Origin of the sequence: Vibrio sp. B1FIG11, from assembly GCF_905175335.1 — a bacterium.
Taxonomy (GTDB): Bacteria; Pseudomonadota; Gammaproteobacteria; order Enterobacterales; family Vibrionaceae; genus Vibrio; species Vibrio campbellii.
Genome location: NZ_HG992752.1, coordinates 1326027 through 1383697, shown reverse-complemented (window position 1 = coordinate 1383697; position 57671 = coordinate 1326027). Strand labels below are relative to the sequence as shown.

General features: G+C 45.0%; 37 protein-coding genes (2 of these 37 cut by a window edge). 21 read left to right on the top strand and 16 right to left on the bottom strand.

The features are described from left to right. The 4 genes from KHO06_RS22900 to yegS form a co-directional block, all read left to right on the top strand. Positions 1-109: the 3' portion of a F0F1 ATP synthase subunit epsilon gene (locus KHO06_RS22900; RefSeq protein ID WP_005431788.1), read on the top strand. The gene continues 329 nt to the left of window position 1, outside the view; the window shows 109 of its 438 coding nt (coding positions 330-438); the start codon falls outside the window, past its left edge; its stop codon occupies positions 107-109. A gap of 207 nt (positions 110-316) precedes the next feature. Further along, on the top strand, positions 317-742 hold the full coding sequence (locus KHO06_RS22895; RefSeq protein WP_009704172.1) for a bifunctional diaminohydroxyphosphoribosylaminopyrimidine deaminase/5-amino-6-(5-phosphoribosylamino)uracil reductase RibD: 426 nt from the start codon (positions 317-319) through the stop codon (positions 740-742). 139 nt (positions 743-881) lie between these two features. After that, on the top strand, positions 882-1787 hold the full coding sequence (locus KHO06_RS22890) for a LysR family transcriptional regulator (protein ID WP_005431828.1): 906 nt from the start codon (positions 882-884) through the stop codon (positions 1785-1787). A 13-nt stretch (positions 1788-1800) separates the two neighbouring features. Continuing rightward, positions 1801-2703: a lipid kinase YegS gene (gene yegS / locus KHO06_RS22885; RefSeq protein WP_212582596.1), complete on the top strand. Its 903-nt coding sequence runs from the start codon at positions 1801-1803 to the stop codon at positions 2701-2703. 65 nt (positions 2704-2768) lie between these two features. Here the strand turns inward: yegS and KHO06_RS22880 are convergent, their stop codons facing one another. The 4 genes from KHO06_RS22880 to KHO06_RS22865 all read right to left on the bottom strand — a co-directional run bounded on the left by KHO06_RS22880 (position 2769) and on the right by KHO06_RS22865 (position 5847). After that, positions 2769-3104, bottom strand: coding sequence for a NirD/YgiW/YdeI family stress tolerance protein (locus KHO06_RS22880; RefSeq protein WP_038892365.1), 336 nt, complete (start codon positions 3102-3104; stop codon positions 2769-2771). A 17-nt stretch (positions 3105-3121) separates the two neighbouring features. After that, positions 3122-3769 carry an AcfA family outer membrane beta-barrel protein gene (locus KHO06_RS22875; protein ID WP_212582595.1) on the bottom strand — a complete coding sequence of 216 codons (648 nt, stop codon included), beginning with the start codon at positions 3767-3769 and terminating at the stop codon, positions 3122-3124. Between the two features lie 137 nt (positions 3770-3906). Then, a complete protein-coding gene (locus KHO06_RS22870) occupies positions 3907-4887 on the bottom strand; it encodes an HAD family hydrolase (RefSeq protein WP_045369078.1) in 981 nt (326 codons plus the stop codon). A gap of 171 nt (positions 4888-5058) precedes the next feature. Continuing rightward, positions 5059-5847 (bottom strand): SUMF1/EgtB/PvdO family nonheme iron enzyme, encoded by a 789-nt coding sequence (locus KHO06_RS22865; RefSeq protein WP_212582594.1) that lies wholly within the window; start codon positions 5845-5847, stop codon positions 5059-5061. Positions 5848-6023: 176 nt separating this feature from the next. Here KHO06_RS22865 and KHO06_RS22860 point away from each other — a divergent pair, with 176 nt between their 5' ends. After that, the gene (locus tag KHO06_RS22860; RefSeq protein ID WP_005437723.1) at positions 6024-7346 is read left to right on the top strand and encodes an anaerobic sulfatase maturase; all 1323 of its coding nucleotides are present in this window, start codon (positions 6024-6026) and stop codon (positions 7344-7346) included. Positions 7347-7356: 10 nt separating this feature from the next. Beyond that, on the top strand, positions 7357-8430 hold the full coding sequence (locus KHO06_RS22855) for a tetratricopeptide repeat protein (protein WP_212582593.1): 1074 nt from the start codon (positions 7357-7359) through the stop codon (positions 8428-8430). Positions 8431-8448: 18 nt separating this feature from the next. On the opposite strand, the gene KHO06_RS22850 is transcribed toward KHO06_RS22855, so the two are convergent. Together KHO06_RS22850 and KHO06_RS22845 are read right to left on the bottom strand one after the other, a co-directional pair. Beyond that, positions 8449-10065: a VRR-NUC domain-containing protein gene (locus tag KHO06_RS22850; RefSeq protein WP_212582592.1), complete on the bottom strand. Its 1617-nt coding sequence runs from the start codon at positions 10063-10065 to the stop codon at positions 8449-8451. Positions 10066-10160: 95 nt separating this feature from the next. Beyond that, positions 10161-11393 (bottom strand): OFA family MFS transporter, encoded by a 1233-nt coding sequence (locus tag KHO06_RS22845; protein WP_009704178.1) that lies wholly within the window; start codon positions 11391-11393, stop codon positions 10161-10163. A 577-nt stretch (positions 11394-11970) separates the two neighbouring features. Here KHO06_RS22845 and KHO06_RS22840 point away from each other — a divergent pair. Next, on the top strand, positions 11971-12327 hold the full coding sequence (locus KHO06_RS22840) for a hypothetical protein (RefSeq protein WP_005447150.1): 357 nt from the start codon (positions 11971-11973) through the stop codon (positions 12325-12327). Between the two features lie 65 nt (positions 12328-12392). Here the strand turns inward: KHO06_RS22840 and KHO06_RS22835 are convergent, their stop codons facing one another. The 4 genes from KHO06_RS22835 to KHO06_RS22820 form a co-directional block, all read right to left on the bottom strand. Further along, positions 12393-14261 carry a M48 family metallopeptidase gene (locus KHO06_RS22835; protein ID WP_212582591.1) on the bottom strand — a complete coding sequence of 623 codons (1869 nt, stop codon included), beginning with the start codon at positions 14259-14261 and terminating at the stop codon, positions 12393-12395. Continuing rightward, positions 14261-14851, bottom strand: a complete 591-nt coding sequence (locus tag KHO06_RS22830; protein WP_038891689.1) for a LemA family protein — start codon at positions 14849-14851, stop codon at positions 14261-14263. Before KHO06_RS22830 ends, KHO06_RS22835 begins: the two co-directional genes overlap by 1 nt. A 225-nt stretch (positions 14852-15076) precedes the next feature. Continuing rightward, on the bottom strand, positions 15077-16444 hold the full coding sequence (dcuC, locus tag KHO06_RS22825) for an anaerobic C4-dicarboxylate transporter DcuC (RefSeq protein WP_212582590.1): 1368 nt from the start codon (positions 16442-16444) through the stop codon (positions 15077-15079). A gap of 368 nt (positions 16445-16812) precedes the next feature. Continuing rightward, entirely contained in the window at positions 16813-17937 is a 1125-nt protein-coding gene (locus KHO06_RS22820) for a fatty acid desaturase (protein ID WP_212582589.1), read from the bottom strand. Between the two features lie 293 nt (positions 17938-18230). Here KHO06_RS22820 and KHO06_RS22815 point away from each other — a divergent pair, with 293 nt between their 5' ends. Continuing rightward, positions 18231-18779, top strand: a complete 549-nt coding sequence (locus tag KHO06_RS22815) for a GNAT family N-acetyltransferase (protein ID WP_005426812.1) — start codon at positions 18231-18233, stop codon at positions 18777-18779. 74 nt (positions 18780-18853) lie between these two features. On the opposite strand, the gene KHO06_RS22810 is transcribed toward KHO06_RS22815, so the two are convergent. Continuing rightward, positions 18854-19471: an HAD family phosphatase gene (locus KHO06_RS22810; protein WP_038891692.1), complete on the bottom strand. Its 618-nt coding sequence runs from the start codon at positions 19469-19471 to the stop codon at positions 18854-18856. 303 nt (positions 19472-19774) lie between these two features. Between KHO06_RS22810 and KHO06_RS22805 the strand changes: the two genes are divergently transcribed. Continuing rightward, positions 19775-21820: a hybrid sensor histidine kinase/response regulator gene (locus tag KHO06_RS22805; RefSeq protein WP_212583425.1), complete on the top strand. Its 2046-nt coding sequence runs from the start codon at positions 19775-19777 to the stop codon at positions 21818-21820. 106 nt (positions 21821-21926) lie between these two features. Here KHO06_RS22805 and cqsA read toward each other — a convergent pair whose 3' ends face one another. The 3 genes from cqsA to KHO06_RS22790 form a co-directional block, all read right to left on the bottom strand. Then, positions 21927-23228: an alpha-hydroxyketone-type quorum-sensing autoinducer synthase gene (gene cqsA, locus KHO06_RS22800; RefSeq protein ID WP_256859669.1), complete on the bottom strand. Its 1302-nt coding sequence runs from the start codon at positions 23226-23228 to the stop codon at positions 21927-21929. Positions 23229-23516: 288 nt separating this feature from the next. After that, positions 23517-24461 carry a ribosome biogenesis GTPase YlqF gene (gene ylqF, locus KHO06_RS22795; protein WP_038891693.1) on the bottom strand — a complete coding sequence of 315 codons (945 nt, stop codon included), beginning with the start codon at positions 24459-24461 and terminating at the stop codon, positions 23517-23519. A 320-nt stretch (positions 24462-24781) separates the two neighbouring features. After that, positions 24782-25768 carry a peptidoglycan DD-metalloendopeptidase family protein gene (locus KHO06_RS22790; RefSeq protein ID WP_212582588.1) on the bottom strand — a complete coding sequence of 329 codons (987 nt, stop codon included), beginning with the start codon at positions 25766-25768 and terminating at the stop codon, positions 24782-24784. 291 nt (positions 25769-26059) lie between these two features. Here KHO06_RS22790 and KHO06_RS22785 point away from each other — a divergent pair, with 291 nt between their 5' ends. The 5 genes from KHO06_RS22785 to KHO06_RS22770 all read left to right on the top strand — a co-directional run bounded on the left by KHO06_RS22785 (position 26060) and on the right by KHO06_RS22770 (position 46072). Further along, positions 26060-37777: a tandem large repeat gene (locus KHO06_RS22785; protein WP_244858418.1), complete on the top strand. Its 11718-nt coding sequence runs from the start codon at positions 26060-26062 to the stop codon at positions 37775-37777. A 761-nt stretch (positions 37778-38538) separates the two neighbouring features. Continuing rightward, positions 38539-40251 carry a hypothetical protein gene (locus tag KHO06_RS22780; protein ID WP_212582586.1) on the top strand — a complete coding sequence of 571 codons (1713 nt, stop codon included), beginning with the start codon at positions 38539-38541 and terminating at the stop codon, positions 40249-40251. Between the two features lie 3 nt (positions 40252-40254). Then, complete coding sequence (locus tag KHO06_RS22775; protein ID WP_244858417.1) at positions 40255-41184, top strand: hypothetical protein; 930 nt, start codon at positions 40255-40257, stop codon at positions 41182-41184. 147 nt (positions 41185-41331) lie between these two features. After that, positions 41332-41814 (top strand): hypothetical protein, encoded by a 483-nt coding sequence (locus KHO06_RS26645; RefSeq protein WP_244858416.1) that lies wholly within the window; start codon positions 41332-41334, stop codon positions 41812-41814. Next, positions 41765-46072 (top strand): OmpA family protein, encoded by a 4308-nt coding sequence (locus KHO06_RS22770; protein ID WP_244858415.1) that lies wholly within the window; start codon positions 41765-41767, stop codon positions 46070-46072. Before KHO06_RS26645 ends, KHO06_RS22770 begins: the two co-directional genes overlap by 50 nt. A gap of 111 nt (positions 46073-46183) precedes the next feature. Here the strand turns inward: KHO06_RS22770 and KHO06_RS22765 are convergent, their stop codons facing one another. Then, the gene (locus tag KHO06_RS22765; protein ID WP_212582585.1) at positions 46184-47812 is read right to left on the bottom strand and encodes a sigma-54-dependent Fis family transcriptional regulator; all 1629 of its coding nucleotides are present in this window, start codon (positions 47810-47812) and stop codon (positions 46184-46186) included. Beyond that, positions 47799-50477: a type VI secretion system ATPase TssH gene (tssH, locus tag KHO06_RS22760; protein ID WP_212582584.1), complete on the bottom strand. Its 2679-nt coding sequence runs from the start codon at positions 50475-50477 to the stop codon at positions 47799-47801. Before tssH ends, KHO06_RS22765 begins: the two co-directional genes overlap by 14 nt. 454 nt (positions 50478-50931) lie before the next feature. Between tssH and KHO06_RS22755 the strand changes: the two genes are divergently transcribed. From KHO06_RS22755 to KHO06_RS22725, 7 genes are all read left to right on the top strand, one after another. Beyond that, positions 50932-51450, top strand: coding sequence for an Hcp family type VI secretion system effector (locus KHO06_RS22755; protein WP_005426983.1), 519 nt, complete (start codon positions 50932-50934; stop codon positions 51448-51450). 72 nt (positions 51451-51522) lie between these two features. Then, positions 51523-53601, top strand: a complete 2079-nt coding sequence (gene tssI / locus KHO06_RS22750; protein WP_005426734.1) for a type VI secretion system tip protein VgrG — start codon at positions 51523-51525, stop codon at positions 53599-53601. Next, entirely contained in the window at positions 53601-54086 is a 486-nt protein-coding gene (locus KHO06_RS22745) for a hypothetical protein (protein WP_005426834.1), read from the top strand. The genes tssI and KHO06_RS22745 overlap by 1 nt, the downstream gene beginning before the upstream one ends. A 57-nt stretch (positions 54087-54143) precedes the next feature. Beyond that, on the top strand, positions 54144-55463 hold the full coding sequence (locus KHO06_RS22740; protein WP_212582583.1) for a hypothetical protein: 1320 nt from the start codon (positions 54144-54146) through the stop codon (positions 55461-55463). Beyond that, a complete protein-coding gene (locus KHO06_RS22735; protein ID WP_212582582.1) occupies positions 55444-56436 on the top strand; it encodes a DUF2169 domain-containing protein in 993 nt (330 codons plus the stop codon). The genes KHO06_RS22740 and KHO06_RS22735 overlap by 20 nt, the downstream gene beginning before the upstream one ends. Continuing rightward, positions 56429-57373 carry a hypothetical protein gene (locus KHO06_RS22730; RefSeq protein ID WP_081234269.1) on the top strand — a complete coding sequence of 315 codons (945 nt, stop codon included), beginning with the start codon at positions 56429-56431 and terminating at the stop codon, positions 57371-57373. Before KHO06_RS22735 ends, KHO06_RS22730 begins: the two co-directional genes overlap by 8 nt. Before the next feature lie 235 nt (positions 57374-57608). Beyond that, positions 57609-57671: the 5' portion of a protein kinase gene (locus KHO06_RS22725; RefSeq protein ID WP_212582581.1), read on the top strand. The gene runs 1941 nt beyond the window's last position; only the first 63 of its 2004 coding nucleotides appear in the window; the start codon lies at positions 57609-57611; its stop codon lies off the right edge, out of view.

Sequence of the window (57671 nt, the reverse complement as noted above, 5' to 3'; positions counted from 1 at the left end):
AAACATTCGCGCGCATGTAGACGATATCAGCTTTGCACAGGCACACATGGAGTTGAACAAAGCATTGGCGCAACTTCGTGCAGTAGAACTAACGATGAGAATTCGTTAGTCACTTTTTCGGAATGCGGTCTGAAGAGTGGTAATCAACGGGGCAACTTCGGTTCGCCCCGTTTTATTTTTTATGAATATCAGACAGGGATTGATTTGTTTGGGGAGGCCAAACGTAAGAGCTTTGCAAACACTTTTATATAGCGAGGAAAGCATGCTGGCGTTAGAATCCATCACCCAAATTTTGAATAACGAGTATCAGATCCAAATGAGCCAACAATTTATGCTTCGTGCGTTGGAAGTGTCACGCAACGCGCTGCCTGCTTGTCAACCAAATCCACCTGTTGGTTGCGTGCTGGTCAAAGACGGTGAAATCGTATCAGAGGGGCATACACAGGCGATTGGTGGCAATCATGCAGAAGTTGAAGCTCTCAAGGCTTACAACGGCGATTTAAGTGACGTGACCGCGTATGTAACACTAGAGCCGTGTTCGTTTGTTGGACGTACACCTGCTTGCGCAAAAACCTTAGTGACTTGCGGCATCAAAAAAGTGGTGGTTGCCATGTTAGATCCTGACCCACGTAACGCTGGTCGTGGTATCGACATCCTAAAAGAAGGCGGCGTAGAAGTAGAAATTGGTTTGTGTGGAGAAGAGGTGAGTGCCTTTTTAACCCCTTACCTAGGAAAATCCTGAGCGATTTTCAGAATATTCTTCGTCAATGCAAGGTTAAAACTCGCGAAAACATGCATAGACGCTCAAATCCGGTGTTCTGAGTCGTTAACTATCATACTGTTAGCTAAAATAAGACCATGTCCTGTTTTATGTTTGCAAAATGAAGAGCACCGATTTAAACCTTATCCCAATTTTTGTGGCGATTTACGAAGAGCAAAATCTTTCTAAGGCCGCTGCTCGTCTTGATATTAGTCAGCCAGCCGTCAGTAAAGCGCTTGCACGCCTTCGCGATATCTACGACGAACCGCTATTTCATCGAAGTACTTCCGGCGTAGAGCCAACCAGCTTCGCGATGGATATCTATCCCGCAATGGTAGCGGCGTTAAAAAACTTCACCTCAACACTTTCCGCTTCGAGCAGCTTCGATCCTAAAGTTTCTAACCGCATTTTTTCGATCGCCTGTGTATCCGTCGCCAGTTATGAGTTAATGCCGCAACTTATGCGTCAGATTCGTAAAAACGCGCCTAATGTAGGCTTAGAAGTACACCCTTTGTTTACTGAAGACTACGAGAGCGATCTGCGTTTACAGCGATATGATTTGATCATCGATATGCCACCACGTGGGCGGACGGTTCTTAAGATGGAGCCAGTATTTTCCGAACGTTTGATGGTAGTGTGCAGTGCAGATCATCCGCGAATCCATGACTCATGTTCTGTCGAGCAATTCTTAGCAGAAGAGCACGTTGTGGTTTCCCGTTGGCATGCACGAAAAAGCTTGATGAGCGAAGAGGATATCGAAGATCTGGCGAAACGTAATATCGTTTATCGTGCATCTGGTGCGATGGAGATGTTGCCAGTCATTGATGGAACGGAATACATTGGGATGTTACCGCTATCAACGATAAACCACTTTTCTAAAACCTATAACATCAAAGCGATACCGCTTCCTTTTACCGACAAAATACATGATTTATGTGCGATTTGGCACTCTAGTCGCAACAATGAAAGTGCGCATCAGTGGTTGAGGGCACAGCTTAAACAAGCAGGTAAGACGATCGAATATTAAGTAGGGGACGACCATGACAGCAATACGTGCCGTTCTAAACGGTAAGAAAGCGGGAACACCGGAGCTTCGCAGTGAGATCATGCGAATGCGAGAGCAAGGTGTGGATCTGCAAGTTCGGGTCACTTGGGAATCTGCGGATATGGAACGCTTAGTTATAGAAGCGGTCAATGAAGGCATTAAACGTATCGTTGTCGCGGGTGGTGATGGCACCGTCAATGAAGCCGTCACAGCACTCAACCAGGTAGACTCAAATGCTAGACCTGAGTTGGCCATCATCCCTATGGGGACGGCGAATGATTTCGCTACTGCGACGAAAATCCCCACCACGATTCGGGAGTCCATAGAACTTGCCGTTAAAGGTGAGGCCGTTGCGGTAGATAGCGTTCAAGCCAACGACCGTTATTTTATGAACATTGCAGCAGCAGGTTTTGGCGCAGAAATTACTGCTGAGACGCCCGTGGAGCTGAAGAACTTTTTAGGTGGTGGCGCTTACACATTAACAGGACTAGTAAAAGCGCTAGGCTTTAAACCTTATGATGGCTCGTTGACGATAGAGCAGGGCAGCTATCAGGGAGAAATTCTCGTTGGCGCGTTTTGTAATAGTCGTTTAGCAGGTGGTGGACAAGAGCTTGCGCCAAACGCACTTATTGATGATGGCTTAATGGACATTACTTTGGTGCATCCATTCTTGCCCCATGAGCTACCTCAGGTGATTGATGAAATTCAAAACCCAACCGAAACAGGGCACTTCGTTAAGCATACTCAGGCAAGTTGGTTAGAGATTGATTTTCCTAAAACGCTACCACTGAATTTGGACGGTGAGCCTTACCGTTCTAATAAGATTCGATTTGATGTCAAACCACAAAGCATCCGCTTGGTGCTTCCGCCACATTGTCCTTGCTTGAGTGTTCACTAGAAAAACGAAAAGCCACCGCTGACGATGGCTTTTGCTTAATTGGAACAAGGGATAATCGCTAGTGCTTAAAGTTTCTGAATCGTATCGACTTCAATTTGAGTTTTAGTCCATTCCGAATCCACTTCACCACGGATAGCAACTTGATCTTTTGGTGACACGTCTTGCCCCATCCAATCTTCGTTGTCGATCTCCACTTGGATTTCACCCGTGTTGTCTTTAAATAGGTAAGTCTCATTGCCCAACGCTTGCACAATGTTACCCGTTAACAACACATAGCTGTCATCAGCCGCTTTTTGTGCTTCTTTGACGGTATTGATTGCAGAGGTTTCAGGACCGGTAAAGGCAGCCAATGCTGAGCCTGAAAGTAGGGCGAGCATTGACGCAAGAATCAGTTTTTTCATGCTAATAGCTTCCTAATTTAGAAATAGTAAGTAGAACCTACGTTGATTGATGCTGTGTTTGCGTAGCTATCAAGTTGGTACTTCGCGTTTGCACCGATGGTCAATTGAGGGAAGATTTTGTATTCTGCACCAACAGAGAACACGGCACCCAATTCGTTATTCTTTTCTGTGTTGTGGAAAAGTGTTTTGCTCATTTCCACATCGTCATTTGAAACCAGTTCATGCTCTTCATACTTACCTGCTTTAGATTCGTATTGTGTGTAGCTCAGGCCTGCTTTCACTTTAGTGGTCCATTTGTCGTTTAATGCGTAGCTAAACACAGGAGCAAGAGTGATTTGTTTTGCCTTGATGGATGAATCCCATTCCATTTCACGGTGGTAGTCTTTACCATCAACGTTCTCGATGCCTAAGTTTTTTGAACGACTATCGTCCAGTTCAAATTGGCTGTAACCCAGTTCTACTGCCCAAGAGTCGTTGATCGAGTAGCCAACAAATCCACCAAAAATACCGTCTTCCAGTTCAGGGTTGAGATTCACACCGTCAGCTTCAAAAGATGTTTCAAAATCGTGGTCGGTGGTGCCGAATCCATACTCCAAACCCACATATGGTGCGGCTGCTACCGAAAATGAGCTTGCTGCTAGAATCGTCAGGGCTGTTCTTTTCATTATGTTTTTACCTCTTCGTTTTGATGGGAGGTATTGTGTGTGAAGAGTCGTGAAGTGATCGTGAAGAAAAGGCTAACGATTGAAAATGAATAAAAAAACTCCCCAAGAAGGGGAGCTTTAAAGAAGTCGTCATGGTGTTAGTAGACGGTACACCATTCGTTTTTCATGTCGATAAGATGCCAGTTGTCGCGTTGGTTGGCTTCATCCATCGCTTTATCTAAGTGACCGACGCTGGATTTACGGTCGTATTTCCACTCACGCTCTTCATCGGTATGGTGAACGATCATCGCCATCGAGTTTGGCTGACTGGTTGCCCACTGCATCATCGCGTGGTCACCGTCTGAGTTACCAATTGCGAGAACGGGTTTCTTACCAATGATGTGTTGAATGTTCTCCACTTTCCCGGCTTTGTCATCAATCGTTAGGATTTCACCTAACTTAGTCACAGTTGGCTTACCGTCGTTGTAGTCGTACTTGTATTTTAGTGCGCTACCAATGATTTGTTCTTCAGGAATGCCATACACTTCTGGTGCCCAAACACGCATAAAGTCCACACCGCCACCAGAGACAATGTAGGTCTTAAAGCCATGCTCTTGCAGGTAGGTCACCATTTCACGCATTGGCTTGTAAGTCAGTTCGGTATAAGCCTTACCAAAACGTGGATCTTTTGCAGCTTTCAGCCACTGTGCGACTTTCTCTTGGTATTCTTCAACCGTCATGCCGCTGTGCGTGACTTTAACGATCTCAAGCAGTGCTTTTTCACCGCCCTTAAAAACGCCTTCGATATCATCGTTCAGTACTGATTTGAACGGCTCTTGCGTCTTCCACTCTGGGTGGTCTTTTGCCATGATTTTCACTTCGTCTAGCGCATAGGCCAGCTGGAAGTAGAAAGGCTTCTCTGACCATAACGTACCGTCGTTATCGAACACGGCAATACGGTCTTGCTCAGGGATGAATGTCGATTTTGTTGTATCCAAAGATTGGTCAACGTAGTTTACAATGGCGGTCTTACTCGCTCCATCTTTCCAAGACGGCAGCAAGCTTGGGTCGCAATCTAAAGCCATCGCTGAGAACGATAAACCAGATAAGACTGCAAGGGCACAGATGTGTTTCTTCATATTATTATTTACCTAAGTTTGAATGTATTGCTTGTATACATTTGAGGTGAAACGTAAATGAGAACAACGTGGTTTTAGCCTCTTTCCCTAACCATTTCCCTAACCAAGAGACGTGTTAATTGGTAAGAATGCCAAAGGGGCAGTAACGTCGCTTCTCATGCGTAATCGTGCTTAATCAGCATCTTTAGCAAGGCGAAGTCCCATGTCCGACATAATTATAGACTGGCTTGCGAAATCTCGACGGAAATTCTCTGATTCATCAGAATCATAGGCAAAGCTGCCACCTCGTACGGACTTGTGTGCTAGGCCTGCTTTTTCGTCTTTCGCGTTGTTCGGATTCTCGGTTGGGCCAAAGCGGTAGAAGGTGTCGTCATAAGCATCAATAACGAACTCACCAACGTTGCCTGTCATGTCATACAGACCAAGTTCATTAGGTTGTTTTTGACCAACGGGGTGAGCTTGGTTTTTAGAGTTATCGACGTACCACGCCACATCAGCAATGTTGTTTGAGCCTGCGTAAGTGAAACCTTGGCTCTTGTTACCACCTTTTGCAGCAAACTCCCATTCCGCTTCTGTCGGTAAGCGGTAGTTTTCACCGGTCAGCTCGTTCAATTTCTCGATGAAGTAATTAGCCTGCTGCCAGCTCAAGTTGTTAACTGGGATGTCTGCACCTTGGAAGTAGCTCATTGAAGAACCCATGACAGATTCGAATAATTCTTGAGTGACCTCGAATTTGGAAATGTAGAAGCCGTCTACCTTTACTTCGCGTGCTGGGGTTTCTGCCTTATTGGCGGAGTCGCTGTCCGATCCCATGACAAATGAACCGCCTTCAACTAACACCATGTCTTGATCAATGTTGAGCGCGATAGGGTGCGGTGATTGAGTTGCACAACCACTCATTAATACGCTGAATGATAGAATGGAAAGTGCGGTTAACGATTTGCTTTTAAATGATTTCATCAATAGTTTCTCGCCAAAAAAGTCACGATAAATATTAGCAATAAACGCTATGAAAAAAGGTTATAAACGGTATAACAAGCCTCTTGTATTAATGGGATTTATGATTAGGTCATTAAGGTGAGAATGGCACGCTTATGAGCGTTCTCAGCTGCATTTCATAACGAAAAAGGTGACGTATGCACATTACTCAAGGTCCTCAGTTCAACGGTAAAGCCTCTAAGCGTTTACATGTCATGGCGAAGCCTATTGGGGCGGCTTGTAACATTGATTGCACTTACTGCTATTACCTCAGCAAACAGGACTTACTTGAGTACAAAAAAGGCTGTACGCCTGTGATGGATGAAGAGACGTTAGAAACCTACATTCGTCAGTACATTGAAGGGCAGAACACGCCGGAAATCATCTTCTCTTGGCAGGGTGGTGAACCAACGATGTTGGGCTTGGATTACTTTAAAAAGATTGTTGAGTTTCAATCTAAGTACAAGCCTGAAGGCGTGGTCATTTCAAACGATTTGCAAACCAACGGTACGTTGCTCAACGATGATTGGTGTGCATTTTTAAAAGCAAATAACTTCTTGGTCGGTTTGAGTATCGACGGCCCAGAAATGATGCACAACGCTTACCGAACCAACCGTGCAGGTCGTGGTACCTTTAACCAAGTGATGAAGGCTGTTGAACTGCTGCACAAACACGAAGTGAAGTTCGCAACGCTGACTTGTGTAAACAATCTAACCAGCCGCAATCCTCTTGAGGTGTACCGATTCCTGCGTGATGAAGTACGTTCTCCGCAAATGCAGTTCATTCCCATCGTGGAACAAAAAACGTTCCGTACTACAGCTCCTCAAACATGGGAGCCGCAAGAGCAGCTGAAACAAGGCGACAAGCGTCTGATTCCTGGTCACAAAGACTCTGTGGTTGAGCCATGGTGTGTGGCAGATGAGGCGTGGGGTAACTTCCTTATCGCAATTTTTGATGAGTGGATTCAACACGACATTGGCAAGGTGTTTGTTCAGTACTTTGAAGCGAGTGTAGAGACTTGGATGGGGCGCAAAAACCCACTTTGTACACTGGGCGAGATTTGTGGCAAAGGTTTGGCAATGGAACCAAACGGCGATGTTTTCGCTTGTGACCACTACGTTTACCCAGAATACAAGATTGGCAACATCCACCACGAAAAATTAGACACGTTGGCGTATGGTCCTGAGCAGCAAAAGTTTGGCTTTGCCAAGACTCGCTCGCTAACTAAGCAGTGCCAACAGTGTGATTACCAATTCGCTTGCTATGGCGAGTGTCCGAAAAACCGTTTCATTCGCACCAAAGACGGTGAACCAGGGTTGAACTACCTGTGTGCAGGCTGGAAAAAGTTCTTCTCTCATGCTGATAAGGCAATGGCATACATTCTTCGCGCTACGGGTAACCCTGTGGCACATGGCAAATACAGTGATGCAGTGTTACGTCAACAAGCGGCGAAGCGTCCTGTATTCGAAACCAAATTTTAAGGGGATTGATATGACATTCTCAAAAACGTTATTAGCTGTCGCTTTAGGTGTCACCGCAAGCCAATCTGTTGTAGCGCAGGATGAAACCTTGCTCGCACCAGACCAAGTCTCTTCTGCCAGCGTGACAAGCTCTCAAAAAGCAAACTCGGCACAGATGTCGCCACAGCAAGTGGTTGCGAAGTGGTCTTATCAAGCTCAAGACGTGAAACAGCCAGCAGAAAAGCGTATTGAAGCGTTGCATGAGCTGGCTAAATACCCAAGTCAAAACGCGCTGGTGGCGGTTGCACGCAGTCTTCAAGATCAAGCCCCTGCGGTTCGTGAAGCTGCGATTGTCGGAGCAGAACCTTACACGATTGAACATCGCTGGCGCATGATTGAGCCACTGTTGAGTGATCCAGAGGCGATGGTTCGTATTACAGCTGCGACCAACTTAGTGCGTGATTTTTCTAACGTGAGCAGCGAGCAACAACAAACGCTTGAAGCCCCGGTTGCTGAACTGATCAGCTACTTAGAGCACAAGAAAGACGACGGCTCTAAACTGCTGTTAGCGGATGTCTATCGTTGGCACCATGAATGGGATAAAGCGGATAAAATCTATCAAGCTTTGGTGACCAATCAGTCGGAGAATCCACAAATCTGGTTAAGCTTGGCGGATAACTACCGAGCGCAGCAACGCGATGCTGATGCAGTGAAGACGTTGGATTCTGCGATCAAACTTCATCCTGATAATGCGTCTTTGCATTACTCGAAAGCGCTGACATTAGTGCGTCTGGATGAGAAGAAGAATGCAGCGACAGAAATCGAAAAAGCGGCCAAGATGGCGAAAGATAACAGCTACTACTGGTATCTCAATGGCGTACTGCAAGAAGACTACAACCTAGACAAATCGGTAAAGTCTTTTGAGCAAGCGTATTTGATCTCTGGTGCGCCAGAGCAACTTTATGCGGTTTGCGACATTTATGTTCGTTACGACAACCCGAAAACAGATGAGTGCTTGGGCGAACTAGAGAAAGTCGCACCAAGCTACGTGATTGATCAGTTGAAAGAGAAGAAAGGTCAGAAGAACGCCAAAGTAAGCAGCTAAGGCTATTTGGTTCTTTTCCTAACCTTGTGCCGTTACATAACAGACTGAGAACGGCACATTGAGGCGATTGAACTCCTTGATCCAACGCCATTGGTTATCTTGGAGTTTATCGCCCGGACCTTTCACTTCAATCCACTCAAACTTCCCATCTTTAAATGCAATCAAATCCGGCATGCCGTTTCGATAGAGTTTTAGGTCACTTAACTGCACGTTAAACAGTTCGACCAACAGGTCATTAGGGATATGTTCAAGTGCGAGGGATATCAGCTCTTCGTTCACATACGCCCAACTGACGAAGGGATTACTGATCCCAACTTTATCTCTGTATTTCCCAAACAACGCTTGTGTATTCCCTTGTTGAACTTGCTCAAGCGCATTGTCGATAAGCTGCTTTCTTTTATCGGCAAAATCGGCGTGATACAAATCCAATGGTCGATGTTGATAAGCGTTAATGAATGCGCCTTCTATCGGTGCAAAAACCGCATCCCACAAAGTTAATCCTAATAAGCTGTTGAGTAGGGTATTCTCGGAATAGAAGACGGTCCAACCTAAACTTTCGAAATGCGCTTTGGTTGCCAACTCCACACGTTGCTGGGATAGATCCAATTCGATGTGGTATTCGCTGCATTTTGGCTTGGTGGCTCTCGGGACTTTCAAGCCTTGTTTACGTTTAACGCGTTGTTCGAGCTTCTGTGCTACCTCAAACTCAGAGACATCGATAGGCTGGGTGAGTATCTCCGTGACAATGTCACTAAATAAATCGTTTTGTTCTAGCTTGTCGTAAATGCGAGCACGACGCTCTCGACTTGGGGCGAGTGTGGTAGTCTCAAACAGCGCAATTGCAATCTCAAGTTCGCTTATGCGTTCGTAATCACGGGCAATGTCGTTAATCATGTGCTCACGTTTACGGTCGACGTAGCGATGTTCAACCTGTTCTGGCATTGCTTCGATAAGAATATCGAGATTCGCTTTTTGTTTTCTGTCGCATTGCCAATAAAGGTTGGAGAGCTGGCTGAGTTCAATAAGACGATCGATTTGCTCTCTGCTCTCAAAGAATCGACGCGTTTTACTTAACTGGTATTGTTCGAATTGGTGCAAGCCTAAATCGTCGAGCACGAACTGGCTAAGGTCTTGATGGGTATTCGCAAAAAACAGCGTCAACAAAACATCAATCATGTGTGCGGAGTTAAGCTTAATCACTGTGAAATCCAGAGCCTCAAATAGCTCGAAACGCTCTTCACTCAGGCATGCCACTAATGCCTCTTTTTTGAGGGATTTGGGATGCTCAGGATAGAGCATGACAATCTCTGGCTTAGTCAGTAGATTTGCTGCTAACTCTTGCGTTGTTAGGTCAGGGGAGAGCGAGACAAAGTCATGAGCTGCCAGTTCATCCAAAGCAGACTGGATATTCTCGATTTCTTGATAGTTGAGTTTGTCGCTGCGAAACCAACACCCTTTACGGCTGTAAAGACGTACGAGAAGGCATTGTGCGGGTTTGTTTAAGCTACCAAACGCGGACAGCCATTGGTGTTCATCTTGGGTAAGTAAGTCGCTGTACCACTCGGTAGCGTGCTGTGTGAGCTTAAAGAAGTTGTCGAGATAGTAATCTGGCGCGAGTTCGACGGTGTTTTCCATAACCAACTAATAATAAAAAAGGCTTAACCCATAGGTTAAGCCTTTTTCGAATCAATTTCTGCAGATCTATTAGATAAATAGAACTGGACTGGCGATTAAGCGTTTTTCAGTTGCGCTACTTTCGCTTCAGTCAGTGGCTTAGTGATGAACGCTAGTACGATACACACAGCCATCATTACTGCTGAGATAGTGTACGCAAGACCGTAGCCGTCACCGTTAGTCATTGAGAAACCAACAACAGCAGCACCGATTGCACCACCGATACCCCATGCTGTGTATAGCACGCCGTAGTTAGTACCGTAGTTCTTCAGACCGTAGAATTCAGCCGTTAGAGTAGGGAATACTGCTAGAAGCGTACCGTAACCTACTGCTGCGATTGCTGTACCGATGATCAGCGTGAACTCAGTTTTGAACGTTGCGAACAGAACCATGTTGATGCCCTGTAGAACGAACGCTAGAAGAAGAGTACGTACGCCACCGATCTTGTCTGCAAGCATACCAGCTGCTACACGACCGCCTGAGTTAAATACCGCAAGGATAGACGCTAGGTAAACCGCGTTTGGTAGGTTCGCTTGAACGCTTGCGATAGTTGTGATGTTACCGATGATCATAAGACCAACAGAAGCTGCGAACGCGTACATGATCCATAAAGAGTAGAACTGTGGCGTTTTAAGCATTGCTTTCCAAGTTAGGTCGTCAGACTTCTTAACAACCTTAGGTGCTTGACCTTCTTTTACTTTAGGTTCAGCTGGCGTGTAATCCGCTGGTGGGTTGTTGATTGTTGCTGCTAGAGGAACAGCGATAGCAAGGATACCAACACCAAGAACTAGGAAGCTTGTTTGGATGCCCATGCTGTCGATCAGCGCAGAAGTCACAGGAGCTAGGTAGATAGCTGCTAGACCGAAACCTGCTGCGATGATCCCGTTAACCATACCTTTCTTAGATGCGTGGAACCACTTCATTGCTGAAGGAGAAAGACACGCGTAACCAAAACCGATACCTGCACCAGTGATCACACCGAAAGTGATGTTCAACATTAGTGGTGAGTTAACAAAACCAGACGCGATCATGCCTAGACCTGTTAGAACAGTACCTAGGATAAGGATCAAACGTGGACCCATACGGTCTTGAAGAATACCTGCAACAAGAAGACAGATAGAGAAAGTAATAGTTGCAGTCGCGTAAGGTGCAGATGCTTCTGCTGCGCTCCAGCCTGACTCAGTCACTAGTGCTTTGTTGAATACACTCCAAGCATACAGGATGCCAAGACAAAGGTTGATACAGAATCCTGCTAGCAGGATGCGCATAGCTTTATCAATCTTGCTCATTTTTGTTCTCAGTAATACCTCTTGGCGGATAGCAAAGAGGGGTCGGTTTAAAGATAGGTTTTACTCAAAATAAGTTTGCGTTTTTCAACGCATAACGTAATGAGCGCGGATTATAACCAATAAATGTGTGATTGGAATCTCTTTTTACCCCTATGACTAAAAATAATTTGAAACATTAAAAATGTTTGTAATGGGATGGTTTTATATATGAAGGAAATGTTGATCTAACGTAAAGAATCGTTGATTTGGTAGTGAGATCCTAAGTGAAACGAGATGGATAGCGTGAAGTTAAGTGTTTGGCTCACAGTTTAAGCAAAAAGTTTCAAAATATTTTAGTGTTAATGTTCTGTAACAAAAGTGGCCAAAATAGCGACTGTTTTCTGTAAGTGCAGGATCTAAAGGGTTTATAAATTAGAGAATGTTAACCACTTGTAATAACTTGATTTCAAGGAGGAGGGTGGACATAAAGTGAGCAAAAAAATGTGCTTGTAATTGCTAAATAGATAAGCAAAATAGGGCGCAAAATGAGTTTTCATTAATGAAAGGATGCTTTTCTCTACTCGTAGTGAGGTGACTTATGAAATTGTTCCTATTACTTATGGCTTCTGTTTCTGCAGGTGTCGCATCAGCAGATCACATCCATTCATTCATGCTAGGTCTTTCTATTGCATCGCTTGCAGTAGGTAGCTGCTACTTCTTCGCATTCCGTAGTTCGCGTTTCCCACAGCTTGCTTTGTTCCTACTGATCTGTGGCATGTTATCTAAATTGACGATTACAGTGATCGGCGTAATGTGGGGTATGTCAGCAGAGCTGATTACTTCTCCTATCGTGTTTGCTTTGTCTTACTTGTTCTTCTCACTAGCAGTAACCTACCTATGGTTCAGCTATCGTCAAAGCATTACCAAGATTCCAGAGCGCTTTAAAGCTGCTTAATCAGCGTCACATATAGCCGAATACAAAAACGCCAGCAATCATCGCTGGCGTTTTACTTTGTGCCGTTAAAGCGTCACGGTAAGCGGCGGTTCTGGAACTTCCAAGAAACACGCTACCACTCGGTACAGTTCGCCTTCTGCAACGGTGATCTTACCGTCAGACTCAATTGCTAAACGACACGCCTTAACGAACTGGCGTCGTTGAGCTGGCTTCAGTTGTAGCAACAGTTCTAATGCCGCGCGACTTAAACGCCAGTTGTTGTTTGGCGCTTCCAATGTCGTTTCTGCAAATCCTAGCGAGGTGAGCGAAGCGTTGAATGCGCGTTGTGCGCCTTCTCGTTCTGAATGCGTGACCCACGCCAATTCACGTAGCAACCAGTGTACGCTTTCTTGGAGTTGCTTGAAGGTCTTGTTTTGGCGAGTAGAGCCAAAAGGCGCAAGAAGCTGCTTTTCCAACAAGTTAACGACGCACCATTCACCCAGTGAGTAGTGATTATCCGTTTGAGACAATTCTCGCAGAACTTGGCAAAGTCTATTTTTCTGACCTTCACTCATTGATTTAAGTGCTGGGATAGCGAGCTCTAGCAGAGGAAGCCTTAAGTGCAGGGGCAAATCGTAATCCAGCCATGGTAACAGCTTTGCGTGCGAGACCATTGGAATATGACCTTTGATCATCTCACGTTGCACATCGCTGCCATCAAAGATCAGGAGCAATGCAATAAAGCGGGAGCTGTAGGGCTCACGTGCAATGTCTACCAAGTCTTGGGGCAATTGGCTGATCAGTTGTTTACCTGTATCACTTAGTTCTGAGGAAGTTGGCGTGGCACTTTGTGGTTCATGGTCTTGAGAATTGAAATCGGCATCCGACGCAAATCCACTGACTTGTTCACTTCCAAACGCTGAAGTGTTGCTCTGACTTCTGTGCGAAAAGCTGCCGTCCCAGTTGGGCTCGATACGACGGATTCGCTCTTCCAGAGGCGGGTGAGTAGCGAAGAAGCCGGTAAAGCCAGACAAGTTGCTTTGTCCAAACATCATGTGGCTCATTTGGCTGCTCGCTTGCGCATCCAAGCTAGAGCCAGATGCGTGACCGCCAATCTTTTTCAAAGCACCTGAAATACCTTGGTCATTACGAGTAAACTGAACCGCACTCGCGTCCGCCAAGAACTCACGTTGTCGTGAGATAGCTGCTTTGATCATTGATCCAAATAAAGTACCAACCCAGCCAAGCACCAAACATACAATCGCGATCAACATAATGACAGCGAAGCCTTTATCGGAATCCGAAGAGCTTCTTGATGCGCGGCTCGTGTAGTGTGTATTGTCGAGAACCAAGTGACCCAAGTGCGCAATACAAGTAATGCCGAACAATACGCCAATCAAGCGCGTGTTCATACGCATATCGCCATTTAATACGTGGCTGAACTCGTGAGCAATAACACCTTGCAGTTCATCACGGGAAAAGCTGTCTAGCGCGCCTTGTGTGACACCGATTACGGCATCATCAATACTCATGCCTGCAGCAAACGCGTTAATACCTCGTTCTTCCTGCATGACATAAACAGGAGGAACGGGAATGCCAGATGCGATTGCCATCTCTTCAACCACATTAAGCAATTGACGGTGTTTCGTGTCAGTTGTATTCGAGGAGATAAGCTTACCCCCAATACTTTCAGCAACGCCGCGACCGCCATTGGAAGAGAGCTCAGATAAGCGAAACATAGAGCTGATGGCGACAACCAGTGCCACGCCTCCAAAGCACAATAAGGTGTAGGTGATGGCGGTTCGTTGATCAAACGGCTCCCCAGTGACCCCGTAATAAATGGCAATCGACAGTACGCTGACCAAGGCAGTGATGATTAATACTGCTAAGGAAAACAGAAACACCAAAAGCCCGGTACGCTGACGTGCGGTATCTTGATGGTCAAAGAAATCCATTAGAATTCAACCTTTGGCGCTTCTTGGATTGCTTCACTGTCTGCAAACTCAAGCAGCTTACCGTCTTGGAAGCCAAACATATTGGCAAACAGAACTGGTGGGAAAGTCTGCTTGTAAGTATTGTAGCTGGTGACAGCATCGTTAAAGGCTTGGCGAGCAAAAGCAACTTTATTCTCTGTGCTAGTCAGCTCTTCTTGCAGTTGAGTCATTGTTTCGTTGGCTTTCAGTTCTGGGTAAGCTTCAACAACAACATTTAACTTACTTAGCGCATTTTGTAGCATGCCTTCTGCTTGTGCCAGTTGGTTAATGGCTGCATCGCTATCTGGCGCATCACTTGCTGCTTTCAAGCCAGAAATCGCTTGGTTACGTGCTTGGATGACACGCTCAAACGTTTCTTTCTCATGCTCCATGTAACCTTTCGCAGTGCTAACAAGGTTTGGGATCAGGTCGTAACGACGTTTTAGCTGAACCTCAATCTGAGCAAAGCTGTTTTTAAAGCGATTACGTAGCGTCACTAGTTTGTTGTAAATGCTGACCGCAAACACCGCGATAAGCAAAACGATGACGATAAAAACAATAAGTGAAGTCATAGTAAGTTCCATTTTGTGAATGTATTGGAACGTTATATAAGTACCTGAGATATTAAGCAAATTGGTCTTGCTTATAATGTGCAGTGTTTTGTAAATAAGAGACACATTGCGTATTCAATGCGGAGTATTAAGAGAGGGGATAGGTGGCGATAAGGTGTATTGAATGGATAAAAAAGCTCGACATAGAAGTCGAGCCTTTGTTGATTTGCGCGATGTAGCTGCAGTTTATGCCGTCATTGGTACAAGCACCATAGTACCGATGATCACAGTAATCAGACCTGCGAGAACAGGCACTGATGTACGTTTCACCACTTCGAATGGGCTGATGTTTGCCATACCAGAAGTCGCAACGATTACACCAGATACTGGCGAGATAGTACGGCCTAGGTTAGAAGCTTGTAGCATTGGGATGATTAGGAACGCAGGGTTTAAACCCATCTTCGCAGCCAGTGAAGGTGCAAGCTCTACGAACGCATAGAATGGAGCGTTACCAGAACCTGTCGCAATCGCAGCGGCAACAGTTAGGCCAGTTAGGATAAGCATTAGTGCAACACCGCCTGCACCTGCATTGTCTGCAAGATGAAGTAGGTTATCGATAGCACCAATTGACATTAGACCTTGTGCGAATACACCGGCCGCAACCAACAGCATTACTACGCCTTTAAACGCATCTGCCATGCCCGCGTAACAAGAATCAAGATCCTCAAGCGACTTCTTACCGTCAAATTTGTTCACCACATAGTGAATCACAGCGCCCAAGAAGATAGAACCTACCACAATAGTGTAAATGTCTAGAGTCAGACCAGGAATCGTGCGACCGTTGAATAGGAATACGCCGATGATTGGTAGGAAAGGAAGAACCGCATAGAACGCTGGTGCATCTGCTTTGATCTCAGATACGTCAATCTTTTCCATTGGCGTGTTGTCTTTCTTATCTAGGTATTTGTTCCAGAAGAAAGCCGCTGCAGCCATTACGATGATTGCACAGATAGAAACAGGCAGTACGGTTTGAACCGCGAACACGTCAAGTGCTAGGCCTGATTTTTCTGCTGCGATAACCACGTCACCAGAAGTTGGCGAAAGGATGATTGCCGCAGGTGAAGCACACACTGCTACCGCAGACGGGCGAGAGATACCCATTGCCGTCATCATTGGGAATAGGGTAGCCATCAATAGCACGCCTAGACCTGTTGCTGAACTCACTGCAAGAGACATCAAACATGCCACGATGTAAGCCGCTACCAAAAGGACGTATGGAGACTTGATGACAGAAAGCGGTTTAGAGAACTGTTTTACTACTACATTGTTTGCGCCGATGTGTGTCATGTAAGACGCGAAGCCACAAAGTAGCATGATTTGCATACCAAGGCCGCCGCCACGGTATTGAAGCATGTATTTTACGTACTCTAGTGCGTCCGTCACCATATTACCCGTTGAGGTTACTTTTGATGGCAGAACGTCATGGCCAAGGATGCCAGTCATTAGAAGCAAACTAATACCCGCGGTTAATAACACGCCAGCGGCTTTGTAGCCTTTGACAATGAAATAACCCACAGCAATGGTCACTACCAAGCCAATTAAGAGCTCTAACATAGGGTTGTCTCCAGATATTATGAAAAAAAGAAAGAAACTGTTTCAGTTTATGTCTGGGAATTTACAGAATTCTTTCCTGTGGCACGAGACTAAATTAGAGCTAGCATGATCTAAAACAAATAATAGATTAATAAATAATTGCCTTGGATTATATTGTTTAAATTACGTTTTTTAGGTGTTATGTACTGGTTTTATGAATTTTAATGAAACGAAAATATGAACAATTTATCGAATAAAAATCGTACGAAATGATTAAAAAGTGGGAAAAGTGATACTTCGAGCTAGATCACGTTAAAGGGGCTTGATTGTACAAAAAAGCTCCGAATGATCGGAGCTTTTGTTTTGAGGTCGTTATATTGAAGCGCAGATTAGGCGTAGCGACGTACTAAAAGGTTCCAACTGCGTTGTTGATGCTCAAATTCTTCTTTAATTTGTTGGTACTTCAACTTTGATACCGAGCGCTCGTATTTTTTCACTACTGTCGCTGTTTTCTCTCCGAGCACTTCTTTACGCACTTCGTAGTATTCCTGCATATGATGGACTAGAGCATCAAACTCTTGCTGGAGCTGGTCTCTGATCGATTGGCTGTTCGGCTTACTCTCAAGTTTCTCTTTCGCTTTTTTCAATAACTGAGTTGCACGCGCTTTCTCGATACGAAACGTCGATGTCGTGCGAAGCTTCGTTGTTAAGCCCAACCAAGAACAAGATTTGATCAGCCATTTGGTTGGATCGTAGTGCCACCAGTAAACGCCATTACGGTAATCGTTCTCAAAGATGTGATGGAAGTTGTGGTAGCCCTCACCAAAGGTAAAGAATGCCAAAATGCCATTGTCACGAGCAGTGTTTTTATCGGTGAAGGTTTGTTTACCCCAAACGTGCGCCAATGAGTTGATAAAGAAAGTCGTGTGATGGCTCAAAAACAGGCGAGCAGCACCAACGATCAGGAACATTCCCCAGATATCACCATAGATAAGACCCAGTAAAAGAGGGAAGCCGATATTAGTCACAATAGCTAAAGGAACGTAATACTTGTGCTGCCATGCAACGATTTTGTCTCGCTTCAAATCGCGACAGTTCGTGTACTCGTTCTCTCTTGATTTGTTGTAATCACGAAGCATCCAACCAATGTGCGAGTACCAAAAACCGCGTTTCACTGAATACGGGTCTTTGTCGTTATCGTCGACATGTTTGTGATGAACTCGATGATCAGAGGACCAATGCATCGCACTGTTTTGAAGAGAGAAGGCACCACCGATGGCAAAGATGAATCGTAAAACTGGGTGAGCTTCGTAGGTTTTGTGGCTCCATAGGCGGTGATAACCCGCGGTAATGGAGAGATTGGTAAAGCTAAAGGCGAGAATGCCCCAGATCAGATGTTCCCAACCTAATCCGTAATGGTATGCATACCAAGGCAATACAACGAAGGTCAGTATAAAGCTGGCAGAAAATATCAATATATTCAGCCAGATAAGAGGCGGTTTATTATGCGTCACGGTGTGTCCCTAACTTTGAGCTAACAACTGTACGCCAGAATATCAGCGTACACGTGTAAGTCAAACTAAAGTTAGATGACTTTGTTTCGAGTTGTGACAGTTCTATCGTTAAGGGCAAGCTCGCAATAAACAGCGGTTGTCGGTGGGATATTTTGCTTTTAAACGAATAATGAGTAGTATTAATCAATGAGCTGTGGCTATAGATTTGTAAAATCTGCCAATAATATGTAGTTAATGAGGTGGAAAATGCCAAAGCTCGTTAGAGAAGCAATAAAAGAACATAGGAATACGTAATGGAATTACGATTAGCGGAATATAAGGATTATGAACGCATCGCGCAGTTACATGCGGACAGCTGGAAGCGTCATTACCGCGGAGTGTTAAGTGATGCGTACTTGGATAGTGAAGCCATCGACGACAAGCTGTTGATATGGCAAACGCGCTTAACCAACCCACCATTCAACCAACACATTGTTTTAGCAGAAGAGGGGGGACTTCTTCTTGGTTTCATTTGCGTGTTTGGTAATCATGACTTTGAGCGTGGTAGCTTTATTGAGGCATTACACGTTGATGATAGCTACCGCGGAAGAGGCATTGGTAAACAGTTACTTCTTGCTGTAGCAGAATGGCACCAGCAATACTTTAAGGACAGTGGTTTATACCTTGAGGTGGTCTCCCAAAACGAACCTGCGGTTGAGTTTTATCAACACATTGGTGGACAAGAATGCCAAGAGCGAAACTGGAAAACGCCAGGTGGTAATGAAGTGCTAGAGAAAGTGTTTCGTTGGTCAAGTGCGCAATCACTCGTTAATGGCATCGAAGAAAACGTGGTTTACTCATAGCTCTTGTCGTTGATTTACACCCTGCAGAGCCTAAAAGAGCAGCCAAGTGCTGCTCTTTGTCGTTAGAACCAATCCTAAAAGCTCAACCCCATGGCTTTTAGTTCACACTCACATTGTTCTGCGTGCTTAAATTGAATCGCCTCAATGCCTACCTCGCGTGCGCCTTCAACGTTATAGGGCATATCGTCGAGGAACACGGTTTCTTTCGCTAAAAGTTGATGGGTTTCTAATAGGCTCTGATAAATCTCTGGTTGAGGCTTCAACAAGCCAAGTTCTGCAGATACTGTTGTGCCCTCAAATAACGGCCAAAAGTCATACGTAGCTTTTAGATATTCAACGATCTCTACTACATTGTCAGTCAGAGCGAACACACGATATCCTGCTGATTTTATGCGCTTTAGAAGGTCCACACTGCCATAAATCAGAAGTTGGGTATGCTTCACGTAGTAAAAGAAACGCTCTGCTTCGCTCTCAGACAACTGTTTTTCGAGTTGATACCGCTGTTTGGCTTGTGTTTCTGTAATCAGCCCTTTGTTCAAATCCAACCAAATCGCACTCGTGAAAAGATCTTTCGCTAACGCCTCGGCATCGACATCATTTCCGAAAGTCAGTCTCACGATTTCGATTGGTGACCACCTTACGAGTACATTACCTACATCGAATACGACATTTTTAATTTCTACTGGTTGCATAGGTGTCCTTGTTTGATAAGTTGAATAGGGAAGTGAGCACTGTGCTGGTGTTTGTATGTTGCATGGCATTCATGTACATGACGTTGCGCCACTTCTCAGTTTCTGATTAATTAACAATCAAAGTTACCTAGTGATTCTTTTTGTGAATATAAAGCTCTGAATTTAAAGAGGAGCGTCGCGAAATATTTGATTAATGTCTCACTGCTTATGTGCGATAACTAATATATAATTGAAAGGCAAATACAAAGAAAACAATGCTAAACATAAAATCAGTAAATGCTAGGCTCAGTAGATAAAGTAAATATGGACGCGATTCGCAAAGTATATCAGTACGCAGAACCCAACCTTACCCTCGTAGGATGGATGGGCTTCGTCGGCTTTCCTATTTACTACATCGTTTGGGAGTTCATGTTCCCGCAGCCTTACGAAAACCTACCGCTTCGTATTCTCTGCTCAGTCTTATTCTTCGGCATCATTTATCGTAATCGTACGCCATTTGAGTGGCGTAGGTTCTTACCCGCCTATTATCAAGTGGTCACAACGCTCTGCTTGCCTTGCTTCTTCTTTTACATGTTGCTGATGAACAACTGGTCGAATGTATGGGTGATGTCGTTTATGTCGGCGATTTTTCTGCACATTCTGCTCGTGCATATCACATCGGTGATGTTTGCCCAGACATTTGCGGGAATTGGTCTGGCGACGTTTTTTGCTTGGGTAGCACAGGGGTTTCACCTCGAACTCACCATGGATTGGACGCACGTACCGATCTTCTTGTTTATTTATCTCTTTGGTAACTTGTTCTATTTCCGAAACCAGGTAGAGCATGAAGCAAAAGTTTCAATCGCAAAGTCTTTTGGGGCAGGTATCGCCCACGAAATGCGAAACCCACTTAGTGGTTTATTAACTTCTATCGATGTCATTCAATCCGTGTTGCCAAATCCGAAAGAGGGCAAGAAAGAGCAGTACACGTTAAGTGATGAAGACGTGACACTGTTACGAGAAGTCAGCAGTGACGCAATGAAGATCATCCATTCAGGAAACGAAACCATTGATTTGCTTCTTACCTCAATTGACGAGAACCGTGTTTCTCGCTCGACATTTAAAAAGCACTCTGCACAATCTGTCGTTGAAAGTGCGATTGAAAGTTTCAGTTACAAACGATCGACAGACCGTTTTGCTATCTCCTTGGATGTAAGAAGTGAGTTCGATTTCTTGGGCAGCGATACGTTGCTTAAGTATGTGATGTACAACTTGTTTAAGAACGCCTTCCACCACCGTAGTTCAGAGGATTTCCATATTCATGTCACCATGTACAGTGATGAATTTGCCAACCAAATTGTGGTGACTGATAACGGTTCGGGCATTGCACCAGAAGTTCTTCAAAGTATTTTCCAAGATTTCTACACTACGGGTAAGTCAGGAAACTATGGCCTTGGATTGCCTTTCTGTAAGAAAGTGATGCGTTCATTTGGTGGTGATATTCGTTGCCAATCAGAAGTCGGCGAGTGGTCTCAGTTCACGATGACTTTCCCTACGATTGGCTCAAGCGCAGTCAAAGAGATTAAGAGTGAGCTAACCAAGCTAAAAACGATTTTGTTTGTGAGTGAGCAAAACATCTTAGTTTCGAAAGTGACGGACATTGCTCGTTTTATGGGATTCGAACTCACGGTTCTCGATGTTCCTGCGGTTCTTAAAAAGAAAGAATACGAGTTCGAGTTTGATTTGATCCTGATCGACATGGAGAGTTTAGACGCCCGTGGCAGCCATATAGATAAGGTTGAGTCGTTACTGTCGTTCACTGAAGCTCGCATTGTTTACATGTTTGAGCACCATCCAATCCAAAGAGCGAGAAGCGTTTCTTTTGAACCTATTTGGGTAGAGACACAAGCCTGGCTTCTGAATACTCGAGCGACCATCGACCGTTTACTGTATGACGCTAATTATGTTGTTCCATCGATGCCAGCGAAGCCGCTCGATTCAATAAACAAGCGAACCATTATGGTGGTTGACGATAATGAGTCTTTACGCAAGTTTACGGCCATGCTGCTTGAGAAGCAGGGTTTTGAAGTGATCCAAACCGAAGATGGGCTGCAGGCAATCAACGCATTGAATGAGAACAATGTTGACTTAATCCTAATGGACATCGAAATGCCGGTGATGGATGGTGTAGAAGCATCTCGTCAAATTAGAGGTTCAAATAAGGCCTACGCTTCGGTACCTATTATTGCGCATACTGGTGATAGCTCACCGATAACACTGGACAAGATTGGTTCATCTGGCATGTCGGATTTCATCGTTAAACCTGCGGATAAGAACAGGTTGTTCGACAAGATTGCGAACTGGATTTAGTTCTTGCTCAATAGGGTGACGAAAACGAATAGAGCTCAGCACTATGCTGAGCTCTTTGTATTCCGGCATTCACAAGCTTCCATTCAAATGTGCCGCTTTCGATTCGTTAGGCGAATTCTAGTTCTGGGTGGTTATACGCTTCCTGACAAGCCGTCAAGACATGGTCAATGTCACGAGATGTCATATCAGCATTGATCGAAAATCGAATAATGTTCTTATTCTTGCCCGTTGCAGGACGACAGAATACAGCGCCAAACACGTTTCGTTCTTCTAAGAAGTCACGTACTCGTTCCGTATTTCGCTCACTACCGCATTCTAACGCCACAATTTGCGATTCGCTGCGGATATGAAAGCCAATCTGCTTTAGGCCTGTTCTGAGCTCCTTAGCGCGATTGAACAGCATGGTTCGCTTATCATCTGCGCTTCTAATGACTTCGAGAGTCTTTTCAAGTCGAACGATCTCTTGTGGCAGGACCGTCGAACTAAAGATGGCTGGGAATGCGACAAAGGGTAGCGTTCTAGCCAACTTTTCTGGACCAAGAATCGCGCCAGCCCGATAAGCAAATGTTTTTGCCAAACTCACCGTAATGAAATCCACTTGATCAGTGAGTTCTAATGCTTTCACCAAGCCAGAACCATTTGGCCCATGCGTGCCTAATGAGTGGGACTCATCGACCACCAAAGCACAATCAAACTCACGCGCCATTTCGTAGATGTCGTGGAGTGGGGCGATCGTACCTATCGTGCTATAGACCGAATCCACAACGATAACGCCAGAGCCGTGACGCTGTATCTGCTTGCGCAAATGGTTCATGTTGTTATGCATGAATGGATGCGCTTGCGCTCCTGCCGCTCGAATCCCTTCCCACAAAGACATGTGTGCAAAGAAATCGATATAGACCGGTGTTTCTGGCGGACAAATCGTTTGTAACAAGCCAATATTGGCTGCCCATCCGGACTGGGATAATAGGCAACTGCCCATACCGACATAATCCGCGAGCTGCGTTTCAAATGCAGGTTTTGAGTCGTCATCTTGTAAGAAAATCGCAGACATGACAACGTTATCATCGTGCTCGTAGATAGCATCACGATGTGCCTGTTGAATTTGTAGATTGTGGGACAACGACAAGTAGTCGTTACTTTGCATGACCACCGCTCCTTGTTGTGGTCGCTTCCCTAATACCAAGTGCTTTTGGTTTTCGTTCTGCTCAATCAGATCTTGAATATAAAAGTCTAGGCGTTCCTCAACAAAGGAAGGAAGTGGTTTTGTTTTCGGTTTATCACTCATAATAAGTTCTCTTCGTAACACAGGAAAACGCCAGCGCTGACAGTTATATAGTTTGACCAATATGAGCTCGGTGTCATTAGTCAAGTTGCATAAGTTTGCGTGCGCCTGCAAACTCCGCATTTAAGGGTTGGGTGAGCTTTGTAACTCCTTACTGTTCGGGGGTCTAACTAAGATCGTGCTTAAAAAATAATCGTCAAATTACATAATAAATATTTATGAATTTGTTTGGTTTTTCCTACGAAACTTAGATGAAATGCAAATTGGAAGGTATTGAGTGGTGATCTACGTTTAGTGGTCTTCATTCCATAAGTAATGAGAAAAGCGTCGCGCTTTTGCACTGAGATGAAAAATTTAAGCACAAAAAAGGCACGTGTAACACGTGCCTTGAGAAGGGAGATAGGAGCGCTATTATCGTTTGTTGCGAAGGTAACGTTTACGACGTTCCTCTTTGCGTTTCGCTTTCTCTTCTTCTTTACGAGCGGTTTCGATTTCTACCTCAATTAGCTCTTGAGTAATCATCTCAGGAAGCTCTAGAGTAATCTGGCCCAAGGTGCCTTGGCGAAGTTCATGAAGTAGGATCTCTGATACTTTGTGAAGGTCTACACGACCGCCAGCACGAAGTGCACCACGACGACGACCAATCTCTTCCATGATCTCAATATCCGATTCTGGAAGCTCATCGATTTGGTAGCGCTCTTTCAACTTTTCAGGGTAGTGAGCGGCTAGATATTCGACGGTGTAAAATGCCACTTCATCGTATTCCATTGCCGTGTCTTTTACTGCGCCAGTCGCAGCAAGACGGAAGCCACTGTGTGGGTTTTCTACTTTTGGCCAAAGAATCCCAGGAGTATCTGAAAGCACAATGCCATTTTGAAGGTTAATGCGTTGCTGGCGACGTGTAACCGCTGGTTGGTTACCTGTCACTGCGATAGTTCGGCCCGCCAAAGCATTGATAATGGTGGATTTACCAACGTTTGGAATACCCATGATCATGGTACGAATGTTCTTGCCAATTTCTTCTCGATGCGGAGCAAGCTTACGTACTAACTCCATAATTTTTTGGACCTCCGGCTGTTGAGAAGTAGTAATGGCAATCGCTTTTACGTTGTGCTCTTTCTCGAAGTGGTCAATCCAAACTTGAGTCAACTCCGGATCCGCTAGATCACGTTTGTTAAGCACTTTTACTACTGGCTTATCGCCCTTGAGCTCCGCGATCATAGGGTTTTCACTACTAAAAGGGATACGAGCATCAAGCACTTCAATAATGACATCTATTTGAGGGATCGCTTCTGCAATCTCTTTTTGGGCTTTATGCATGTGGCCCGGAAACCACTGGATAGAGTTGTTAACCATCTGAAAAATCGCCTTATTGTTTCATGGTTATGCTGGTGGGTTATTCGTCTTACTTACATCATTGATGAGGATGTTAAGGGAGTGGGGCTAATTATCACCACTCGTTACCACTACAGCGAGTCATGTGATGATCTTAACACTTTATTGGGGGAGCGGAAATGTTAGAGCAAGAGCGATAGGAAGATATTTAAGGACTTAAGTACAGCTTTGGCCCCGATTTGGTCACTTTCGAATCGAAGCTCATTAACAGTGACGGGATCTCAGCTCATTATGCCCCAAAGTTTGTTTCGCGATGAGCTGAAAAGAAATCACCCCGGACACTAAGAGGCGTATTTATGCAGTTCTTTAATAAGCTCTGCACGCTCTGTTCTTGCCGCTAGCATCATCTGCGTGTTTGCAGGCGGCGCAGGGTTAGTTCGGATGTAACGTGCATAATCAACAGGGACGCCATCTACAATGAGTTCGACATGTAAGTGAGGGCCAGTAGTTCTTCCTGTATTACCTGTGCGGCCGATGGTCTGCCCTTTAGTTACGTGGTCACCTGCGCGAACATCGCTACGAGATAGATGCAAATAACGAGATAGGGAACCGTTGCTATGGCGGATGTTAATGTAGTTACCAGCGAAACGGTTGTAACGTGACTTAACAACAATACCATCTGCGATACTTTGTATTGGTGTTCCGATCGGCACTGCGTAGTCGGTACCTAAATGTGGAGTGAGTAGACCGGTAACTGGGTGCTTTCGCTTTAAATTAAAACCAGAACTCACTTTGTAATTTTTTGCTAGTGGAAATGCATAATAAGGCTGGCGGATTAACTTATTACCATATTCATCGTACGCGTTGTTATTGCCATCATTAATAACAAAGAAGTCTCTTTTACTACCAGAATAGTAAAAAGAACTAATGTACTTTTCATTATAACTATTGGTTTTGGTTTTTATAGAGAATTTGTCACCTTTTCGGACCGAGCCGATAATATCGAATTCATTCTCAATTAATTTTATCAAAGACTTTATCTCATGCTGAGACAGTCCAGCGTTAATTAAAGACGTCACGAAAGAGTAATCTACAACGCCGGTAGTGATCTTTTCCCGCTGAAAGTAGATTTCGTAGGTGTGTTCAATGTTGTTGTGGTTTACCTGTTTAAAAACAGTTGCTTGAAGCCTAGTGGTGACAGGTTGAACCTGTTCTTCCGGAGTGAGCAGGTAATGAGTGAAAGACACGCCAGCAATGATAACGAATGCAATGAATACGAGGGGTAACGCAATGTTTTGAGTATACTGTCTTAATATTAAACTTGTCATTAAATCGAAATTATGCTTATCGGCGAAAAATTGAGGGGAGTATAATATTTAAAATAAAATCTTACACGCCGTTAATGCCAATTCCTGTGTTTTTACTAAGTAAATAACGATAGATGTGAAGTAGCGCTGCCAAAGAGGTTGAAAACTGCCTGTTTGTTTAGCGTTTATGCTTAATTTTATGGTTATTTTGTCACGTTGAGAAAATTCCAGACAATAATATAATCGCGGCAAAATAGACTCTGCCAAATTACTATGTTCACTAAAAATACGATAAAACCAACGTTAGGTCTCATGGCTGCTTCACTTTTATTAAGTGCATGTGGCGGTGGGGATGGTGGTGATAACACTCCGCCAGCTAGGAATACCGGAAGCATATCGGGTAACGTTTTTGACGCTCCAGTTAACGGTGCCAAGATCGATGTGTTTGAATACAAGGATGGAAAGGTTGGTCGTAAGCTAGACAGCACAACTTCCGATGCCTTTGGTGACTACAAGCTAGAATTCGAATCTTCTTCGATGCCTTTGTATGTTGTCGCGCAACAGGGTAGCTATACCGATCCCCTTACAAAAGAGATTGTATCGTCGAGCGCGAATAAAACCCTGCGTTTAGAGGGGATCGTGAACTTTAGTGAAGGTAGTGACCAAAAATTAATGCTCACACCACTGACAAATATCGTCTCTGGGCTTGCGAAGTATAAAATCGCCAATGGTGAATCCGGTTCGGATGCGGTTTCTGAAGCCTTAGATAGTATCAATGGCATGTACGGGTTTAATGTTAACGAAACCAAGCCAATTGATATCACCAAAGGTGGCCAGAGCAGTTTTGCTACACCAGGACACCAATATGGTGCTTTGCTGACTGCCTATTCGTCTTACTCATATGACTTAATTCAAAAATACGGCCAGTCTGAGGACAAGGTCTATACCTCAATGCATTTCGCTGACATTCAATTTCGCGATGTCATCGCTGATGGTCTTTTAGATGGTTTAGAGATCAGTGAGTCTACTGGTGCGGTGACGCCGCTTACGTTTGGCCAGCAGAGAATTACCAGCGACGTTTACACTCAAGATCTTTCCCAGCACGTTTTGATTGTGGTGAACGATCCAGAGCTTAATATCTCAGGGACGGACGCTGATGATTACGTTGCATTTAGTCAAAAAATTAATGACTTGGGAAGCCATGGCGAAACTGATGGTGTTATTCCACCACGCGATGAAACTGAGATTGATACCGTTCCACCAACCATCACGCGCACCGATAATGATGTACTGACTAAAACAGATAATGTAGATATCCGGCTCAATGACGATATCGGTGTTCAATCTGTTTCTGCTTATGTGCAATACCAACTTAACGGTGTTTGGTCGGATGAATTCAAATGTAACGATCAGCAGACGTCTGGCAGTGAGTTTTGTACGGTAGATGCAAGCGGCTTTGAAGTCGGTGTTCGTGAAACAAACATCAAGGTAAGTGTCGATACAAAGGCGATTGATGCCGTTGAGGTCGACTCAGATACTGGCCTTTCGAATGTAACTGCAGCACGTTTGGTGTTTTACACGGCAGACGTTTTGGGCAATGAACTTATCCCTGGTAGCAATTCAGGCCACTACGTGAATTTCGAGTGGGATAATGACGCACCGGTTATCTCTGTCACTTCTGCAAGCGCTATCAACAACGAACTTCAAGAGTACGTATTAAAAGGCATAGTAAAAGAAGCGTCTCAAGACATTAAATCTGTCAGCGTTTCATTTAAAAGCGGGCTACCAGAAGATGTGGCTTGTACTCCTGTAACGGCAGAGTCGGGTAGTGCTTGTGAATTTAGTAAAGCCTATTCGACGGACGAATTCTTATCTACGACTACGTTCGATGTTAGGGCTACTGACACCAAAGACAACGTCGGTGAATACCAGCATGCAGTAAGCCGTGACGACCAAGCGCCTGCTCAGATCATTACATACCCTGAAGGGACATCGATGAACTACGTCAATGTGACCGTCGATGGAGAAAGGTCTACGTACGAAGGGGTCTACACGCAAGATACTTATACTTCAGATAACGTGCAGTCGAGCCGAGACTACTTGAAGATCGATTATGTCTATGCTGCTTCTGGCTTGAAATCAATTGATGGCGTTGATTTCGCCAATTTTCACGTCAACGTATTGAAAGAGAATAAGATCCCTTACGTGCGAGTTCGAGTTGCAGATGTGAACTCCGATACGGTTTTAGGCTCAAGTGCCGACAAGCTTAAACTCGTCGTGAAGTACTACGTAAGCCAAAACAACGACAACAACTACGCATTTCAAAACACAACACAAACCGTAGCATCGACGGACACTATCACCGCGAGTATCCCTCATGAAACTATTTTAGATAGCGAAGGCAGAGTTGATGAAGTTATTTACTACGTTCCCTTCGTAAAAGAGGTACTTGGTGATGGCTTTAAAAACGTTTCAGAAAACGCCAGTCAAAAACTAGTGATTCAAACTATCGATGAGTCCGACAATGAAAGTGCGACTCAAGAAGTTTACTTCCGAAGCAGTTTTGACCTACCTACGATGACAGTTGTGACCCCTTTCATTGGCGCACGTGTACAATTAGAAGGTTTGAACCCAAATGGTGAATTCACCTCTCTAGCAAGTTGTACCACCATTCAGCAGCCAGAAAGTGATCAAACTACCGCGCTTGATGTTGCTTCGTGTGAAACCACGACGGACGTTGTCAATTATGAATTCATGCGAGTACGTTTAATTGGTGTAGAAGGGACGGACCCTCACTACTATCAATGGAAAGATGATGCAGGCGCCAAAGCGAGCGTTAATCTAAACAATGCCAATATCGGCGCATATTTTGAACTTGATGGTTCGAATACGTATTACGTGACCGAGCTTGCCACTTACCAGACAGGACTGTTTGATTATCGTTGGAATCAGGTAGAAGCCGGTGACAAAACATCAGAACGCGCTTCGCAAATTCTTACGGAAGTGAAATATGCGCTAGCTGGCGGTAATGATTCATTTTTCGGATTCGACCCAACCGTGACGGCTTACGCTACAAATGAGATGCTTGAGGAGCCGATTCCTAGCGATCTCTCTAACGACTACCTGCACCGTTTCCTTGTCGAAGCGATTGATAAATTAGCGGAAAAGACGCCACGTAACAATTCTTCTGATTTCGCTTCCGCTATTTATGACGATCTTAGCTACGATGGTAAAGCAAACGGCATTGGTGCTGGTGGGAATCAAATCAAATTGGATGATTACGAATTCGACTCTGATACCTACCGCAAAGACCTTGCTCAGTCTTACTACGATATCATGACTGAAAAATACGGCATCCCAGATAATATTGCTCAGCTTTATGCCGATGATATTTCTACGGCTAATCCTAAACTTGGCGAAGACAATATCTTTGATAGTGGTGGCGGCAGTATTGATATTTATCCGCCGAAACAAACGTTAACAATAGAGACTGGCCGCGAAACAATGGTTGGTAACAAACGCTATGTCGCGGGTGAAGTGGTATCTAGAGTAGTGCTAGAAGATCCATCTGGGGTTGTAGAGGAAGGTGACCAAGCCCCGAAATTCCAAAGTATGTGGTATGCCATGGATGACCCCAATACTGCTATTCCATTAGAGCTTCAACCACAAGAATCTGGCGATAGTAATAAATTTAGAAAAGAGTACTTCTTTACCTTAAATACAGAATCAGCAGATCTTACCGATATCATCGAGTTTGCGCTGGAGACAACGGCATTCGATACCAAAGGTAATGGATATACTGAGGCCAAGCCTCTTGTAGAGCGTTTGTATGTAGATAATGACTATCCGGAGGCTAGTTACATACCGCCTAAAGATCCGGATAATCAACCTATTCGGGAAGATGTTTATCTGAGTATTAAAAATAACATCCACGATCTAACTTTTGAGTTGGATGATGTGGTTGATGACAAACTCGAGAAACGTAGCTTACTTTTCTATAAGACATCTGGCGAAAGGTACCCAGTTCCATATGAGCAGTTTTATGCCAACCAAAGCGATCGGTTTGTCGTACGCCTATGCAGTCAGGAAGATTGCTCGACTCAAGGAACAACAATTAACCCAGGTGATGGTGACTGGCTAGCGGTAGTTAGCGCCGAAGATAACTTGGGGAACGCGGTATCAGATGCCGACAATGGGGCCCCAAGGTTTCGTATTTATATCGACTCTGAGCCACCGGTTGTTAATGATGCGGAAATTACAGAGCGATTGGGTGGCAACGATGTTTGGACTCCAGTGATCGATTGGGGTGATCTTAGTCAAGGCAGCAATGTAAAAGTAGAGCTTAGGAAAGGTTCGAGCCAACCCCAGCCGTTGGAAGCTTGCGATCCTGAAACAAGCGTTTGTGATCAACCATACCTCATTGGCGAGCAGCCGGATGTTAAAGTTCAATTGGTTGCTGAAGCCTTTAATTATGATTCCAAAAATGAATTTTATGTAACGGCAACGGATAAAGCCTACCCAGCAAACGAGAGTAGGAAGGGGACGTTCAGCTTTCAAGTTGATAACAAGGGGCCAGTAATTCTACTTTCTACCCCTTGGGTTGAAGATGCTTTGAATAAAGAAAACACCGTAGTAGGACGTAAGTTCAATGTGCTTTTTGAATCTGTGACAGATGATTCAGGTATTGAGGAAGTGTCCTTGTTCCAGGTAGATAACCCTACAGTGTTAAAAACGTTTAAGCCTGCCGACCCAAGTCAAAAATTCGAAATGCCACTTGTAGATGCTGATACTGACAAAATCGACCTGACTGACGGAAATCGCATCAGTCTCTATGTAAAAGCAAAAGATGTTCATGGTTTTGAAAGTGAATCTAATACAAATAGCGTAATTTTTGACAGCAAAGGCCCAGAATTTAGCTTGATGGGGCACGATGTTAATAGTTACTACAATAGTGATTATGTCTTTGAACTGAGAGCTACAGATTTAGGCCCGAATGGTAACGTTTCTACTGAGGGGGTAGATCGAGAAAACTTAGAGTACTGGATATTTGAAGATGTTGAACCAACTCCGGGTACTCCGGGAACGAAAATAGTTAATGCTGACGCTCTTAAAATTCCTTTAGGTGGGCAAAGTGATGGTGAGCATACAATTAGAGTTAAAGGTTCAGATACTCGTGGCAATTCATCGACAAGTGACTTTTTAGTTAACGTGAGCAGTAAGCTTCCCCAATTGGATCTTACGATTGCTTACGCAGATAGTGGTGAACCAATTGACCGAGTTGTATATAACGAAGGTGACATTAAGCTAACTTTAAAAGTAACCGATGTGAGTGGTGTTAAAGAAATTAAATCTACTTATAAATACTCGGGTGAAAGTAAAGCGACAGACTTTCAGTTTTATAAAGTCGACGGTTCAGAGGACACTTGGGAAGCTACGTTAACCCAATTGCAACTAGGAACTGATGGGAACTATGAGCTGAGTATTAGTGTTGAAAATAATGTCCAACATAACGGTGATCCACTATTTAGCGACATTAACCGCACGTTAAGCGTCCAGCGTAATGGTGTCGCTATTGATATTGATGAGCCTAAAGATTTTCAGAACTATGTGTCTGATGGCGTGCTAGACGTCAAATTCGTAACTAAAAGTGAAGTAAAAGCACAAAGCATAGAGTGTTGGGTTCGTCAGGAACACAATGGCAACGATGCACCTCCTAGTGGAGAAAAGCCTACTTCTGGCGTGAAGAATATTTCTTCGGGGCAAGAGCCTAGTTGTAGCGTTGATTCGGAAAATATTTCGTATTCACCTGCTGTTTTGATTGTCCAAACTACGGGCACGAATGGAGCGGAAGCCGTTCAGAAGTTTGACTTTAAAATGATGGATGCAGATGTTCCAGTTCCCGTTTACCCTGAATCCGACACTTACCAATTTAAGGGCGGTGAGGTGACCTATGATTTAGATGATCCAACTAAATACCTTGCATTTGACCTTATATTTAAAGATGAGCTGTCAGGAGTAAATATTACTGACAACACGGATTTCCCTAAGTTAATTAGAACGGCTGGATCTATTCCGTTTAGTGCTGAGAGTTGTGTGCTGAATGCCAAGGGTGAAGCTGTTTGCCGTTACAAAGAAAAGTATGCCGATATCATTCAAAAGACGGCGGTTACTCATGCCTATAAAATTTCTAACATTACTGATAATGCAGGCAACTTAGCAGCAGAGCATGAGTTTGAATTTTTATTACCAACTGAAAAGCCGGTAGTTGAAATTACAAGCCCTGAAGGTAGTGATGTATTAAATGGTAAAATCCTCGATGTAGACTTTAGAGTTAAGCTTGCCGAATACTCGGACATAGAAAACGTTAGTGTTACTTTTGGTGGCCTGTCATACGACTTAAAAAATAACGCTGATAACTTCAGAAACTTCACCACCTGTAGTGATGATGACACATATCGCTGTTCAACATTTCATAGTGACGAGTTGGATGCGGGGCTAGAAAATAAAGCGTTATCAATCGAGGTTCTGGTCACTGACGTTTGGGAAAACCGTGGGTTAGATTTAGTTGAAGATATTCGATTTGATAATACTGCTCCTGTCATTGGAGATGTGATCGCTGTTACTGAGCAACCAGATGACAAAGTTAGGTTCACTTTTGTCGAGATGAAAGATGACGTCAGTGGTTTAGCGAGGGTTAAGTACACTGTTCGAGCGCTTGGCTTTGAAGAAGAAAAAACGGAAAACATGACTTATTTCGAGCTATCCAAAGATCAGCTCTTAGGTCGTGATCAAATAACGGTTGAGGTAATCGCGACTGATGCGGTGGATAACCAAAGTAGTGAAGACAAGATTATCGATTTGAGTGAGCCTGCCGTTGCTCTTTCTTTCGATGACATGACTAGCTTGCTGGGAGGCAAGCTAGCATTCACCAAAGAAAGTCAATCGTTCACGATTACGTCTACAGAGGGGGAGCATGTCAAGGCAACTCATTATACCATCGATATGGTTACAACTACCGGAGACCCGCTTAACTTCAATGGCAATATTGTGTCGTCAAGCGCGACTGGTACCATGGATTTTGCAATTGATGACCAAGCTGAATACACATACAAAGTGACAGTCACTGACTCAATGGGACGTGCTATTAAAGACTTTACGCTTTTTAATAACACTTATAATGCCGAGGGTATCGCATCAGTTGTCGATCGTGAAGACCCTGAAGTGTCGATTGTCGATACCACGCAGGATGACAAAGCGACAGATGATGGCAAATATAAGTTGGATGTAACTGCTCAGGTAACAGACAAAAACTTAAGTTCAGTAACATCAACAGCTGACAACGGTTCAGGTCTACCAGTGGGGGCACAATCAATCACGGAACCTACCAACGACGACGAACCTTATGTTTTTCACTACTTATTAACACCAGGAGATTACACGATAAAAGTAATCGCGACTGATGCAGTCAGCAATCAAACGGAAAAAACGACAACATACCAAGTAGAAGCAGCAACAGTCCCTGAGCTAACAATATCGACGACTGCGAGCACACCTTTGGCCGGTGGCGCCGAAGTCCCCCTTACGTTTACTTTTACTGAAGAAGTTACAGAATTCGATATTTCAGATGTAAAGTTAGATGAGAATAATGGCGGTGAGTTACAACCTTTATCTTGGAGTACCACTGACAACATAACTTGGACAGTTACATACGTAACACCAAAAGATGAAAATAAAAAAGTAACCATATCGGTTGAAGATAACAGTTACAAGAGTGTCAATAATATAGATGGTAGAGGATATAGTCTTCAATTGGACGTTGATGGGGTGTTGCCAACGCTTACTAAAGTAACGTTTGATCCACTGCATCAAGAAATCGGAAAGGCAGTAGACGTTAAGCTTGAGTTTGACAAAGAGTTACAAGAAGCAACGGCAACATTAGGCGCGAACAATGTTACTTCGCTAACGGCTACTGCAGATAAGAAAGTTTGGACCGGAACCGTGAATGTGCCAGACGTACCAGAGCTCGGTGTTGGCCTAGTGGTGAGCCAATATAAAGACTTAGTAGGAAATGTGGGCGAGGATAATACGTCATATGAATTGCCAATTACCCCAACCTTAACCGTTGAAAATATCAGTGATGTTAACGAAACGGGCGCTGCAAGCGTTGCAGTTAATGGCGATAGCACACGCTTCGAAACCACCGACACATTGACCATTAAAGCGGTCGATACGGACAATAAAGAAGTCACGCAAACCACGACAGTGACTGCATTGGGTAAATGGAACGCGACGTTAGACGTCTCTGGTCTTAAAGACGGCACCATTACGGTGACGGTGAATGGTACTAACGACTTGGGCGCACCAGCAAAAGAAGCGGGGACGACATTTACGCTGACGCAAACTAAGCCAACGGTGGATGACGGTCAAACATCGATTAACCCAACGTACGCAGCGGCGGGTGAGAGCGTGACCGTTACCGCCACGTTCGACAAAGGCGTTACCACACCGACGGGTTCAACGCTGGGTACAGCGGCGATCAACTGGACAGCACAAGCAGGTACTCAAACCCAATGGGTGGGCACAGCGGAAGTCGCGTCGGTTGCGGATTCGGTGAAGAGTGTGGCGTTAACGTTGCAAGGCTTTAGTGATGCAACGGGCAATGCCGGTGAGGCATTCACTTCTAGCAAAGCGCTAGCGATGACCCCAACCTTAACCGTTGAAAATATCGGTGATGTTAACGAAACGGGCGCTGCAATCGTTGCAGTTAATGGCGATAGCGCACGCTTTGAAACCACCGACACATTGACCATCAAAGCGGTCGATATGGACAATAAAGAAGTCACGCAAACCACGACAGTGACTGCATTGGGTAAATGGAACGCGACGTTAGACGTCTCTGGTCTTAAAGACGGCACCATTACGGTGACGGTGAATGGTACTAACGGCTTGGGCGCACCAGCAAAAGAAGCGGGTACGACATTTACGTTGACGCAAACCAAGCCAACGGTGGACGACGGTCAAACATCGATTAACCCAACGTACGCAGCGGCGGGTGAGAGCGTGACCGTTACCGCCACGTTCGACAAAGGCGTCACCACACCGACGGGTTCAACGCTGGGTACAGCGGCGATCAACTGGACAGCACAAGCAGGTACTCAAACCCAATGGGTGGGCACAGCGGAAGTCGCGTCGGTTGCGGATTCGGTGAAGAGTGTGGCGTTAACGTTGCAAGGCTTTAGTGATGCAACGGGCAATGCCGGTGAGGCATTCACTTCTAGCAAAGCGCTAGCGATGACCCCAACCTTAACCGTTGAAAATATCGGTGATGTTAACGAAACGGGCGCTGCAAGCGTTGCAGTTAATGGCGATAGCGCACGCTTTGAAACCACCGACACATTGACCATCAAAGCGGTGGATAAGGACAATAAAGAAGTCACGCAAACCACGACAGTGACTGCATTGGGTAAATGGAACGCGACGTTAGACGTCTCTGGTCTTAAAGACGGCACCATTACGGTGACGGTGAACGGGACTAATGACTTGGGCGCACCAGCAAAAGAAGCGGGGACGACATTTACGCTGACGCAAACTAAGCCAACGGTGGATGACGGTCAAACATCGATTAACCCAACGTACGCAGCGGCGGGTGAGAGCGTGACCGTTACCGCCACGTTCGACAAAGGCGTCACCACACCGACGGGTTCAACACTGGGTACAGCGGCGATCAACTGGACAGCACAAGCAGGTACTCAAACCCAATGGGTGGGTACAGCAGAAGTTGCGTCGGTTGCGGATTCGGTGAAGAGTGTGGCGTTAACGCTGCAAGGCTTTAGTGATGCAACGGGCAATACTGGTGAGGCATTCACTTCTAGCAAAGCGCTAGCGATGACCCCAACATTAACCGTTGAAGCTATTAGTGATGTTAACGGAGCGGGCGCTGCAAGCGTTGCAGTTAATGGTAATAGCACACGTTTTGAAACTTCTGACGAACTGACCATCAAAGCGGTGGATAAGGACAATAAAGAAGTCACGCAAACCACGACAGTGGCTGCATTGGGTAAATGGAATACGACGTTAGACGTCTCTGGTCTTAAAGACGGCACCATTACGGTGACGGTGAACGGGACTAATGACTTGGGCGCACCAGCAAAAGAAGCGGGTACGACATTTACGTTGACGCAAACCAAGCCAACGGTGGACGACGGTCAAACATCGATTAACCCAACGTACGCAGCGGCGGGTGAGAGCGTGACCGTTACCGCCACGTTCGACAAAGGCGTCACCACACCGACGGGTTCAACGCTGGGTACAGCGGCGATCAACTGGACAGCACAAGCAGGTACTCAAACCCAATGGGTGGGTACAGCAGAAGTTGCGTCGGTTGCGGATTCGGTGAAGAGTGTGGCGTTAACGCTGCAATGCTTTGAAGATGCAATGGGCAATGCCGGTGAATCATTCACTTCTAGCAAAGTGCTAGCGATGACCCCAACCTTAACCGTTGAAAGTATCGGTGATGTTAACGAAGCGGGCGCTGCAAGCGTTGCCGTCAGTGGGGATAGTACTCGTTTTGAGAGCACGGATAGCTTGACTATCAAGGCTACGGACAGCGAAGGGACCGAGGCGAGCGCAAACGTAAACCCAAATGCTGGCGGTGCTTGGAGTTCAACGCTCGATGTTTCGGGTCTTAAAGACGGTACCATCACAGTAACCGTAAATGGTACTAACGACTTGGGTGCACCAGCAAAAGAAGCGGGGACGACATTTACGTTGACGCAAACTAAGCCAACGGTGGACGACAGCCAAACGTCGATTAACCCAACGTACGCAGCGGCGGGTGATAGCGTGACCGTTACCGCCACGTTCGACAAAGGCGTCACCACGCCAACGGGTTCAACGCTGGGTACAGCGGCGATCAACTGGACAGCACAATCGGGTACTCATACCCAATGGGTGGGTACAGCAGAAGTCGCGCCGGTTGCGGATTCGGTGAAGAGTGTGGCGTTAACGTTGCAAGGCTTTAATGATGCAACGGGCAATGCTGGTGAGGCATTCACTTCTAGCAAAGAGCTGGTGATGACCCCAACCTTAACCGTTGAAAATATCGGTGATGTTAACGAAGCGAGCGCTGCAAGCGTTGCCGTCAGTGGCGATAGCACACGCTTCGAAACCTCCGATACATTGACCATCAAAGCGGTCGATACGGACAATAAAGAAGTCACGCAAACCACGACAGTGACTGCATTGGGTAAATGGAACGCGGCGTTAGACGTCTCAGGTCTTAAAGACGGCACCATTACGGTGACGGTGAACGGGAGTAACGACTTGGGCGCACCAGCAAAAGAAGCGGGGACGACATTTACGTTGACGCAAACTAAGCCAACGGTGGACGACAGCCAAACGTCGATTAACCCAACGTACGCAGCGGCGGGTGATAGCGTGACCGTCACAGCCACGTTCGACAAAGGCGTTACCACACCGACAGGTTCGACGCTGGGTACCGCGGCGATCAACTGGACAGCACAATCGGGTACTCAGACCCAATGGGTGGGTACAGCAGAAGTCGCGTCGGTTGCGGATTCGGTGAAGAGTGTGGCGTTAACGTTGCAAGGCTTTAATGATGCAACGGGCAATGCCGGTGAGGCATTCACTTCTAGCAAAGTGTTAGCTATGACTCCTACTATCGCTTTTGAAGCAGTAAACGATGTCACAGGTGCAACAACAGTAACTATCAATGGCACAACTACTCGTTTTGAGGCGGGGGACACAATAGCACTCAAAGCTGTTGATACCGATAGCTTGGAGGTTCTTGGCAGCGCAACAGTGCTAGATGATGGTACATGGACCGTTGACCTTGATTTGTCTACTTTGAAAGACGGAGAAATAACCGTTTATGCAAATGGTACCAATTCACTATCTGCGATCGCTGATGAGGTGAGTACAACATTCAATTACTCTAGTACTACAGCGCTTGTTGTTCCAAACTATTTGGAAAGATATTCCGCGGAATTACCCTCCCTGAAAGCAGCCTAAAAGGAAGCGAGCATTAAGCTCGCTTTCTTTTTGCTCGTATTTAAGTGATCTAAGTCAAATGATTCGCATTTTCTCATAATTGAGCCAGATGATTCGACGGTCTTTCTACAAGGTCAAACATCTAGAATGCCTAGAGCAATTTTGCTTTTAGTTGTTATTAAAGTGATTGTGCGGGTCAATACAGGTATGTGGTGGTGAATGTGCCACGTTGAGAATATAGCGCAATATTATATAGTTACACGCAATGCTATACCCCAAGTATAGAGTTCTGCATAAGGTAGGGTACTACCTATCAGTTGTGTAATTGTAATGAAGTGGCACCAGCCTAGCATCACATCAAAGCGATTACGCGTTTTTGTGAGTGTGACACGCACTCACCTTTTTTATTCAGACTTCCTCAGTAGCGATAAGCTATGTATTGCTACTGAGGAGTGCATATCCCTTCAAAATCTCAACTTGTGGCAATCAGCGCTTAAACTGAATTTGTTAACTTCTGCTCAAATGTAAAAAAAACTGTTTTTCTTAAAGCCTTCTTTTTGAATAAGCACAGTAGGCAATGTGTCCAAATTGCTAGTTAAAATGACTTTGTGGGCTGTTGATTTGTCGGTTTGCGGCGTTTTGGGTTTTTCTGCAGGTTTTTCTATGTGATTGAATGTTATGAATTAAATTAGTAGCATTAACGCACCAAATCGTACCAGTAAGCCTTATCAGCTTAAACGTCACCGCAACCATATTTACGATGTTGGTTGTGGAGAATTCAAATGCATTTAGTTTGCAAATTTATACCTAGCTCGAAGCTTTCCTCCAACGAGCTATCCTACGTCCTTACACCTGATGAGTGTATAGGGCAGCTTTCGCGTGTGCGAAATTCAGAAGATATTCTCAGAAACCTGCCTAAAGAGCTTGCTCAGAAGATCTCAATCTCTGCTAAAAAGTCTAGCGCCGGCTTGCTAACGGCTATTCGAAATGAGTTAGGAAGTGGGAACTGGGTGGCGTTGTCTTCCTTCTCTCGTCGAACACCGTTAACAGATACCCAATTACAAAGTTTCCCAAGACTAAAAGCACAGCTTGAATCTGTCTCATCGACTGGTGAGAGCAAAGTCTATAAAGCGGGCTATAAGCAAGTAACGGACGATGTTACTTTGGTTCGCAGTTACGCGCATGTGCCTTATGAGCCGAGTCCAGAACACAAAATTGTTGTCGAGTTTGCTGGGCAGTGGTCTAGTAATGCAGCCTGTTTGATGTTGGGAAAAACCGACGCTCAAAAAGAAAAAGTGACTGTAGGCAAGGCTGATACCGAGAACAAACATCGCAGCCTCGCGATGTTTAAAGATCTCGAAGCCGAGGGCAAAACGCTCTATATCAAAATTCCTTGTTCCGACCAGCCTCAGCCAATCTTGCTTAAACTCGCCGAAGATCTGCAACCCGTTGATAAAGAGACTCAGATGGATGAGTGGGATAACGTGTTGGTGCCTGTACTGCCTATGCTAGAGGGCATAAATGGACATGAGTTGGTTGTAGAAGGTTATTTCTATGTAATTTGGAATAACAACGTTTGGCGAGAGGTTGAAGTTACACCAAAAGGCTACTTTGCTGATGTCGATTTAGAGTACTACAGAAATAATGATCCTGAATCCTCGATGAAAACACGACATGTCAACATTGATGGGGCAAACCTTGTACCAGACTACTACATTGGCGAAGAAGCATTTGAGATTTATCAATCCGGTCAGAAAGTGTATTCGGGACATCTAAGCCTTGATCAAGGTGCTAGGGTATTTCGCCTTGTAGATGAGGAAGTAGATGTTATTTTTCCTGAATTAGATATTGATCCTATCACTGTTAAAACGGTGCTAAGCCCTTATAAAGCTGGCAAAGATGGTTTGCGTATTGCACAAGGTGTTCCTCTTCCGCATATTTGGGTGCCATATAAAGTCGCGGGAGAAGCACAAGAATGTTATATCCATTATTCTGAGTTGGCTTTGACAAACACGGAACTGTCTGAGCTAGAGAGTGATCCTGCTTCAATTGCTAAGTCTCTTTCAGAGCTGCAAATATACTCCTCTTCCCAAAGCTTTAATAATGCGGGTGAGAATATTACTCCAGTTTCTGGTACCGCATCGACAGGCATCGGCAGTGGAATCATCAACGAACACAAAGAAAGCAATATCGCGGGGCTTAAATTGGCTCCAAGAGGCGCTTTGCCTTCTATACGTTACCTTCACGAGCCTTTGACAGATCAGCCGGACGATTTCTTTGGGCTTCGTAACATAGAACACGATTGGATTCACAAATCGTACTTTCGTTCAGCGATGAAAGACGACGATGGTTATATGACGCTGCGTTTTGCATTCCCGCCTGAAGAGGTCAAGAACGTCGATATTGTTCGAGGTGTCCACTCGAGCCTCTCCACCGGTAGCCAACGTCTTGTCGTTGTAGAAGAAAATGTACCCATTTCAGAATTGCTAGGTTAAACCATGAAAAAAATACTATTACTGTTACTTACTGCTTTATCGATAGCGGGTTGTAAAGATGACGGCCGCACTTACGTGGGTGAACACAACTATTACACCATGGAACAGAGCGAGATCCGTAAAGCTGACTTTGCTACTTTTCAACAACGTGACTTTCCTCGTTACTTTATTCACCGTGCTAAAGAATGGCCAAGGGAAGATTTAAATGACGCGAGCTCTTACGATTTGCCCCGTGTTCAATTCACTTGGGCAAACTTGTCAAACAACCAAGGGTATGGGCCAGACCCTATGTACGATGAGTACGAAGGGCGTAAAAAGATTTGGAGTATGAAGACTGATGGTACAGACCTCCGCTTGGTTACCGATTTGCCTTGGTTGGGTAAGGATGATTCAAGTGTTGGTAAAACTAGTCGCTCGCCAAACAATCGTTATGTTGCAGTAGGTTATGGAAGTTTTAACAAACTTTTCGACATAAAAACTCAAAAAATGATCGAACTACCGCATGAGAGAGAAGGGCCTGCCGGTTTCCTGTGGGCTGAAGACAGTAGCTACGTTTATTACCGTACGGGTATGGTTGGTCGTGTGGTTTATAAGTGGGATATCGCTAAAAGTGAGGCGGAAAAGACCGATCTGCACATAACTGATACAGGTATGATTAAAGATGGGAAGCGTTACAAGGTCACGGATGTATTTACTGTTGTTTATGATGAGAAAACAGGTAAAAAGTTACAGAGTGCTCGATGGGGAGAAAACTTAAAGCCTCAGGATGCGCGAGCTGATGTGACTGCGATAAGCCCTGAAGGTGACGTATCTTGGGGAGCGAATATGAGCGCAGGTGTTTTCAAAATGGATGTTATAGCTAATCGTGAAGTACCTGCTTCCCCCCCCGATGCAATTTGCTATTGGTTTAAACAGTCGTTTCGCATTAATTAATAAACATATGACACGAATGAGTGTACTAGATAACAAAACCAAACAAGCGTGGGATTGGGATCCGCTAGCTTATAGTCGCACTTTAGACCCTGTCATCGTTTATAACCTCAGAGCAAACCATGGTAACTGGTTTAAGGAGGCCAAATAATGGCCAGAACCTACGATGATGAGATCTACTTATTTGGTGCTTTATTCCACGGCTACGATACAGACGAAGGACGAATATTTGATTGGCATACAAAATCGGACTTAACGCAAGTTGATGAGTTAACAGGTAAGATTCGTCCCATTCCTTCGACTCCAGTGATGGTCAATGCCTTGTCGGGAGGCGAACCCGCACTGTGGGGCACCACCAAAGAGGGAAAATTGGTGGAGTTAGGTTTAGGCGAGCCACCACAAGCAACGGGTAAGCAACCTTTATCAGGAGAAAAAGTCGGCTCTGAAACTTCTGCACCAAGCGATGTCGACAATTTTGAAGTGCTCAAGTTGGGCAACCGACCGGAAGGGATCCGCAAAGGGAAAAGCTATGAATTAAGCTTTCCGCCTTTGCGTTTGTTGGCGCAGATGATTGCGCCGCAGAATGATTCAGAAAGTATGGGGGGGGGCAAAAGATCTGGCAAGCCTTGCTGAAAACATTAAGCATTTTGCTCAGTATATTGATGATGGGACTAACAAAACAAAACAAACTGGTGTGCAGTTCCAACTTACTGAAATTGCCCTGAGTCAACTTGCACCTGCTTATGTTGGGGGTGATCTTACGCAAGAGGAAGAGCGCTACAATAATTGGTTGGAACGCCAGAAAAAAAGAAATCTACCCCTGAAAGGTTTTGTCGTGCCAAGAATGCACAGTTGTGCGGTACTGTTCACAGACAAGCTTTATGGTGGCGCTGAGGTTTCGTTGATTCGCCCAGTTAAAGATATTAAAGCTGGCGATTTAGAGAACGCATCAGAGAGAAAACTAGGTTATCTAACCATACAAAAACAGACTCCTATTTGGTGTGAAGATCTTGAAGCGAACGATGTATTACCAAGCGTCCTGTTTCACCTTGACCCTAGCCAAGTTGAAGATGGTTTTTACTTGTTGCGCATCCAGTTTTGGGAAACTGAATGGAAAGCATTTGATAACACACGTAAAAAGTTACCTGAAAGTGTGTTGAAGGCCAATGTCACAAAGCAGTTCATGAAACACCCTCAAACAGGTAGGGAGCAGAATGTATATACCTATGAACTGCATGAAAAGCTGATGTTTATTGAGACAGCAGGTATTGGCAAAATGGCGTGTGTGTGTGGTGACATGATCACCTTAGAGGAAGCGCTTATCCAACAATTTCCTAATCAGCTGCCATCTTATTCAGACTACGCGACGAAGGGGTTAACCTATCAAACTAAGCAAAAACCGGGCGTCGCACCGTTATCTTTGCATGCTGCGATCAACAAAACCTACGAAACGTTGAGCAGTGACTTTCTCTCTATTGAGGGCGCAAAGCTTTATGGCCCACCTGCAGAAATGGCGAAAACCATTGGGCAGGCGCTATGGGAAAACAGTGAATCGGGGGCCTTACCTCCATTTCTGATGAGTGGTATCGCGTTACATTCGGCACTTGCCGCAACCAGTGGTGTTAAAAAGAGCGTCAGCCTTGCAAAGATTTTTGCGCGTAAAGAGCTAACGCTGAAACAAGCACAAGCGTTAGTGTTTAGAAAGCATGTCATCGATATCCCTTATATCAAACGTGCTTTTAAAGCGGCAGGCCCAGAGTCAAAAATCATGCGTGGCGTCGGACGTTTAAGCAGTGATTTTTTGAGCGGAACAAATCGCGCGCTACCAGCTATTGGAGTTATCGCAAGTGGCAAGGAAGCGTTCGATCAATATTCGGCGTTCTCTGAACAAATTGAAAATGCGAAAGAAGCGCAAGAAACTTTAAGCAAATACGCTGAAAACTATCTTTCTTCTTTAACGTTTGTTCGTCGCTTTGATAATCCAGAACATTGGCAAAAAAAGGCAGAAACGGTGCAGGAAGCACTTGGTAAAGAAGGGAATGCTCAGATCTTTGCTGATGGTCAAGGGGTCGTTGTTCGAATGAACTTCAAGTTTAACTCTGCTGAGTTTGAGAACGAAGTTCAAGTACTGCATATCGACTATGTAGAAGTATGTAAAAAATTATGCCAGCTTTTATCCCAAAACCCTGATTACCAAGTTGCCATTATTGGCCATGCAGGGCCAATAGGAACGCATGAAAATAACTTAAAGATATCTAAAATGCGTGCGGATGTCGTTAAAGAGGCCATCCTTGCCAAAGCAAGCGGAGAAGAACGAGCGAACCTAGAATCAAGGTTGTTTATTGAGTTTAAGGGTAAGTCGCAACTGATTGATGATATCGACGGTTATGCCGACGTTAACGATCGATCAGATAATGCGGATATTGCTGTGAACCGACGTGTAGAGGTAAGGTTGATCATCCCTGACTTCGCGGTTTCTCTACCACCGAGTCGGTCTGGGACGATGGAATTAAATCGCGCGCATCAAATTTGGGAAGGGCATCAGCTTGCGGCAAAGGAAGCTGAAGATAAGATGATTCTTGCCGCCGTTGACGCAATGGCAAGCGTTGCAATCTGGACGCCTGCTGCACCAGTGGCTGCCTATTATTTTGCCGGTAAAGTGGGTGTGGATCTTTTGGGTGCTGCAACTGATTTCTATGGCGACCTTTTTGGTGATGCCACGTTTAAGGAGATCAAAGCTCAGTACAACAACAAAAGCATGCTAAAAACGCTCAGCAGTATCAATAAAGAGCTTGTCTCACTGTATAAGGGGATCAGTCAAGATCTTCAACCTCAGGTCATTGATGCCGTTGGCTTAGCCGACTTTCTTAAAAAACAGGCGAATCATGATGAGTTGTTGAAGCGCTTTTTGTTGCGCTCCTATGCTTTGAATTCTTTGATTGAGTTATTAACGCTTCTCCGCGCTAAGTGGAGCCTTACGGGTGACTTTGATGATTTCATTGAGGATTATCGAGTTGACGAGTTTATTCAGCTGTATGTCATGAGTGATAACTGGGAAATTCCAGTCAATGATGGCAATACGCTTGCCCTGAACTGGGTAAACCGTTTTAACAAATCTGGTTTGTTCTCTAACTCTGGCATCAATAGCTCGCTACAATGGAATTACGGTGAAAAAATAGGTGGTGCATTTAATACGGGATTCCCTGTACAAACACGTCTATTTTTGGACCGAAAATCAGATGAGTCCTTGCAAGAAAGTGCTTCTATCCGAGAAGGCCTAAAGGCATTTTGTCACGACTTCAATTTAGCCAAAGAAGAACTTGGACGTGATGATATAGAGTTCAGTCGCTTGCTGGTCCAAGAGGATGGGATATGGAAGCCATATATCGAATGGATATTTGAGAAGAATGGACGAAAGCTACGCCCACAAACGCGTGTGAAACTACAGGTGGTTTTAAAAGATGGTTTCTCGTCTAAGACACTGTTTTTACAGGAGGTCGCTTATCGCGCCGCTGTTGTTGGTTTGGACTCTCATGGGCCAACCTTTGATGTGTTGTTTACAAAAATGGATGCTTCTCAATTCGAAGACCCTGATAAAGCGATTCAAAAACACTTTGAGAGTAAAGGTGTCGAGCAATTGTATGGTCTTGAATTTGAGCCGACATATGGCTTTGGAGAGTTTTTAATCCATGGCATCAAGCCGCTATGCCCAAATGTTAAAGTCATAGATGAGGTGAAAGCCTTCTTTACAGGTCAAAGCGTGTTTGAATATGTTCGAGACTCTGGTGCTTTTGAACAGATGAAATATGTCTTCTCACTAGGAGGACATGATTTGCTAGCGGGTAAGTTAGAGGGCTTGGGTACATATAAAAATTACACTCTAGATATTACTGAAGTTAACTTTGGTATCGATGGTCAAAGCCCTGCACAAGAAGCGAAAAACTTTAACGGTCGAACATTGGAAAAGACGAAACTCACAGACACTGACTTTTTAATCGAAGAGTTTGTCATGAGTGAGTCTGCATCATCTCGAGACAGTACACCGAAGGTGATCGATGGCAACCTTATTATTTTGCCTGGTGTTGAAATTGACGGTGACCTTGCTTGGGGTGAAAGCAATGCGAATAAACTGATAAGCAACAAGTTTGATTGGTCGAAAGAGCAACGGTTCTCACTTTGTTTTGCGGTGTTAGGGGATGATCGTGCGAGTGACGATTACGATACAATGTTACTCAACGCCATTGAATGTGGGGTGAAACTGCAGATCAAAGATGGTCCAGTTAAACATGACGTGATGCATTATGCTGGAGTGGTCAACATTCGTTCTCGTCTTGTTACCGAGAAGTCAAATACTGGGTATAACGGAATAGAAACAAGAACCGTTTTTGATCTAGAGCTTGATGATAGCGACGCTACTAAGCGTACAGGTCTGGAGCAAAGCGCCGTTCAATTTATTGATCAGAATGACGCTAATTTTTCCGGTTTATTAACTTCAAGCGAGAAAAAGCACCTTTATATGATTCGCTTTGATTACTCTTATGTGTCGCCTACAGGCAAATTAGTTAATGGTTTAAGACCTTTTGGTGATGTTTTAGATGGTAATGATCTAAAACCTATCAGACTCGAGTTGGCTTCATTTGAACAAATGGATACGAGTGAAGGTTATGAACTACCGAAGTTTGAGCTTCGAGTTCCCGCGGTGAAAGACTTCATGACGGGTAAGCCATGGATAGAAACGGTTGAAAAGGAAAAGGTGACAAGTGAGGCGAATCACTTGCACTGGAAAAACCTAGAGGTACAGAACGAGCAGAAACGATATGTTGAGAACTGGATAACGAAACAAGCGTCTTCGCTTAATGCTCCGGAAATCGCTCTTTTACAGGCAAAATAACAAATAAAAAAACCGCCTTCGGGCGGTTTTTCTTTTCTTACCAATGGGAACTGAAGTAAGATTTCTCGCTTCTCGCTTCTCGCTTCTCGCTTCTCGCTTCTCGCTTCTCGCTTAACCCGCAGCGGAAATATCGTACTTCTTCATTTTGTGGTTAAGTGTGCTCATTGGGAGCGCCAATTGCTCGGCGGCTTTCTTGGTGTGCCAATTACAAGCATTTAAGCAATCGATGATCACTGTGCGTTCGTATTGGCTAACAACGTCCTTTAGGCCGATTGCCGCGTCTTCTAAATCCGCTTGTGCTGGCTCGTAGGCAGGTTGTTCTGGAGCAGGTGATGCCGCTTTTACTTCAACACTTGGCGTGTCTTCTGGGATTTGTTCACCAAACTCGATGTGAGTAATGGTTTCAAAATCGGACAGCAGGACCGAGCGTTCGATGATGTTTTTGAGCTCACGCACGTTACCCGGATAAGAGTATGCAAGAAGCTGTTTACGCACGTTGGCACTTAACCCTGGCGCTTGCGGTAAGCCTAGGGTCTTGGTTGTGTGCTGCACGAAATGTTCTGCGAGAGGAATAATGTCTGACTCACGCTCTCTCAAGGGAGGCAGCGTAATCGGGAATACATTCAAGCGATAGAACAAGTCAGCACGGAACCCGCCGTCTTTGATCTGCTTCATAAGATTGCAGTGGGTGGCTGCGATAACGCGAACGTCTACCTCAATCTCTTTGCTGGCACCGATAGGACGAACCTTACGCTCTTGCAGTACTCGAAGTAGCTTAGCTTGAAGTAGCATTGGCATATCACCAATCTCATCTAGGAATAGCGTGCCACCGTTGGCTGCTTCAAACAGGCCCACTTTATCTTTGTCTGCGCCAGTGAATGAGCCTTTCTTATGCCCAAAAAGCTCCGATTCCAATAACTGCTCTGGAATAGCCGCACAGTTTTGAACGATCAAAGGCTGGTCTGCTCGGTTAGAGTTCTCGTGAATGTATTTCGCGATCACTTCTTTACCTGCACCAGTTTCACCACGCAACAGAACGTCGACAGGAAGAGATAGCACCTTATCAAGACGATTTAAAACATTGAGCATTTCTTCGCTCTCTGCAATCGGGCCTTGATAGGTTTTCTTGGTACGCTTTTTAAGCTGAGTGTTCTCACGGAGCAGTGCTTGGTTATCGGCACTGAGGCTTTTGATCACTTGCCCATATTGCTCTAACCAAACCGCTTGGCGAATATTGCTCGCGGCCATACGACAGAACTCAGTGAGTGCGGCTTCGTTGTCGATAACGCTTAAATCGAGCAATACTAACAGGCCGATGGTTTTACCTTCGTTGTCGATAAGTGGCCAAGCCAATAAGTTTTCGCTCTTTAGTCCAAGTATCTGCTCGCTTTGATAAATGCTTTCACAGTCGTAACCGTTGTACTTATACAGCTCGTTGATCAACACCACTTCACCATTGCGAATCGCAAAGTTAAATGGGTCGTTCTCACTGGCAGAATCTATCTGCAATGCTTCCCAAGGGTGGGAAACAATCGTTTTATCGTTATGGTGAGCGGTACTTGGGATCAACGCTTGACCAGTCTGGTCTAAAACGTAAATGATGCCATGCTTTGCGAGTGTCATTTGTCTCGCAGCGGTCAACACGGCATCTAACGTTTGGGTCAGCTGGCTGCGATCAGCCAAAGATTGGCTGATCGCAAGTAGGGCGTTGCTAAGTTCGCTATGATTAGCTGAACGCATAGGTTAGTGTTCCTTGCTCATCGACAGAAACTGCGATTTGCGTATGTGAATCATCCTTGTCATGCACCAGTAGCTGTGTCGATAGCTGCGGCAGTAACTGACGGTTGATGACCGCGTCAATGTTACGTGCGCCTGTTTCAGCAAGGCGACAGTTACCCAGTACGAATTCAACCAAGCTTTCTTCGTAGCTCAGAGACAATTTGTGATGGCTCTGTAGACGCTGAGAAACTTTGTTTAGCTTGTGATGAATGATTTCTGTCATTGCTTCATCAGATAGCGGAACAAACGGAAGCACAGACATACGTGCCAACAGCGCCGGTTTGAAGTGTTGGTTCAACGTCGGGCGGATGGCTTCTGCGATGATGTTGGCATCGATGTCTTTTGATTGATGAACCAAAGATTCAATCTCGTGCGTCGCAAGGTTGCTGGTCATGATGATCAGCGTATTCTTGAAGTCGATGGTGCGGCCTTCGCCGTCGTTTAACGTACCTTTGTCGAACACTTGGTAGAACAGGTTCAATACTTCTGGGTCGGCTTTTTCCACTTCATCTAGCAGTACAACAGAATATGGGCGTTGACGTACCGCTTCTGTCAGCATGCCGCCTTCACCGTAACCTACGTAACCCGGAGGTGAACCAATTAGGCGAGATACCGTGTGCTTCTCTTGGAACTCAGACATGTTGATGGTCGTCATAAAGCGCTCGCCACCAAACATTTGATCAGCGATCGCACGAGCCGTTTCGGTTTTACCCACACCACTTGGGCCAACTAGCAGGAATACGCCTGTCGGTGCGTCTGGGTTGCCTAAGCCTGCTTTTGCTGTTTGGATGCCTTCAGACAGTGCATCGATAGCGTATTCTTGGCCTTTGATGCTCTGTGTTAGGCTTTCTTTCAGTTTTAGTGTGGTTTCTGCTTCGTCTTGAAGCATCTTACCCATTGGAATACCAGTCCAGTCTGAGATCACGTGGCTGACTTCATCTGGACCAACTTCAAAATGAACCAGTGGGTTGCCATTGCGGATTGCGTCTAGCTGTTCTTGGCAGGCTGAAATTGCAATGCGAACGGCTTCTTCATCCATTTCTGCATATGGAGAAACGTCTTGCTCTTGTTCTGAATCTTCGTCTGCAGCAAGTTCTTCTTCATTTGCTTCGCCCAAGACCAGTTCATGCAAGCGAGAGCGTAGAGCAATCATCTCTTGGATCTGCTCTTTTTCTTTATGCCATTGGGCTTCTTGCTCTGCCAGCTCTTCTTTCGTTGTTTCCATTGCCAGTTTTAGGCCTGGAATGTTAGCAAGGCTGTGCTTGTCGCCAGTTTGCTGCAGGGCATCACGCTCAAGTGCTTCAAGTTCGCGCTGTTGAGCTGCAAGTTCTTGCTGCAGAGTTTCAACAGAAGCAGGAATGGCATTAAGGCTGATGTTCACTCGTGCACACGCTGTATCTAGTACATCGATCGCTTTATCCGGCAGTTGACGGCCAGAGATGTAACGAGCAGAAAGCGCTGCAGCTGCGGTGATCGCGTCGTCACGTACGTATACATTATGTGACTTCTCGTAAGCTGGGCGCAGACCACGAATGATCAATGCCGCTTGCTCTGGAGAAGGCTCATCAAGTTTTACCAGCTGAAAGCGACGTGCAAGCGCTGGATCTTTCTCGAAGTACTTTTTGTATTCCGACCAGGTTGTTGCAGCAATTGTTTTCACTTCGCCACGTGCTAGGGCAGGTTTTAACAAGTTGGCTGCATCACTGCCGCCCGCTTGGTTACCGCCGCCGACTAGAGTGTGTGCTTCATCGATGAATAGGATGATTGGCGTTGGCGAGTTTTTCACTTCATCCAATACCGCGTTTAGGCGTTTTTCGAATTCACCTTTTACGCTTGCACCTGCCTGTAGAAGACCCATGTCCAGACCGTAAAGCTCTACGCCTTTGAGATTGTCTGGTACGTCACCTTGTACAATCTTAAGTGCCAAGCCTTCTACGACTGCGGTTTTACCAACGCCCGGCTCACCGACAGCGATAGGGTTGTTTTTACGGCGACGGGCAAGAATGTCCACGATTTGGCGGATTTCTTGGTCGCGGCAGAAAACAGGATCGATTTCGCCTTTGCGTGCTTTACCAGTGAAGTCGGTCGTGAACTTGCTCAATGCCGAGCCATCTTCGCGAGCTTGTGTTTTTTCGGAAGTCGCGACTTGCGCCTCAATAGAGTGGCTTGTTAGCTCTGCAAAGTTACGCTTAAGGCTGTCAGGGTTTACCGCTTCAAGGATAGAGGCGTAACCATGTTGGCCGTAACGTAGAGGGTTGCCAACAAGAGTAAGGAGTAGGGCGCCAGAGCGGATTTGTGTTTCGGATAGATCTAAAGAAGAAACCAGCCAGCTTTCTTGTAACCATTCGATTAATAAAGCAGAAAAAACAGGTTTGCTGCCATTTCCTTTGGCGTTGGTATCGAGTGTGGATCGAACCGATTGTCTTAATAAGTTCTCAGAACAATCAAAATGACTTAATAAGACGTCAAAATCACTATTTGGCCTTTCTAAAAGACTCAGTAAATAATGCTCAATTTGAACTTCGTTTGCTTTTTCAGAGACTGCAAGTGCAGCTGCGTCTTCTAATGCGACTTTTGCAATTGGGTGTAGACGCTGAATTAATGAAGAAAGGTTTATATTTATCATAGCCATTTTATTCTTTAGAGGAAAAGAGGTAGCCGCTATTATACTAAAAGTGATAACGCTCTTTTTTTATCAAGATATTTTGACTATCGTTTGTTGGTGATTTTAATGACAATATTAGTGCGAATATTTATCTTGGACAACGCTTCCTTGTTATTTTAAATTAATTGTTGGTTAATATAACTAAATGGCTAGTGTTAATAACTTTATTCTCCCTTTGATATATGGTTATTTTCACTTTTTATCAGCGAAACAATTTATTATTATCTGTTTCCAACTTTTTGGTTTTTTATCCAATAAATTGTACTTAATAAATTGATAAATAAAGCTGCTTTTGAGCTAAGTTATTGTATTGTAAGGTTTATAAAAGTTGGCACGGAGTTTGATTATACCAAGTGGTCGCGGTGATAAGCGATTTGGTGATTAAACAAATACAGATTTAAAAAAGGAAATAACGATGCCAACTCCAGCATATATGTCTATCAAAGGTGAAACTCAAGGTCACATCACTAAAGATACTTACTCTGCAGATTCTGTAGGTAACACATGGCAAGAAGCTCACGTTGATGAGTTCCTAGTTCAAGAACTAGACCACGTACTAACAGTACCGCGTGACCCACAAAGTGGTCAGCCTACTGGTCAACGTGTTCACCGTCCACTTGTTGTAACTAAAGTTCAAGACCGTTGTTCTCCACTACTATTCAACGCACTAGTATCTGGCGAAAAACTTCCTGAGTGTGTGATCCGTTTCTACCGTACTTCAGTTCAAGGTAAGCAAGAGCACTACTACTCAATCAAACTGATTGATGCACTACTAGTAGACATACAAACTCGCATGAACCACTGTCAAGACGCTGCAACAGCAGACCGCGTGACAGAAGAAGTTCTTAAGCTGACTTACCGTGCAATCGAAGTAACTCACGAAAACTGTGGTACAGCTGGTAACGACGACTGGCGTGCTCCACGCGAAGCATAATTGCTTTTTGCGTAAAGATTCAGGGCCAACAATTGTTGGCCCTAATTCGATTATTTGTATCAGGTAAAAGATATGGTGAATGACGTAGAATTTAAATTTGAAGTGCCAGGGTGTGGGCACGACTTTCGAGTAGAAAGCTTTCAAGTGAATGAAGAGCTTTCGAAGCCTTTTCACATCAGTCTCTCATTACTTTCACTTGATCCAGATATCTCTTTTGATGCGTTAATTCGCAAAGCGGGAACGCTGACTCTTTATGGACAAGGGGTAGGGGCTGCGCGCGTTTTTAATGGCGTGGTAAACGAAGTTCGTTACCTTGGAACGGGTCGTCGCTTTTCTCGCTACCAGTTAGTTCTTGTGCCTCAAGCTTGGTTCTTATCTCAGCGTCAAGACTGTCGTATATTCCAGCAAAAATCAGCGCAAGACATCATCACCGAAGTACTTGATGATGGGGGCGTGACGGATTACCGCTTCGAAGTCTCTGGGACGTATCCGCCAAAAGAGTATGTACTGCAATATCGTGAATCTGACCTTCAGTTTGTTCAACGAATGATGGCTGAGCACGGTATGTGGTATTACTTTGACCATACCGAAGCCAATCACACCATGGTGATTGTAGATAGCAACGACGCGATTGCGCCACTGGTGAGTTCTCCACTTAACGCTTCTTACATCGGTCCGATTGTTTTCCATGCTGACGGTGGCGGTGTTGCTGATCGTGAACATATCTCAGATCTTGAGCTTGTAAACCGTGTGAGAACAGGCCAAGTTACATACACCGATTACAACTACGAACAGCCTAAAATCCCTCAAGAGATGACCCACGCGGGCGATCTTGACCAAGATTTAAAGCAGTTTGATTACCCTGGCCGTTATGTTGACCCTGCAATGGGGCAGGTGAGAACAACAGAGTGGATGTCTGAGCACATCGTCGACAATCAACAAGTCGAAGCAAGCAGTGATGTGATGCGTTTAGCGTCCGGCTACAGCTTCAGCATTAGCGATCACCCTCGTTCTGAAATCAACCGTGATTACATCATGTTATCGGTCATGCACACTGGCCAAGATCCGCAAGTGCATGAAGACGAAACAAACGGTATGCCAACCACGTATTACAACCAGTTTTCTTGTATCTCACGTGATGTGGTGTTCAAAGCGCCAAAGCTTGCACCTCCGGTTGTTGATGGTCCACAAACGGCGGTAGTTGTCGGTCCTGCAGGTGAAGAGATTTACACCGATAAACTTGGGCGAATCAAAGTTCAGTTCCATTGGGATCGTTACGGTGATAACGATGAACACGCAAGCTGCTGGATCCGTGTAAGCCAATCTATGGCAGCGCCAACATGGGGTGCGGTTTACTTGCCACGTATTGGTCATGAAGTTGTTGTCACCTTCCTTGAGGGCGACCCAGATCGCCCATTAGTGACTGGCGCGGTTTATAACGGTCTTCACTTCCCTCCGTACTCGTTACCGGAGAACAAAACTCGTACTACGTTCCGTACCCAAACGCATAAAGGCACTGGCTACAACGAACTGAGTTTTGAAGACGAAGCGAACCAAGAAGAAGTCTACATTCATGCTCAAAAAGACATGTCGACGAAGGTACTTAACAACCGTTACCGCGATATCGGTCAAGACGAGTTCCTAAAAGTTGCGCGTCATCAGACGAACGAGGTCCATGGTGATCACAAGGAAACTATTGATGGACACAAGACAACCCAAGTAAACAGCACCTTTACTGAAACCGTAGAGCAAGACGTCACTGTTACTTACAACGCCAACGAAACTCAGTATGTGAAGAACAATTCTGATCTAGAGATTGGTGATAACCGCACAACCAAGATCGGTAAGAACGATGACTTGGATGTGGGCGAGAACAGCAACTTAACGGTTGGTGCGTCGAAAAGCTCAGACATTGGCGCGGACGATAACCAAACTGTGGGTGGTAACTTAACCGTATCAGTAAAAGGCAATACCTCTTACAAAGCCGATGGTGCAACGCAAATCATCAGTGGTGACAAGATTGTGCTGAAAACTGGTGGTTCTTCCTTAGTGATGAACAGTGACGGTTCAATCAAGCTTTCAGGATCTTCAATCACCATTGAAGGCAGCGATAAAGTCGTCGTGAAGGGTGGTAACGTAGCGATTAACTAATGATGGAAAAACAACCTCTTATTACAGAAACCATCACGAAACAGCAAGCCGAGACACCGGCTTGCTTTTCGCGTTTTGGAACCATAGTCGCCATTAATGAATCAACAGGCAGTGTTCGCGTTGATTTTGATGGTAATCCATTTAACCAACCGCTAACGGCAAGGCTAGGGCGAGGCTTTCGCCGTTCTGAACTGCAAATGGCTATCGATAATTCATTAAGTTGTCGAATCGAATTCTTGAACGACGATTTAAGCTTGCCTCTCGTGACGGACATTTTCTTCTCGATTCTCGATGATTCTGATGAGTTTGTATTGCGAGCTAAGAAGATGGTCATAGAGACGGAGCAAGAACTGATCGTCAAAAGTGGTGAAACTGAAACTCGTTACAGCGGGCGTGATGGCCGCATTACGACTAAAGCGAAGTACGTCACTTCCCAAGCAGAAAAAGCACAAAAAATTCAAGGCGGAACGATCGCAATTAACTAGTTACCTCGTGTTAACTAACTGATATTGCGTTATCGCACGCTAACAATGGATAAGTAGATGCGACAAAGAATCGGTGTCGAGCACCTAAAGACACCCATAACCAATCAAGAAGTCGAAGGCGCGTTAGCAAGAGCTGAGCGTGCTGTGAACGACCTTTCCCAATTGCCGTCAACTTGGCTGAGCTTTTGTAATGAAAAGCTGTCTATTGCTTCTGAGAGCATCGGCTTTTTAATCAAGCAGCGTGTACAACTTCATAAACGAGGCTATCCGAGTCGTGATCTGGATTACCTCAAACTGATTGAGCGCCAAATAGAAGAGCTCAAACAAGTGTATCTGTCGTTTTATCGATTAGCTCCGGGGTTAATTCATCAGCTAAGAAGCCAAGAGCCAGAAATCTACGCTTGGCTGATGCTACAGAAAGAACTTGGCTCTGAGCTCGATAATCTCTTATGTGGATTGAGCTTACTCGAAGAATTAGACGCATACACCACCAAGGTCATTGTCACGCAATCTCCAGTTGAACATATGGATAGCGTGATGTCGGAGCTCATTGAGGGCAAAGCGAAATCCAGTCCGTTTTACTTTGAATGCTTACGTCTGCGCCAAGCTTTGAGTGTTGCGCTGATTAAACGTTGGCACAAAGCCGAAATCATACGTCCTCACATCGCGCTACCGCTTTTAGCGTTGCAGGATGTAGAAGAGGGGATTGAGTGGATCAACGACCATGCAAATGGTGAGCAGTATCTGTTTGAACGTTTGATCACCAAGCGTGACAGAGGCACTTGGTTCCGACAGTACTTTGGTATTGAACCGAGTGGTTTGCCTTCGGCTCAAGTATTGACCTTCGCGAAGCTACTAGAACTAAAAGAGTTTGAAGCGTTCAATATCTCTTCTTCATTAGCCCCCGTTGATTTTGCTCTCAGTGGCGATTGGAAATTAGTCCCAGAAATCATTGAGCACTTGGAAACTCTAGAAGAGGACGACGGTGAAACTTGGATTCAAGCTTTGTATGTGGTTTACGGGAAGCTTCTACCACTAATGCCACAAGACGTTGGTGTTGAGTATGAGTGGGAAGAAGTAATCGACTTACTTAATGAATGGTTAGAAGACGAAAAGCACATTCAAAATCTGCCAAGCCGATTGGGATACGCATTGAGCTTCGAATCCACGTTAGCGGCAATGCAAGATGCCAACGTTGACGTGCTGTTCCGAGATTGGCTATGGCGACAAATCTGTATTCAATCCCGAGCCTACGTACCTTGGGATATGGCGATGCCAATTCATCAGCAAGATTGGAACTTCAATAATTTAAAGGCCGCACCTTCTGCGAGCGAACGATTCAATTTAAGGAATAGCAATGCAGTTATGGGATATTGAAGCGTACCCAGAGCTATCGCTTAAAGGCCGTTTTCAACGTGACGAAAACGGTGATGAAGTTTGGGTAGTGGTCGCTAAACGCATATGGCAATTCGATGGTGTGGTTTGGCATGAATTAGGTGAAAGCGAAATCTTCGATGACCCCCAATATTTGGGTGAAGAAGGCTTCTCTGCGATGAAAGTTGACCACGAATTCGCTTATACCAAAGACAACACGGATGTACTTGTTTACGGTAAAGCGCGCAGCTACGCGAAAAAGCCGGTGACATACCAAGAGTGCCGCTTGTTGATTGATGGCCACATTGATAAAACCCTCGCGATTCATGGTGATCGGGTTTGGGTAGAGCATGGCGGTAGTATCACACTCAGCAAGCCTGTGCCTTTCATTGAAAAAGACATTGACTACACCTGCGCGATAGGTGGCGACTTGCGTAACCGAATTGGTGGTGGTGTTGCGGACTCCAACAAAGAGCTGCTTGAACAGCAAGTGCCTTCGATTTTCTATCCTAGAGAAGAGTGGAGCTCTACGTCGAAAAATATTCGAGTCGCGGGCTTTGGGCCTGTTCCTCCATTCTTCGAATCTCGCCAAAAACTGGCGGGTACGTTTGATGAAAATTGGATTGAGAACCGCAAGCCAATGTTACCGCTGGATTTTGACCGACGTTTCTTCCAAAGTGCACCTGCAGATCAACAATGCAAAGGCTTTCTTCATGGTGGTGAACGCTTGATGATGAGTGGCTTTTGTCACGATGACACGCTCTCATTCCGCATACCTAAAGAGAAATACCGTGCCATTGCCACGTTCAAAGACGGCGCCTATCAAGTTGATATGGCGATGTATACCTTATTTGTGGATGCTGAAAAGAAAACCATATCAATCAGTTATACGGCTGCATTTCCTTGTCAGGGAAAAGAGCATTTGTTGGTGTCTACGTCTATCACTAAGTTGGAAGAGGTGAGCGAGCATGCATAATTCTACAGGTCGTTACGTGCTGGGGATGGAAGTGATGACGCCCACAGGCATGAACTTGGATATCGCTACTAATGTAGCAAATGCTGACTTAGCGAGGTTCGACCAAGTCGTTGGTGAGGACGGAATTGAGCGTTTCACATTCGCGAAAATTGAATATACCAAAGAAAGCGGTTTGTTCGAAAAAACCTGTGAGTTAACGGCGAACTTATTGGACTCGCTCTTGGCCCAGCTGCCTCGTTCTTTGAAGCCGATTCCATTACTTCTTGCTGTGCCTACGACAATTTCATTAGTGAAGATGCAAGAATGGCTTGGTGAAAGTGACTATTCTGACTTTCTTTCTGTGGTCGAAGCAGTTCACGCAAGCGGTCCTAGCTTCGTGCTACAAGCCATGAAGTCCTTGGATAAATACGACGCCATGATGTGCATTAGCGTCGATTCTATGGTCAACAGGATGCAAGAACTTATCGACGATAGCATGGTCATGAGTACTAATAATCCATGGGGGGTTATTCCAAGTGAAGGGGGCTCGGGCCTCATTCTTTGTCGCAGAAATACCGTAGAAACACTCAAGCTTAAGCCTTTAGCACAACTTGGCTATATCGATACTGAACTGAACACGACAGACCGAAGAGGCATGTACCGCCTTGTACAGCGCGCGAGTAAAAAGCTTAATGCTTTCGGAGAGGTGTATTCTGACATGACGAACCTGCGTGCGCACAGCGAAGATTACGGTTTCGCGCTGGGTGCCAAAGCAGAGCGCTTTACTCATCCCGAATTGCCTATGCTTATCAATGAGTTATGGGGAACAATGGGCAGTTGTTCTTCACTAGCGCTCTTGGCATTTACAGTTAAAAATCATCATTTTAACCAACCTTCATCGTTACTGATGTTTGATTTTAATGGTGACAAAGGGCTACTCCAATTACTCGCATGCTAGTATGAATCAACACGTTAATATTAATGAAAACGCTCTCATAATAATGACTTTGTTTTTAATACGAGAAAACAGCATGACTGATGTAGTGAAAGCGTAAGTCAAAGAGTCTAATAACTTAGTAATAATAACTAAAGTAATAGACTTACTGTTCGTTTTAAATACCAGCCTTGAAACAAGGATGTTTCAACCAATATTATTTCGGCCTAATAATATTTGTTCGATAAAAGAGTGCAAAGTGTCTGATAAGCAGGGAGCGGCCAAAGGATATATTGATCAATTGGTTGTCAAAGCCATTGAG

Bases quoted from the DNA above. Each gene is read 5' to 3' on its own strand.
- KHO06_RS22865 (WP_212582594.1), bottom strand. From the start codon at position 5,847: ATGAAATCATTTAAAAGCAAATCGTTAACCGCACTTTCCATTCTATCA.
- yegS (WP_212582596.1), top strand. From the start codon at position 1,801: ATGACAGCAATACGTGCCGTTCTAAACGGTAAGAAAGCGGGAACACCG.
- KHO06_RS22740 (WP_212582583.1), top strand. From the start codon at position 54,144: ATGCGACAAAGAATCGGTGTCGAGCACCTAAAGACACCCATAACCAAT.
- KHO06_RS22810 (WP_038891692.1), bottom strand. From the start codon at position 19,471: ATGCAACCAGTAGAAATTAAAAATGTCGTATTCGATGTAGGTAATGTA.
- KHO06_RS22780 (WP_212582586.1), top strand. From the start codon at position 38,539: ATGCATTTAGTTTGCAAATTTATACCTAGCTCGAAGCTTTCCTCCAAC.
- ylqF (WP_038891693.1), bottom strand. From the start codon at position 24,461: ATGGTTAACAACTCTATCCAGTGGTTTCCGGGCCACATGCATAAAGCC.
- KHO06_RS22890 (WP_005431828.1), top strand. From the start codon at position 882: ATGAAGAGCACCGATTTAAACCTTATCCCAATTTTTGTGGCGATTTAC.
- KHO06_RS22860 (WP_005437723.1), top strand. From the start codon at position 6,024: ATGCACATTACTCAAGGTCCTCAGTTCAACGGTAAAGCCTCTAAGCGT.
- KHO06_RS22765 (WP_212582585.1), bottom strand. From the start codon at position 47,812: ATGCGTTCAGCTAATCATAGCGAACTTAGCAACGCCCTACTTGCGATC.
- KHO06_RS22770 (WP_244858415.1), top strand. From the start codon at position 41,765: ATGATTCAGAAAGTATGGGGGGGGGCAAAAGATCTGGCAAGCCTTGCT.
- KHO06_RS22745 (WP_005426834.1), top strand. From the start codon at position 53,601: ATGATGGAAAAACAACCTCTTATTACAGAAACCATCACGAAACAGCAA.
- KHO06_RS22805 (WP_212583425.1), top strand. From the start codon at position 19,775: ATGGACGCGATTCGCAAAGTATATCAGTACGCAGAACCCAACCTTACC.
- KHO06_RS22875 (WP_212582595.1), bottom strand. From the start codon at position 3,769: ATGAAAAGAACAGCCCTGACGATTCTAGCAGCAAGCTCATTTTCGGTA.
- KHO06_RS22775 (WP_244858417.1), top strand. From the start codon at position 40,255: ATGAAAAAAATACTATTACTGTTACTTACTGCTTTATCGATAGCGGGT.
- tssH (WP_212582584.1), bottom strand. From the start codon at position 50,477: ATGATAAATATAAACCTTTCTTCATTAATTCAGCGTCTACACCCAATT.
- KHO06_RS22880 (WP_038892365.1), bottom strand. From the start codon at position 3,104: ATGAAAAAACTGATTCTTGCGTCAATGCTCGCCCTACTTTCAGGCTCA.
- KHO06_RS22830 (WP_038891689.1), bottom strand. From the start codon at position 14,851: ATGACTTCACTTATTGTTTTTATCGTCATCGTTTTGCTTATCGCGGTG.
- KHO06_RS22840 (WP_005447150.1), top strand. From the start codon at position 11,971: ATGAAATTGTTCCTATTACTTATGGCTTCTGTTTCTGCAGGTGTCGCA.
- KHO06_RS22855 (WP_212582593.1), top strand. From the start codon at position 7,357: ATGACATTCTCAAAAACGTTATTAGCTGTCGCTTTAGGTGTCACCGCA.
- KHO06_RS22895 (WP_009704172.1), top strand. From the start codon at position 317: ATGAGCCAACAATTTATGCTTCGTGCGTTGGAAGTGTCACGCAACGCG.
- KHO06_RS22785 (WP_244858418.1), top strand. From the start codon at position 26,060: ATGGCTGCTTCACTTTTATTAAGTGCATGTGGCGGTGGGGATGGTGGT.
- tssI (WP_005426734.1), top strand. From the start codon at position 51,523: ATGGTGAATGACGTAGAATTTAAATTTGAAGTGCCAGGGTGTGGGCAC.
- dcuC (WP_212582590.1), bottom strand. From the start codon at position 16,444: ATGTTAGAGCTCTTAATTGGCTTGGTAGTGACCATTGCTGTGGGTTAT.
- KHO06_RS22850 (WP_212582592.1), bottom strand. From the start codon at position 10,065: ATGGAAAACACCGTCGAACTCGCGCCAGATTACTATCTCGACAACTTC.
- KHO06_RS22790 (WP_212582588.1), bottom strand. From the start codon at position 25,768: ATGACAAGTTTAATATTAAGACAGTATACTCAAAACATTGCGTTACCC.
- KHO06_RS22870 (WP_045369078.1), bottom strand. From the start codon at position 4,887: ATGAAGAAACACATCTGTGCCCTTGCAGTCTTATCTGGTTTATCGTTC.
- KHO06_RS22815 (WP_005426812.1), top strand. From the start codon at position 18,231: ATGGAATTACGATTAGCGGAATATAAGGATTATGAACGCATCGCGCAG.
- KHO06_RS26645 (WP_244858416.1), top strand. From the start codon at position 41,332: ATGGCCAGAACCTACGATGATGAGATCTACTTATTTGGTGCTTTATTC.
- KHO06_RS22730 (WP_081234269.1), top strand. From the start codon at position 56,429: ATGCATAATTCTACAGGTCGTTACGTGCTGGGGATGGAAGTGATGACG.
- KHO06_RS22845 (WP_009704178.1), bottom strand. From the start codon at position 11,393: ATGAGCAAGATTGATAAAGCTATGCGCATCCTGCTAGCAGGATTCTGT.
- KHO06_RS22735 (WP_212582582.1), top strand. From the start codon at position 55,444: ATGCAGTTATGGGATATTGAAGCGTACCCAGAGCTATCGCTTAAAGGC.
- KHO06_RS22755 (WP_005426983.1), top strand. From the start codon at position 50,932: ATGCCAACTCCAGCATATATGTCTATCAAAGGTGAAACTCAAGGTCAC.
- KHO06_RS22835 (WP_212582591.1), bottom strand. From the start codon at position 14,261: ATGGATTTCTTTGACCATCAAGATACCGCACGTCAGCGTACCGGGCTT.
- cqsA (WP_256859669.1), bottom strand. From the start codon at position 23,228: ATGCGGAGTTTGCAGGCGCACGCAAACTTATGCAACTTGACTAATGAC.